The organism is Autumnicola aciditolerans, from assembly GCF_041679265.1.
In the GTDB taxonomy this organism is placed as follows: Bacteria; Bacteroidota; Bacteroidia; order Flavobacteriales; family Flavobacteriaceae; genus Autumnicola.
Genome location: NZ_JBGFSM010000001.1, coordinates 173,015 through 230,685 on the forward strand (window position 1 = coordinate 173,015; position 57,671 = coordinate 230,685).

39 protein-coding genes and 1 tRNA gene (2 of these 40 running past the window's edge) are annotated in these 57,671 nt (G+C 41.5%); 14 read left to right on the top strand and 26 right to left on the bottom strand.

The features are described from left to right. Positions 1 to 547: the 5' portion of an alanine--tRNA ligase gene (gene alaS, locus AB8M93_RS00840; protein ID WP_373055663.1), read on the bottom strand. 2,090 nt of this gene lie to the left of the window's left edge; 547 of the gene's 2,637 nt are visible here — the first part of the coding sequence; its start codon is at positions 545 to 547; its stop codon lies off the left edge, out of view. Between the two features lie 130 nt (positions 548 to 677). On the opposite strand from alaS, the gene AB8M93_RS00845 reads away from it, so the two are divergent. From AB8M93_RS00845 to AB8M93_RS00865, 5 genes are read left to right on the top strand one after another with little or no spacing between them, the layout of a single operon-like run. Beyond that, entirely contained in the window at positions 678 to 1,655 is a 978-nt protein-coding gene (locus AB8M93_RS00845; protein WP_373055664.1) for a M23 family metallopeptidase, read from the top strand. Then, positions 1,655 to 1,984: a MerR family transcriptional regulator gene (locus AB8M93_RS00850; RefSeq protein ID WP_373055665.1), complete on the top strand. Its 330-nt coding sequence runs from the start codon at positions 1,655 to 1,657 to the stop codon at positions 1,982 to 1,984. Before AB8M93_RS00845 ends, AB8M93_RS00850 begins: the two co-directional genes overlap by 1 nt. 2 nt (positions 1,985 to 1,986) lie before the next feature. Further along, positions 1,987 to 2,583 (top strand): LemA family protein, encoded by a 597-nt coding sequence (locus AB8M93_RS00855; RefSeq protein WP_373055666.1) that lies wholly within the window; start codon positions 1,987 to 1,989, stop codon positions 2,581 to 2,583. Between the two features lie 4 nt (positions 2,584 to 2,587). Further along, positions 2,588 to 3,028 (top strand): TPM domain-containing protein, encoded by a 441-nt coding sequence (locus tag AB8M93_RS00860; RefSeq protein ID WP_373055668.1) that lies wholly within the window; start codon positions 2,588 to 2,590, stop codon positions 3,026 to 3,028. Next, positions 3,029 to 3,856 (top strand): TPM domain-containing protein, encoded by an 828-nt coding sequence (locus AB8M93_RS00865; RefSeq protein WP_373055670.1) that lies wholly within the window; start codon positions 3,029 to 3,031, stop codon positions 3,854 to 3,856. It abuts the gene before it with no gap. A gap of 215 nt (positions 3,857 to 4,071) precedes the next feature. Here AB8M93_RS00865 and AB8M93_RS00870 read toward each other — a convergent pair whose 3' ends face one another. The 3 genes from AB8M93_RS00870 to era form a co-directional block, all read right to left on the bottom strand. After that, positions 4,072 to 6,816, bottom strand: coding sequence for an outer membrane beta-barrel protein (locus tag AB8M93_RS00870; RefSeq protein ID WP_373055671.1), 2,745 nt, complete (start codon positions 6,814 to 6,816; stop codon positions 4,072 to 4,074). Positions 6,817 to 6,908: 92 nt separating this feature from the next. Further along, a complete protein-coding gene (gene der / locus AB8M93_RS00875) occupies positions 6,909 to 8,213 on the bottom strand; it encodes a ribosome biogenesis GTPase Der (RefSeq protein ID WP_373055673.1) in 1,305 nt (434 codons plus the stop codon). 229 nt (positions 8,214 to 8,442) lie between these two features. After that, positions 8,443 to 9,327, bottom strand: a complete 885-nt coding sequence (gene era, locus AB8M93_RS00880; RefSeq protein ID WP_373055675.1) for a GTPase Era — start codon at positions 9,325 to 9,327, stop codon at positions 8,443 to 8,445. Positions 9,328 to 9,691: 364 nt separating this feature from the next. Here era and AB8M93_RS00885 point away from each other — a divergent pair, with 364 nt between their 5' ends. Further along, complete coding sequence (locus AB8M93_RS00885) at positions 9,692 to 11,233, top strand: SulP family inorganic anion transporter (protein ID WP_373055677.1); 1,542 nt, start codon at positions 9,692 to 9,694, stop codon at positions 11,231 to 11,233. 124 nt (positions 11,234 to 11,357) lie between these two features. Here AB8M93_RS00885 and AB8M93_RS00890 read toward each other — a convergent pair whose 3' ends face one another. The 3 genes from AB8M93_RS00890 to AB8M93_RS00900 form a co-directional block, all read right to left on the bottom strand. Next, positions 11,358 to 12,869 carry a carboxypeptidase-like regulatory domain-containing protein gene (locus AB8M93_RS00890; protein ID WP_373055678.1) on the bottom strand — a complete coding sequence of 504 codons (1,512 nt, stop codon included), beginning with the start codon at positions 12,867 to 12,869 and terminating at the stop codon, positions 11,358 to 11,360. Positions 12,870 to 13,074: 205 nt separating this feature from the next. Next, a complete protein-coding gene (locus AB8M93_RS00895; protein ID WP_373055680.1) occupies positions 13,075 to 13,488 on the bottom strand; it encodes a VOC family protein in 414 nt (137 codons plus the stop codon). 40 nt (positions 13,489 to 13,528) lie between these two features. Continuing rightward, positions 13,529 to 15,034 (bottom strand): TolB family protein, encoded by a 1,506-nt coding sequence (locus AB8M93_RS00900; RefSeq protein WP_373055682.1) that lies wholly within the window; start codon positions 15,032 to 15,034, stop codon positions 13,529 to 13,531. 168 nt (positions 15,035 to 15,202) lie between these two features. Here AB8M93_RS00900 and AB8M93_RS00905 point away from each other — a divergent pair, with 168 nt between their 5' ends. Next, complete coding sequence (locus AB8M93_RS00905; protein ID WP_373055899.1) at positions 15,203 to 16,645, top strand: TonB-dependent receptor; 1,443 nt, start codon at positions 15,203 to 15,205, stop codon at positions 16,643 to 16,645. A gap of 55 nt (positions 16,646 to 16,700) precedes the next feature. On the opposite strand, the gene AB8M93_RS00910 is transcribed toward AB8M93_RS00905, so the two are convergent. Further along, a complete protein-coding gene (locus AB8M93_RS00910; RefSeq protein ID WP_373055683.1) occupies positions 16,701 to 18,647 on the bottom strand; it encodes a M1 family metallopeptidase in 1,947 nt (648 codons plus the stop codon). 72 nt (positions 18,648 to 18,719) lie between these two features. After that, complete coding sequence (locus AB8M93_RS00915) at positions 18,720 to 19,172, bottom strand: RNA methyltransferase (RefSeq protein ID WP_373055684.1); 453 nt, start codon at positions 19,170 to 19,172, stop codon at positions 18,720 to 18,722. Between the two features lie 293 nt (positions 19,173 to 19,465). Between AB8M93_RS00915 and AB8M93_RS00920 the strand changes: the two genes are divergently transcribed. Both AB8M93_RS00920 and AB8M93_RS00925 read left to right on the top strand, forming a co-directional pair. Then, positions 19,466 to 20,113 (top strand): c-type cytochrome, encoded by a 648-nt coding sequence (locus AB8M93_RS00920; RefSeq protein WP_373055685.1) that lies wholly within the window; start codon positions 19,466 to 19,468, stop codon positions 20,111 to 20,113. A gap of 246 nt (positions 20,114 to 20,359) precedes the next feature. Further along, positions 20,360 to 22,777, top strand: a complete 2,418-nt coding sequence (locus tag AB8M93_RS00925; protein WP_373055687.1) for a glycoside hydrolase family 31 protein — start codon at positions 20,360 to 20,362, stop codon at positions 22,775 to 22,777. Here AB8M93_RS00925 and AB8M93_RS00930 read toward each other — a convergent pair. Both AB8M93_RS00930 and AB8M93_RS00935 read right to left on the bottom strand, forming a co-directional pair. Further along, the gene (locus AB8M93_RS00930; RefSeq protein ID WP_373055689.1) at positions 22,772 to 26,593 is read right to left on the bottom strand and encodes a triple tyrosine motif-containing protein; all 3,822 of its coding nucleotides are present in this window, start codon (positions 26,591 to 26,593) and stop codon (positions 22,772 to 22,774) included. The two genes, AB8M93_RS00925 and AB8M93_RS00930, sit on opposite strands and share 6 nt — an antisense overlap. A 151-nt stretch (positions 26,594 to 26,744) precedes the next feature. After that, positions 26,745 to 27,386 (bottom strand): DUF4403 family protein, encoded by a 642-nt coding sequence (locus AB8M93_RS00935; RefSeq protein WP_373055690.1) that lies wholly within the window; start codon positions 27,384 to 27,386, stop codon positions 26,745 to 26,747. A 292-nt stretch (positions 27,387 to 27,678) separates the two neighbouring features. Here AB8M93_RS00935 and AB8M93_RS00940 point away from each other — a divergent pair, with 292 nt between their 5' ends. Continuing rightward, a complete protein-coding gene (locus tag AB8M93_RS00940) occupies positions 27,679 to 28,830 on the top strand; it encodes a sensor histidine kinase (protein WP_373055691.1) in 1,152 nt (383 codons plus the stop codon). A 98-nt stretch (positions 28,831 to 28,928) separates the two neighbouring features. Here the strand turns inward: AB8M93_RS00940 and AB8M93_RS00945 are convergent, their stop codons facing one another. Then, on the bottom strand, positions 28,929 to 29,753 hold the full coding sequence (locus AB8M93_RS00945) for a patatin-like phospholipase family protein (protein ID WP_373055900.1): 825 nt from the start codon (positions 29,751 to 29,753) through the stop codon (positions 28,929 to 28,931). A 356-nt stretch (positions 29,754 to 30,109) separates the two neighbouring features. Between AB8M93_RS00945 and AB8M93_RS00950 the strand changes: the two genes are divergently transcribed. From AB8M93_RS00950 to AB8M93_RS00960, 3 genes are all read left to right on the top strand, one after another. Further along, positions 30,110 to 31,681 (top strand): PhoX family protein, encoded by a 1,572-nt coding sequence (locus tag AB8M93_RS00950; RefSeq protein WP_373055692.1) that lies wholly within the window; start codon positions 30,110 to 30,112, stop codon positions 31,679 to 31,681. Between the two features lie 150 nt (positions 31,682 to 31,831). Continuing rightward, complete coding sequence (locus AB8M93_RS00955; protein WP_373055694.1) at positions 31,832 to 33,568, top strand: cytochrome-c peroxidase; 1,737 nt, start codon at positions 31,832 to 31,834, stop codon at positions 33,566 to 33,568. Between the two features lie 491 nt (positions 33,569 to 34,059). Then, the gene (locus tag AB8M93_RS00960) at positions 34,060 to 39,741 is read left to right on the top strand and encodes a hypothetical protein (protein WP_373055695.1); all 5,682 of its coding nucleotides are present in this window, start codon (positions 34,060 to 34,062) and stop codon (positions 39,739 to 39,741) included. Between the two features lie 69 nt (positions 39,742 to 39,810). Here the strand turns inward: AB8M93_RS00960 and AB8M93_RS00965 are convergent. The 7 genes from AB8M93_RS00965 to AB8M93_RS00995 form a co-directional block, all read right to left on the bottom strand. After that, a tRNA-Met gene (locus AB8M93_RS00965) sits at positions 39,811 to 39,883 on the bottom strand. Positions 39,884 to 39,941: 58 nt separating this feature from the next. Then, on the bottom strand, positions 39,942 to 40,295 hold the full coding sequence (locus AB8M93_RS00970) for a SpoIIAA family protein (protein ID WP_373055696.1): 354 nt from the start codon (positions 40,293 to 40,295) through the stop codon (positions 39,942 to 39,944). A 73-nt stretch (positions 40,296 to 40,368) separates the two neighbouring features. Next, complete coding sequence (locus tag AB8M93_RS00975; RefSeq protein ID WP_373055697.1) at positions 40,369 to 40,551, bottom strand: CPXCG motif-containing cysteine-rich protein; 183 nt, start codon at positions 40,549 to 40,551, stop codon at positions 40,369 to 40,371. A gap of 11 nt (positions 40,552 to 40,562) precedes the next feature. Then, positions 40,563 to 41,900: a TolC family protein gene (locus tag AB8M93_RS00980; protein ID WP_373055698.1), complete on the bottom strand. Its 1,338-nt coding sequence runs from the start codon at positions 41,898 to 41,900 to the stop codon at positions 40,563 to 40,565. Then, positions 41,884 to 45,084 (bottom strand): efflux RND transporter permease subunit, encoded by a 3,201-nt coding sequence (locus AB8M93_RS00985; protein ID WP_373055699.1) that lies wholly within the window; start codon positions 45,082 to 45,084, stop codon positions 41,884 to 41,886. The genes AB8M93_RS00980 and AB8M93_RS00985 overlap by 17 nt, the downstream gene beginning before the upstream one ends. Before the next feature lie 21 nt (positions 45,085 to 45,105). After that, complete coding sequence (locus AB8M93_RS00990; protein ID WP_373055700.1) at positions 45,106 to 46,221, bottom strand: efflux RND transporter periplasmic adaptor subunit; 1,116 nt, start codon at positions 46,219 to 46,221, stop codon at positions 45,106 to 45,108. Positions 46,222 to 46,279: 58 nt separating this feature from the next. Beyond that, positions 46,280 to 48,199 carry an ABC-F family ATP-binding cassette domain-containing protein gene (locus AB8M93_RS00995; protein ID WP_373055702.1) on the bottom strand — a complete coding sequence of 640 codons (1,920 nt, stop codon included), beginning with the start codon at positions 48,197 to 48,199 and terminating at the stop codon, positions 46,280 to 46,282. Between the two features lie 142 nt (positions 48,200 to 48,341). Between AB8M93_RS00995 and AB8M93_RS01000 the strand changes: the two genes are divergently transcribed. After that, entirely contained in the window at positions 48,342 to 48,728 is a 387-nt protein-coding gene (locus tag AB8M93_RS01000) for a DUF983 domain-containing protein (RefSeq protein ID WP_373055704.1), read from the top strand. Here AB8M93_RS01000 and AB8M93_RS01005 read toward each other — a convergent pair. The 7 genes from AB8M93_RS01005 to topA all read right to left on the bottom strand — a co-directional run. Beyond that, on the bottom strand, positions 48,725 to 49,783 hold the full coding sequence (locus AB8M93_RS01005; protein ID WP_373055705.1) for an NAD(P)/FAD-dependent oxidoreductase: 1,059 nt from the start codon (positions 49,781 to 49,783) through the stop codon (positions 48,725 to 48,727). The two genes, AB8M93_RS01000 and AB8M93_RS01005, sit on opposite strands and share 4 nt — an antisense overlap. Positions 49,784 to 49,876: 93 nt before the next feature. Then, complete coding sequence (gene porN, locus AB8M93_RS01010; protein WP_373055707.1) at positions 49,877 to 50,770, bottom strand: type IX secretion system ring subunit PorN/GldN; 894 nt, start codon at positions 50,768 to 50,770, stop codon at positions 49,877 to 49,879. Positions 50,771 to 50,783: 13 nt separating this feature from the next. Then, positions 50,784 to 52,328 carry a type IX secretion system motor protein PorM/GldM gene (gene porM / locus AB8M93_RS01015; RefSeq protein ID WP_373055709.1) on the bottom strand — a complete coding sequence of 515 codons (1,545 nt, stop codon included), beginning with the start codon at positions 52,326 to 52,328 and terminating at the stop codon, positions 50,784 to 50,786. Between the two features lie 54 nt (positions 52,329 to 52,382). Further along, on the bottom strand, positions 52,383 to 53,039 hold the full coding sequence (gene porL, locus AB8M93_RS01020) for a type IX secretion system motor protein PorL/GldL (protein WP_373055711.1): 657 nt from the start codon (positions 53,037 to 53,039) through the stop codon (positions 52,383 to 52,385). Between the two features lie 61 nt (positions 53,040 to 53,100). After that, entirely contained in the window at positions 53,101 to 54,465 is a 1,365-nt protein-coding gene (porK, locus tag AB8M93_RS01025) for a T9SS ring complex lipoprotein PorK/GldK (RefSeq protein WP_373055712.1), read from the bottom strand. Between the two features lie 114 nt (positions 54,466 to 54,579). Next, the gene (locus AB8M93_RS01030; RefSeq protein WP_373055714.1) at positions 54,580 to 55,740 is read right to left on the bottom strand and encodes a formimidoylglutamase; all 1,161 of its coding nucleotides are present in this window, start codon (positions 55,738 to 55,740) and stop codon (positions 54,580 to 54,582) included. A gap of 6 nt (positions 55,741 to 55,746) precedes the next feature. Continuing rightward, a protein-coding gene (topA, locus tag AB8M93_RS01035; protein WP_373055716.1) for a type I DNA topoisomerase crosses the window boundary here: on the bottom strand, positions 55,747 to 57,671 show its 3' portion. It continues 598 nt past the right edge of the window; the window shows 1,925 of its 2,523 coding nt (coding positions 599-2,523); its start codon lies off the right edge, out of view; its stop codon occupies positions 55,747 to 55,749.

The following is a 57,671-nucleotide window of genomic DNA, read 5'->3' on the forward strand; positions in this document are numbered from 1 at the left end:
CGCACGGCCCCTGCTCCCCCATCTCCCAAAAATTGTCTTTTTTGTTTCCGAAGATAATCCGCTCCTCCGGCACTATCGCTTTCCAGAGTTCCAAAGCCTCGGTATCCAGCTCCAGTTTATCATCATCTTTACTGCCTTCAAAAACCGAAACATAAAGGTTTTCAGGATTTATTTTATACACTTCGGTAAGCAGTTCCCAGGCCCACTGTATGGCTTCTTTTTTAAAATACCCGCCTGACCGGCCGGCAGGATCTCCAAAACTCCAGTTCCCCAGCATTTCAAACATAGTATGATGGTAGGTATCATGCCCAACCTCTTCCAAATCGTTATGCTTGCCGCTTACCCGCAAACACTTTTGGGTATCGGTGACGCGGGCATTTTTTGGCTCGGAATTCCCTAAAAAGAATTCTTTGAACTGGTTCATCCCGGCGTTTGTAAACATTAGCGTTGGATCGTCTTTAATTACCATTGGTGCAGACGGTACAATGCTATGCGATTTGGATTGAAAATATTCGAGAAATTGTTTGCGGATATCCTGTGACTTCATGAAGCTCTTTGGTTCTGGTTTTACAAAATTATGATGGGGTTAAAACAATTGCTATATTTGTTCGTTTACCATCTAAATTTGCACAGTAATTGTGCGTAACTGAATGGCAAAAATAGCATAAATTTAACTCATGTCGAAGGTTAAATATTATTACGATAGCGAGACCCTTTCCTATAAAAAAATCGAGCGCCGCAAGGGCCGGAGATTTGGTATTATCCTGTTGAGTATCTTAAGTTCTTTCCTTGCAGGATTTATCCTGCTGGTAATTTACCTCAATATCCCGCAAATAGAAACTCCCCAGGAAAAAGCCCTCAAAAGGGAACTCCAGAATATGAAGCTCCAATATGGCCTTCTTAATAAGAAAATGGACCAGATCCAGGAGGTGCTGGCCAATGTGGAAGATCGGGACAACAATATTTACAGGCTTTATTTTGAAGCCAACCCTATCCCTGAAGAACAACGAATGGCTGGGTTTGGCGGGATTAACCGTTATAAAGACCTGGAAGGGTTCGATAATTCTAAACTTATTATCCAAACCAGCAAGCGTATGGATATACTCACCAAGCAGCTGGTGGTACAATCCAAATCCCTGGATGAAATAGCAGAACTCGCTAAGGAAAAGGAAAAACTGCTTGCTGCAATTCCCGCGATCCAGCCGGTAAAAAATGAAGACCTAAAAAGGATTGCTTCCGGATACGGCTGGAGAACCGATCCCTTTACCAAGGTTAAAAAGTTTCATTACGGAATGGATTTTACCGCCCCCCGCGGCACCCCGGTGTATGCAACCGGAGATGGCAGAGTAAAAAGAGCAGACAATAGGTCTACGGGCTATGGCAATCACATTAGAATAGACCATGGGTATGGGTATACCAGCCTATACGGCCATCTTTACAAATACAATGTAAGGCCAGGCCAAAAAGTGAAACGTGGAGATGTGATTGGATTCGTTGGAAGTACCGGCCGCTCTGAAGGACCGCACCTGCATTATGAAATTTTTAAAGATGACGACAGGATAAACCCTATAAATTTCTATTATGGCAATCTTTCTCCTGAAGAGTTTGATCAAATATTAGAAAAAGCACAACAAGAAAACCAATCTTTGGATTAATGTATATCAATCTTCCCGAAAAACGATATTACAGCATTGGCGAAGTTGCCGAAGCCTTTAAGGTGAATACCTCCCTTATCCGGTTTTGGGAAAAAGAATTTGATGTTATAAAACCAAAGAAAAATGCCAAGGGAAACCGTAAATTTACCCCGGCAGATATTAAAAACCTGGAACTTATTTTTCATTTGGTAAAAGAACGCGGTTTTACGCTGGAAGGAGCGAAGACACATCTTAAAGAAGAAAAGCAGCAAACCCTCAGCAATTTTGAAATTATTCGTAAGTTAGAGGGTATTAAAGCTACCCTTATAAATATTAAAAATCATTTGTAATTATGAAGAAATGGCTAATCCCCACCATTATAATTGTTGTCGTGGTAATAATCATTTACAGCCTTACCGCAGGCATCAATAATACCGCTGTAGAACTGGAAGAAACTGTGAAACAAACCTGGGCCGATGTGGAAAATTCCTATCAGCGAAGAAGCGATCTTATTCCAAATCTTGTGAATACCGTGAGAGGAGCAGCCGATTTTGAGCGTGGTACTTTAACCGATGTTATTGAGGCCCGTTCTAAAGCAACTTCAGTAAATGTAGATGCCGATAATTTGAATCCTCAACAACTGCAGCAATTTCAACAGGCACAAAGCGGGGTGAGCTCTGCCCTTTCGCGCTTACTTGTTACCGTGGAAAGGTATCCGGAACTAAAAGCCAATCAAAATTTCCAGCAGTTACAATCCCAGCTGGAAGGAACTGAAAATCGCATTAGCGTGGCCCGGAGCCGCTTCAACGAATCTGTTAGGGAATACAACACTTATATTAGAAAATTCCCGAACAATATTTTTGCGGGAATGTTTGGTTTTGAAAGAAAACCCACTTTTGAAGCAGACGCCGGGGCAGAAAATGCTCCTGAAGTAGAATTTGATTTTTGAGGATATGAGCAAGACAGAAGAATTCTTAACTAAGGCTGAAGAGGAAGAAATCGTTGAAGCCATTAGAACTGCTGAAAAAAATACTTCCGGAGAAATACGGGTTCACCTGGAAAAAACCACCGGCGGAAAAGACATTTTTGACCGGGCTATGGAAGTTTTTCATATGCTGAAAATGGACAACACCAAACAGGACAATGGGGTACTTATTTATGTGGCCGTAGAAGACCGTAATTTTGTAATCTACGGAGACAAAGGTATTAACGATGTAGTTGAAAATGATTTTTGGGAAACCACCAAAGATGCTATCGTAGCTCAGTTTAAACAAGGAAAGTTCAAACAGGGGCTCGTGGATGGCGTTTTAAAAGCAGGAACAGAACTTCAGAAGCATTTCCCATGGAATGAGAATGATGTAAACGAACTTTCCGACAAAATATCCAAAGGATAAATGCGTATACTCTCAAAAAAGTTTAACCTCACATTATTACTCCTTTTTGCATTTACAGGCATACTTCTCGCCCAGCGGGATATCCCCCCAAAACCTTCAGAAGAGACCAGCGTTTATGATGAAGCCGATATGCTCTCTTCTTCTGAAGAACAAAGGTTAGCGCAAAAACTGATTAACTATGCCGATACCACTTCCACGCAAATTGTAATAGTGACCATAGAATCCCTGAATGGGGAATATGAAGGCACTTATGCCGCACACTGGGCCCAGGAATGGGGCATTGGACAAAGCGAGAAAGACAATGGACTTCTAATCCTGGTTGCCGAAAACGACAGAAAAATATGGATTACCACAGGCTACGGACTTGAAGAATATCTTACCGATGCCAATACCAAAGATATTATTGAAAATATTATCCTACCTGAATTTCGAAGCAACAACTACTACCAGGGATTAGATAATGGAACCACGGCTGTTTTCCAGGTGCTTAACGGCACTTTTGAAGGCACCCCGCAAAGAAAACAAAATAGTGAAGGTACCCCGGTAAGAGCTATTATCTTCTTTATCATCTTTATAATTATTCTTGTGGCGCTGAGCAAAAAAAGAGGCGGTGGAAGAAATGGTGGCCGCAGAAGTGGCAGAAGCACCCTTTTTGATGCGGTTATTCTAAGTTCTCTTGGCCGTGGCAGCTTTGGCGGCGGCGGTGGTTTTGGTGGCGGCGGCGGTGGTTTTGGTGGCGGCGGAGGCGGCTTTGGAGGAGGCGGTGGCTTTGGCGGAGGATTTGGTGGTGGCGGCTTTGGAGGCGGCGGTGCCGGCGGAAGCTGGTAGTTTTCCATTGGACAATTGAGAATTGACAATGGACAATGGATAATGGATAATTGATGAATACCTGTCATTGGAAATGAACGGCTGATAGCGCAAAACCAATCCCACCAACTAGTAAAAAGAACCAGGAGGCAAGAACAGAGAGACAAGGTTACTCACATATAAATAAATCTAACATACTGAATTGCAGAAAGGCAGCGCCTCAGCATTCACTAAAATTATCTTCTATAACCACGCCCCCTACCCTGATCTGGCCCGGAGCCACCTCCAAAATTCTTAATTTTATAGGTAAAGCTAAGCATGGCATAGCGCGTAAGGATTAGGCTGCTCACATCCTGAATATAATCATCTCCTATTTGCCTCCTGGTATCAATGTTCTGGTCCAGTAAATCGTAAAACTTCAGTTTTATGATGGCATTCTCATCCAGAAATTCATAACCCAGGCTCATATTCCAAAGAATGGAAGTATTATCAAACCCCGGGGAGACAATTCCGAAGTAATTATAAGAGATATCATTACCAAAAACCACATTTTCCGGCCAGTAGGTAGTAATCTCCAAACCTGCCCGATGATTGGTAAATTCTTCATTTCGATCTACGCTAATATCGTATGCCGTTTTATTCCAGGTTGGCTGGTAATTTGGCTCAATATTTAGCAATTCTTCTATTTCATAACTTAATCGCAGCCGCGGACTCACGCTGTATTGGTTGGAAGTAAATTTTACGCCATTTATAAAGCCGATACTTTTATTGTAATTGGCGCTAAAACCTAAATTATACCTGAAGGTGCGGTTTTCATTTTTATATTGTTTATTATAAAAAGCTCCCATATTGGCACTCATTGCTCCATTCACATTGGTATAGGTGGTAGTTCTTCTCCCATCTTCCACAGTACTTACCTGGACAACATTATTTTTATAAAAATCAAAATTCATCCAGCTGAAAATGCCGCTGCGCGTGGAAAAGTCAAAATTGCGGTAATTTAGATTTATGCTTTGGCGGTAAGTGGGCTCCAGCTCAGGATTACCCACTACAATATTCAGCGGACTCGTTCTGTCCACCACTGGCTGCAACTGCCTGATGGAAGGAATATCCACATTGGTGTTATATCGTATAGAAAGGCTTTTAGAGCGCTCGATCTCATAACGAATGCCTGCTTCTAAAAAAAGATTGTCATAAGTATTATCAAAAGAAGTTTCCGCCAGATAATTGCTGTTTTCCAGGCTGGTATGCAACAACCCCACTTCTGTATTTACGCGCCATATATCCCCTTCATAATTTAAACCTATATTTGGGATGTGTCTCCTGCTGGTTACTTCAAAATCACTGCTTAGCAGCTCGTTAAGCTGATTGTAATTATTTCCGGCATCATCACTTTCATACACATACCTTTTGTTTGTGGAATTTTCATAATTAAAATCATAAGAAACATCCAGGAAGAATTGATCGGCAAGCACGCTACGTTTACTTACTTCGAAAGAATACTGGTTCTCATTCTCATCTTCATCTATATATTGATCCTGAATCTCTGTTCGTGCTTCTTCATCTTCATAAAACATTGTTTCAGAATAATAAAAATTGTCGTTTTTCTGGCGACTGTGATCATTTGAAAATTCCAGCTGCAAGTAGGAGCCCCGGCTTCCAAAACGCCTTATAAAATCTATATTATTGCTAAAACCCACATTATTAAGTTCTTCATCCTGTGAAGTTTCAGTACTGTTCACCAGGTTAAGATCTTCATCCAGAGATTCCGCCGTTCTTCCACGGTAAGAATGGCCAAAATCGGCATCCATACCCGGGCGGATGGAAAGCCTAGTAAGGCTATCAAATTCGATTTCAAAACGTACGCTGGCGTTGTGACTATCGTTCAGCAGATTACTGCTCTGCTCAGAATTTGTATAGTAAAGGGAATCGGGTAGAAAATTTTCCCTGGCCACCACTGTACGGGTTTGGGTATCTCCTCTTTCAAACAAATAATCGGCACTTAATTCAATATCACTTTCTCTTTCCCATTTGTTCACAAAGTTGAGCCCGGCTGTTTCTGCCTTGGTTATCCCGCCACTTCCACCACCAAATACATTTCTTCCAGCCGTTCTTCCCATCATTCCAAAAACCTCATCATAACTAAAGCCTGACGTATTGATATTATTGGAACTGGCCAGTACGGTTAGGCGTAAATCATCTTTATAATAATTGCCAATCCCGCTTAATTCGTACCGCTCATCTGTACCCCCGCCCGCAGTTGCCCTGGCAAAGTATCCTTGATTCTTATCTTCTTTAATGGTAATGTTAACGGTTTTATTATCTGGGTCTCCTGCCTTGCCGGTAAATTCTTCAGATTTCGTTTTAGTATCGGTTACCTGGATTTTATTAATAATTTCCTTCGGAAGGTTTTTTGTAGCGATTTTAGGATCATTCCCAAAGAATTCCTCTCCATTAACAAGAATCCTGGACACCGGTTTGCCATTCACCGTAATATTCCCATCATTATCCACTTCTACCCCGGGAAGTTTTTTCATCAATTCTTCCAGGTTAGCATCTTGCCGAGTGGTAAAAGAATCGGCATTAAATTCCAGGGTGTCCTTTTTAATAGTGATGGGCGCCCTTGTGGCGGTTACCATTACCTCTGCCAGCTCGTTATCCTGAATATCCATGCTTATAGCAGGCAATTCTATATTTCCTGCTTTTAGCTCAACCGTTTGCCGGTGAGGTTTATAGCCCGCGAAGGAAACGATCAAATTTGTCTTTGTAGTACCTGAAGATCTTCCGGTAAGGCGGAAGCTACCATCATTTTCTGAAATAGTGTACGTAACAAGGCTGCTGTCTACCGCCTTCTCGAGATAAACAGTAGCCGATTCCAGAGGCTGCCCTTCTTCATCTACTACTTTTCCTGTAACTTCAAATTGTTGGGAGAAAACCAGGTTCGACAAAAAAATTAAGGCGAGGCTAAAATAAAATTTCATTAAGATGTAAGGTTGATTGACAGAATACCTGAAAACCTGGAAGCTTCAGGCACTACTATGACATCTAAAAACCTTAAAAGTTTAATGAAAATTTATTTTTTCCTGAAATAAACAGTAATTGGCACTCCTTTAAAATCAAATTCCTTACGAAGTTTGTTCTCTATAAAACGTTTATAAGGATCCCTCACATACTGCGGAAGGTTACAGAAAAATGCAAATTGTGGCTGTGGAGTAGGCAGCTGGGTACAAAACTTTATTTTTACATATTTGCCTTTGTAAGCAGGCGGCGGATTATTTTCTATAATAGGCAGCATCACGTCGTTTAGCTCCCTTGTTTTTATTTTCTGGCTCCTGTTTTCAAATACTTTTACCGCAGTTTCTATAGCTTTAAAAACGCGCTGTTTTGTGAGTACAGAAATAAAAACGATTGGCACATCTGTAAACGGCTCTATTTCTTTTCTAATTTGCGCCTCATAATCTTTCAAGGTGTTGGTTTCCTTTTCCATAAGGTCCCATTTATTCACTAAAATAACAATGCCTTTGCGGTTACGATGGGCCAGCCAAAAGATATTCTGTACCTGGCCGTCAAAACCTCTCTGTGCATCAAGAACAACAAGGCAAACGTCACAATTCTCAATAGCACGAACAGATCGCATTACGGAGTAAAATTCCAGGTCTTCCTTTACTTTGGATTTTCTACGAATTCCGGCAGTATCTACCAGATTAAATTCGAAGCCAAAACGGTTATAGCGGGTATCTATGGAGTCGCGGGTAGTTCCCGCAACATCTGTTACAATATACCTTTCTTCCCCAATAAGGGCATTTATAAAAGAAGATTTTCCAGCATTAGGCCTTCCTACCACGGCAAAACGTGGCAGTTCTGTTTCCTCTTCAGCTTCAGTTTCCGGCAGGGCATCAACTAAGGCATCCAGCAAATCTCCGGTACCGCTGCCATTGGTGCTGGCTATAGGAAAATATTCTCCAAGTCCCAGATTATAGAATTCCACCGCATTGGCCAAACGTTTATTATTATCTACTTTATTTACGGCAAGAAATACAGGCTTATCCACTTTCCGAAGAAGTTTGGCTACGTCTTCATCCATTGGAGTTATGCCAGTTTCCACATCTACCATGAAGATAATGGCATCTGCCTCATCTATAGCCAGTTCTACCTGTTTATCTATCTCATCTTCAAAAACATCCTCACTACCTTTGGCATAACCGCCGGTGTCTATTAAAGAAAATTTCCGGCCATTCCAGTCAGATTTTCCGTAATGACGGTCACGTGTAACCCCGCTTACCGCATCTACAATAGCTTCCCGCCGCTGGATTAACCGGTTAAAAAAGGTAGATTTTCCCACGTTAGGTCTTCCTACAATGGCTACAATATTGCCCATAACTTTTATTCTTTTAAAGTGGCAAAATTAGTGGTTTTAAAACTAATGTCTTGGAATATTATTTATCTTATTTTTCCGGTTTTCTGAAATTTGATCTCCTGAAGTCTTCTCGTGCAGTTTGTATTTTGCTATAGCTTACTTGCTTAAAATGAGTAATCAACCCAACAAAAAAATCAGCAAAACAGAAATTCATAGAAATTGAAGAAAAAAGCTTCTTAAACTGAAGCCATTAATCACCCGAATAACCAAACCTTTTGAGTTGATTGCTGTCACTGCGCCAGTTCTTGTTCACCTTTACGTAAAGCTCAACATGCACCTGTTTTCCGAAGAATTTCTCCAGGTCTTTTCGCGCTTCCACTCCCACTCTTTTTAAGGCTGAACCTTTGTGCCCAATGATAATGCCCTTTTGTGTTTCCCGCTCTACCATAATCACACTGCGCATCCTAATAATCTCTTCTTCTTCAAAAAATTCCTGGGTGTCGATTTCTACGCTATAGGGAATCTCTTTTTTGTAATGCATGAGGATTTTCTCCCGAATGATCTCGTTTACAAAAAACCGTTCCGGTTTATCGGTAAGGGTGTCCTTGGGATAAAAAGCAGGGCCTTCAGGCAATAGCTCTACAATACGGTTAAAGACTTCAGCAACATTAAAACCCTGCAAAGCTGATATTGGATGAATTTCAGCACCCGGCACTTTTTCTTTCCAAAGCTGCACCTGTTCCTCAAGTTGCTCCTGATTGGAAGTGTCAATTTTATTCAGCAGTAATAGAACAGGAATTTCAGCATGTATAATTTTATTGAAAAAAGCTTCGTCTTTAAGAGCCTGCTCCCCTATTTCCACCATATATACCAGCACATCGGCATCTTCAAAGGCAGATTTCACAAAATCCATCATCGACTGCTGCAATTGGTAGGCCGGCTTAATGATGCCAGGAGTATCGCTTAAAATCACCTGGAAATCCTCCCCATTTACAATCCCCAGAATCCTGTGGCGGGTAGTCTGCGCCTTGGAAGTAATAATAGAAAGTTTCTCCCCAATAAAAGCGTTCATAAGTGTGGATTTCCCAACATTAGGATTCCCGATAATATTAACAAACCCCGCTTTATGTGCCATAACTGAAAATTTTTCACAAAGGTATTTGTTTTAATAGCGCCTTCCTAACTTTTTAATTTTCAAAAGCAGGAATTTGCGTATAGTGTTATGTATTAAACGACTCCTTAAGCTAATTGATTATCAAACTGTTAAAACAACCCCAGGTTTTTCATGAATCTCCTAAAAGTAATCAGGTAATAGTGCCAGCGCTTTGCCATTAAATAAAATTACCTAATTTTGCCGGCTCTTATGAAAAACAGAAGAACTTTAATATCATCTCCTGTTACTCCGCCATAAAAATCGGAACTCAACCGCCTGTCCTTCAATTTCAGAATTTTAGTTGAAAGAAATTTTTCTTTTACACCATCATTTTAAATAGTTCAATATGACAAAGATTTTTAATCTTTTCGATTTTAAACAAAAAGTAGATTATAAGACAGAAATCCTCGCCGGATTAACCGTTGCCCTGGCGCTTATTCCTGAAGCTGTTGCCTTTGCTTTTATTGCCGGGCTCTCCCCGCTTACAGGTTTATATGCGGCTTTTGTAATGGGATTAATAACTTCAATTTTAGGAGGCCGCCCCGGGATGATCTCCGGTGCTACCGGCGCTGTGGCGGTGGTTATAGTTGGACTTTCTGTAACGCACGGCCCGGAGTATATTTTTGCCACGGTTATCCTTGCAGGAATTATCCAGATCCTGGCGGGAGTGCTTCGTCTTGGTAAACTTATTCGGCTTGTCCCTCATTCCGTGATTTTTGGTTTTGTAAACGGGTTGGCCATTATTATTTTCATGTCACAACTGGCCCAGTTTAAAACGCTTAATGCTGCCGGAGAAATGGTATGGATGACGGGCCCGCCGCTTTGGACATTCCTGGGTCTTGTACTAACCGCAATGGTTATTATTTGGGGACTACCGAAGCTTACCAAGGTATTTCCTTCTTCCTTAGCGGCAATTTTAGTAGTTTTTGGAATTGTAGTGGCGTTAGGTGTAGATACTAAAAGCGTGGGAGATATGGCTTCGATAAGCGGTGGTTTTCCTCCTTTTCACCTTCCCGAAGTTCCATTTTCCTGGGATACGCTTCAACTTATATTTCCTTATGCCGCCATTATGGCTGGAGTGGGTTTGATTGAAAGCCTGCTTACGCTTAATATTATAGATGAAATCACCGAAACCCGCGGCCGTGGCAATAAAGAATGTGTGGCCCAGGGCACGGCAAATATGCTTTCAGGGCTTTTTTCCGGAATGGGAGGTTGCGCCATGCTTGGCCAGAGCCTTATTAACGTTTCTTCCGGGGCCAGGGCAAGATTATCTGGTATTGTGGCTGCGGTAATGCTGCTGGTTTTTATCATGTTTGGCGCCGATCTTATTGAAAAACTTCCTATGGCCGCGCTTACCGGTGTAATGATTATGGTAGCCGTGGGAACTTTTGAATGGGCCAGTTTAAAGACCTTCAGGAGAATGCCAAAATCTGATGTTCTGGTGATGGTGCTGGTAACGCTGGTAACTATCTTCCTTCACAACCTGGCATTGGCCGTGCTGGTTGGCGTAATTATTTCAGCATTGGTATTTGCCTGGGACAATGCAAAACGTATTCGTGCCAGAAAGCGTGTAGATGAAAACGGTGTAAAACATTATGAAATTTACGGTCCGCTTTTCTTCGGATCTGTAGCCGCCTTCAATGAAAAATTTGATATTCTTAATGATCCTGATGAAGTGATTATTGATTTTTCTGAAAGCAGGATTGTAGACATGTCGGGGATAGAAGCGGTAAACAAATTAACCGAAAGATACCTGAAGCAAGGCAAAAAATTGCACCTAAGACATCTTAGTGAAGATTGCCGACAACTTCTGGAAAATGCAGATGCCATTATTGAAGTAAACGTGCTGGAAGATCCACACTACAAAGTCGCAGTAGATAAATTGTAAATCTTAGAGCGAGTGATTTAAATTGCCTATAATTAATAGTTGTCACCTCGAGCGGAGTCAGAAGTTATTTTGAAGTTCCCGATTTCGCTCGAATGATCAACTATTTTTGAGCAAGCTGAATTTTCTACAAATCCTGCCCTTCTTCGTCTATAACTTTAAAAGCTTTAATAGCCGCGTTAGGTTCAATTATATTATAACCGCTCCAGAATTCAGGATCGTATTTTTTAAAATTCCTGAACTCAAATTCATCTGGAACATTCAGGCTGTTATAGGTATTCTCAGCAATATTCTCATTTTCATAAATCACCAGCTGGAATTTAGAAATATCGCTGTTGTTTATTCTTATTTCCATATCTACCTCTTTCAGTTTTTTATTGAAAAGCCACCGGTCCTTTTTTACCAGTAACTTCAATGGCCGGTCAATTCCCACAGTGCTGCCATCTTCCACTTCCAGGTATTTTGGATTGTATTTACCCTGGGAATTTCTGCTAAAAATCATGGTACCGCGATATACATCATCTTTATTGCTTATTCCAAAAAGGCTAAACTTTTTAAGCAACCTCACATTTTCATAATCCAGGCGGTGTATGCCGAAATCTTCAGTATTCACATACATTTTCCCTTTGAAATCTGCTTTGCGTTTGGGCTCAAAAGCAATAATATAAACTATAGCGTTATCCAGTTGGGTATAACCTTCTACCGTAAAATCATATTTTCGACTTTTTTCAAACACATCAAGTATCCCGTCCTCTTTCCAGAACATATTTTGCAGCTGACTATTGATTAACCTGGAAGCGGTTTCTGCTACCTGCTTTTGCTCCTTTCTCCTGTCCTGCTCAACTTCTTCAGGGGTTTTATCTTCAGTATTATTAGCCTTTTCAATGCCTTCATTTATTTCTTCAGCATCCATTTTAAAACCTAAAATCCCGGTTTTAATCTTCAGAAAAGTGCCTTCGCCCACATTTTGTTGCAGTATTCTTTCAAACCTGCGCGAGAGTTCTTCCAGAGATTCTTCATTTACGGGATTTTCAAGATTTGCTGCTTTTATGAGCTGGACTTTATGCTTCTCGTAATTTCCATAAAAATCTCCAAGGTATTCATAGTAACTATCAGCATAATGAGGAATTTTTGACACAACTTCATCCATAAGATCCTGGTTAATCTCAGGCACCGTACTTTCTTCCACTTCCAGGTCAAATTGGTTAAGAATGTTATAATAGGACCTGCGGAAAAAAAATCTCTTTTTGGTAAGGTCAAAATTGTAATTGCTGTCTACCCTGGCCAGCGCACGTTCTACAATCTCTTCTGCACTCATGTCTTTATCTGAAATAAAAACATTGGCCAGCTCTATAGATTTTTCTTTTAAATACATAACCTCTTCCAGTTTCTCCACCGGAAGCACCAGGGTCTCATAACCTATGGAAGAAACGGAAAGTTCTTCCACTTTTTCATTTTCTGCCGGGATACTAAAATATCCTTCTTCATTGGTAACCACGCCTTTGTTTGCAGCATACTGTACAGTAGCGAAAGGAATAGGTTGTTTAGACTGGAGATCTCTTATTGTTCCTGAAATTTGTGCAGAAAGAGATTGCAAAGAAAAGATTAAGAACGTAAAATAATACAAAAGGCGCCTCATGTAAACAAGTTTACTTTAAGACGCCATAAAGTTTGCTTTGTTACAGATAGCAGGATTATTAGCACAATTTTCTCTGCTTTTATGATGCTGATTTATTGTACGTATACCAGATATTTCTGTTCAACCTGCAATACTTTTCCTGTGCAAACGATGCATATCCTGCATATAAAAGAAAAAGAAGGGCCTGGATGTAAAATTTATGGTTTTACTGTAAATTACCATCATTAATTTCTATCCAATATCCATCAGGATCCTGAAGATATATTTGCTTTACCCCATCCGGCCTGGTATTGGTCACTCCGGCTTCCCCCTGCCAGTTTTCAAAGTAGACCTTTTTTGACTTTAGATAATCCATAAATCCCTCCAGATTATCTGTATTGATTGCCAGGTGCACCCCCTTATTTTTCTCAATTTCCTCTTTGCTTTCAATAAGATGTACCTGCACCTGGTCTTGAAGCGCAAACCATCTTATATGCTCTCCTAAACCAGCATTTGGAATTTCCTTAAGCCCGAGTATGTTTCCGTAAAAATCTGCAGAAACCTGCAAATTTTCCACCTGTAAAGCATCATGGTCTTTTTTGAAATGAAATTGGCTCTGGGCACTCATATGTAAGTTCATTAGGATTATCCCTAAAAATAAAAATTTTTGCATCATTAAATTAATTTGAATTGGTTACAAAAGCAACATACTTGCCATCCGGGGACCAGCTGGGAACATTTATAGTGCCCTGCCCTCCGTAAATATAAGCAATCACCTTTGCTTCCCCTCCACCATCTGCAGGCATTAGCCTAAGCAGGCATCTTTTGTAAAATGGATGATCTCCTGAAGGGACTTCCTTGGGGAAGGAAATAAAGATCATTTGTTTCCCGTCAGGTGAAATATGTGGAAACCAATCGTTTAATTCATCGGTAGTAATTTGTGTCTCTTCACTACCATCAGGCTGCATACGCCATACCTGCATGGTGCCTGTCCTGTTGGAATTAAAGTAAATATATTTCCCATCAGGAGAGAATTCAGAACCATCATCCAGCGTTTTGGTATTGGTTAATTGTTTTTCTTCTCCGGTTGCAACATTTGCTTTATAAATATCATACTGCCCGTTTCTGTCTCCTGTAAATAAAATCTCTCGGGCATCTGGGGACCATCCATGCGCATAAGAAGCGCCTACGCCGTCTTTGGTTACCTTTACAGGATTCTCACTACCGGCTACAGAAAGATAATAGATAGAAGAATTACCGTTATCTTCGGGATTATGATGACTTATAGCTATTTTACTTTCATCAAAACTCATTACATGGTCATTATTATTGCTGCTGGCAAAACCAGTATTAAGCATGGAAACTTTCCCTGATTCCAGGTCGTACTTATAGAGCCAGCCGTTAGAATTATAAATAAGCTGTCCCTCTTTTGTCCAGTTTGGCGCCTGGATGCTATGGCCGGAGGTCATAAGCACCTTACGTTCCCCGGTCTCCACATTCATTACCTCAAGCCTGCTCCCAAGATAATCCCGGTAAGGCACAAGATCTTCAGGCGCTGGTTTAGAAATTCTTACATTTTTAAAAACTGCTTTTTCAACAACCTCGGGATTATGTGCACTTATATACAAGCCTGCAAAAACTTCATTTCTAAGGTCCATTTCTACTTCTACACTGGTAAAGGCTTCTCCAAATTTCGCCGTGGACATAATAAATGTATTGCCTCTTCTTTCCAGCTGTACCACATCTGGCGCTTTATTTTCTGAAACCACCTCCTGGGTATCGGCTCCCTTACTTTCTCTGTACTGTAGGGAAGTAAGGCCATCTCCATGAATAGCCGCATTTACATGAGGAGAATCCGGGGCCAGGTTGTTGCGCACTATCCACCCAATTTTGCGATGGGGATCTGTACCCTCTCCTGTAAATTCCAGCCTTGCACGGAGAATAAAATCCCCCTGGATCGCTTTCCATAAGTAATGAAACTCATCCTCGCCAAACCACATATTGGTTCCCGAACCAGTAATAGTGTACACCTGTTCTTCCTCATTATAGGTTACCGAACCTTCGTTTTTTACTGCACCTATATCCAGATGGTTATCAAATATGCCTATTTCCTGGGAGCGCATTCCGTTAATATTGAGAAATACCATGGCTAGGATTGCAGCCAGTCCTGATGTTTTACGAATCATTCTAATTTTATTTCAGATTTCTCTTAAAAGTAGAAAAAACTATTTGATTGCAGGGATAATTTTCAGCAATAAGAAAAAATCTCCTGCGAGTTTAGGAAATCCTTAGCAGCTACATGCCGCTTATTCAGGTATATTATTCTTACTTTTATGGGAAAGAGCAGAAAAGATATGGCTGAAGATTTAGAAAAGGAAAGAGAATTCCGGGATATCGTTTCTATCGAAAACAAAGCATTAAGATTGAATCTTAATGAAAATATTTATGGCACTTTTGCTGAAATTGGAGCGGGCCAGGAAACGGTTCGTAATTTCTTCAGGGCCAGAAATCCTTCAGGCACCATCGCAAAAACCCTTAGCGCCTACGATAAGGATTTTAGCGATGCCATTTATGGGATAGGAGAAAACAAACGATACGTAACTGAAGCACGCCTTAAAAGTATGCTTTCTTATGAAACAGGGTTAATTGAACAACGTATTTCCCGGGCCAGGCATCCCAATAAACTTTTTTTTAGTTATGCCAACACCGTGGCAACCATAGATTTCGCAAAAAAATACAAAGGCCATGGCTGGATTGGGATCAGGTTTCAAACTGCGCCAAAGGAAGATTACAGCGAAATTATTATTCATGTCCAGTTTCATGAGAACAATGCAGCCAAACAACAGATAAGCCTGGGGATACTTGGGGTTAACCTTATATATGGTGCCTATTATTTTAATGATGATCCCGTAAAATTACTTAACAGTTTGTACGACCATCTTAATTCCTATAAAATTGAAATTGACATGGTGAATTTTACGGGCCCGGCTTTTAAACATGTAGATAACCGCCTGATGAGCCTTCACCTGGTAAAAACCGGGAAAACAGATGCCGTGATGTTTGCTCCTGACGGCAACAATATCCTGGCGGCCGATCTGCTTTACAAGAAAAATATCCTTACACTAAGGGGAAGCTTCAGGCCGGTAACAAAAGTGAACCTTAACATGTTCGAGAAATCACTGGAACTGTTCAGAAAAGAGAACAAAGTAGACAAAGAACGGATATTGGCCATTTTTGAGATCACCCTTTTCAATCTTAAAGATGAAGGTGAAATAGATGAAAAGGACTTCCTGGACAGGGCAGATTTACTATGCTCTTTAGGCCACACTGTAATGATCTCCAATTTTCAGGAATATTATAAAGTAGTGGAATATTTTTCAGCATTTACCCGCGAACGTATGGGGTTAACTATGGGAGTGAATACTTTTATTGAAGTTTTCAAGGAAAACTACTACACCCATTTAAGCGGGGGAATCCTGGAAGCCTTCGGGAAACTGTTTTTCAAAAATTTGAAAATTTACCTGCAGCCACAGAAAAACCCTGAAACAGGAGAAATTATCACCAGCGAAAACCTGGAGGTGGAACCACGTACCAAAGAATTATATCGCTTTTTCAAAGATAACGGGCGGGTGGTCGATATTCAGGATTATGACCCTCATATTTTAGAGATTAGTTCTAGAAAGGTTTTTGAAATGATAAGAGATGGAGAACCGGGATGGGAAGATGCCGTTGCCGAAGATACTGCCGCCCTTATTAAAGAAAATCACCTCTTCCGAAAAAAACAGGAAAAATCATAAAACTTAAAACCCGGCCTTGATAAACCGGGTTTTAAATTCAGCACTCCAACAAAAATTAGTTGCTATAAATATTCTTTGGCCAGACGTCATTCGAAAAGTTAATATCGGGAATAATTTTGTCAGGGTCCAGTTCCACCTTTTTTAGAGTTTTATCTGTTTCCAGCAAATAATTCCAGGTGTCGCCCCGCTGCCATATCTCCACCGGCAGTCTCAAATTTCCGTTGCTGCCATCTTTATAAGTGAGCTTCATTTCCACCGGCATTGGCATATCTCCTTTATTGGCAAGTTCAATAATGTAATTGCCGTCTTTTTCCTCTACACCTTCCAGAGAAATATCTATATTTCCTGTTCCGTAGAACCAGCCTTTCCAGAACCAGGAAAGATTTTCTCCTGCCACATTCTCCATGTGGTTAAAAAAGTCGGCCGGCTGCGGGTGTTTATAGGCCCATGTTTTAATATAGGAGCGGAAGGCATTATCAAAACGCTCATGCCCCAGGATATATTCCCGAAGCAGCAACAGCCCAACTGCGGGTTTATAATAAGCCGTCATCCCCAGGTTTCGCAAATTGGTAACATCTGGATAAGTGTCTATCCCTTCACGGGTAGGACTGGTGTACCAGCCCACCATGTTCCGGGTTTGATTAAGGGTAGAGGCATATTCCCCATTATTGAACTGCTGGGTACTGTAATGATTGATAAAGGTATTAAAACCTTCATCCATCCAGGCGTACCGGCGTTCATTGGTTCCCACAATCATTGGAAACCAGTTATGCCCAAATTCATGATCTGTAACACCCCACAGAGATTCCCCTTCAGCCTTCCATTCACAAAAACTAAGGCCGGGATATTCCATACCGCCCACAGCGGCGGCTACATTTACCGCCACAGGATAAGGATATTCATACCACATACTGGAATAATTCTCTATCGCTCCTTTGGTATATTCTGTAGAACGTCCCCACGCCCCAGGGCCGGCACTCTCTTTAGGATAAACAGATTGGGCCATGGCGGTATTCCCGCTGGGAAGATTGATTTTTGCCGCGTCCCATATAAAAGCTTTAGAAGAAGCAAAAGCGACATCGCGGGTATTTTCCATTTTAAAATGCCACGTAAGGCTTCCGCTGCTCTTGGCTCTTATGGCTGTATTATTTAGCTCTCCCGGTTTCAGGATAAAAACCGCAGTATCACTTGTGGAAGCTTTTTTCATCCTGTCCCGCATGGTGCTGGAAATTACCTCCCGTGGATTCTGCAACTCCCCGGAACCCACAACGATATGATTATAAGGTACGGTAATTTCATAATCATAATCTCCGTAATCCAGGTAAAATTCTCCCGCACCTAGATAAGGTTCAATATTCCATCCTTCAACATCATCATAAACCGCGGCTCTGGGATACCACTGCGCCATAGCGTAAATGGTACCATCTTCAACATCCAAACGTCCCATCCGGTCCATCCCCTTTTCCGGGATATTATACTCAAAATCCATAGCCACAGTAGCTTTTCCTCCTTCCGCAGGAATTGGTTTATCAAAGAAAACCTGCATCCTCGTATCTGTAATAATGTAATGGGAGGAAGTACTTCGTTTCACCTTTGCTTCGAGATTACTGATTTTATAACCTCCATCCACATCTCCATTATAACGGTTCCCGCTAATTGGAGTGGTAAGTGTTCCCCTGGAATCTGGCGTAAACCGGTTTTGTTCAAGGTCCATCCAGATAAAATCCAGCTCCTGCGGACTATTATTGGTATAAGTTAAAACCACATGGCCTTTAATACTATTATTTTTATCATCCAGAGTGGCTTTAATCTTGTAATCGGCTTCATTTTGCCAGTATTCTGCTCCCGGTTCTCCAGATGCGGCTCGAAACCTATTACCGCTGCGGTCCATAAATTCCCCGAATTCTGACTGATTGTCTTCTTTAACTTCCTGAGCAAAGCTGTTATAGCTGGAAGAAACCAGCAACATAAGCAGCAGGGCAGTATTTGAAATAAATTTCATTATAAAAATTTTAATTTTAGGTCCTGCTAAATTACGCATTAGAAGAGAAAAAAGCAGCAGCAGCGGCAGGAATTACCTGGGCAGTCCCCTGTCATACATCACAATACTTCCTGCAACAGATACGTTGAGGCTTAGAGTAGATTTAAACTTTACCAAATGGTGTGCTTTTGCTATAGCTTTTTTGGACAAACCATGATCTTCGGCTCCAAGTAAATAAACACAGCGCCTGGGATGTTTAAAAGCTTCCAGAGGCTGGGCTTCTTCTGTAAGTTCTACTCCCACCAACATAGCTCCTTTAGGAAGATGCGCATAAAAGTCGTCAAAAGTATCGTAGTGAAAGTATGGCATGGCTCCAACCGCCTTATGGGTATCACATGCCTGTTTTGCATACCTTTTCCCTATGGTAAAAATGAAACTGGCACCCATGTTTTGAGCAGATCGCCACAAAACCCCGAGGTTTTGCGGAGTTTTGCCATTTTGAATCCCAATTCCAAAATAACCCTGTTCCAAATTGTTTACTTTCATGCTTCAAAAATAGTTTTTCTCTTGAAAGAATAAAAAGAGCAATCTGCCAAGCCACTTTAATGTAATTTTATTGACCTTCTGAATCCCGATTAAAAAAGCGGACAAAAATCATTACTTTTTGAGAGGTTATTTGAATAAGAGTGCCCTTTAAAGTAAATAAACACCTTGTTAAATAGGTATATCTAAGGATTACGGAAAAACAAAAAATACTGGAAATCACCTATTGCCTATTTTTATTTTACAGCGAATATTTGAAGAAAATATCATGAATTGTATAACCTTTAATTATTCTTATGAAAAGGACCTGTATGATTTCCATGTTTCCCTGCGGAAGCCCCATTACAAAGCACTTCCCGCTATTCTTAAAAGGTTTTCTGGCAGGATTTTTATTACTGTTCTTAGCCTGTAAAGAAAAAAATTATGAAAAGGTGCCAGATAAAAGTATTGGTACAGTAACAGATTCCCTTAAAAGAGGGGAATATTTAGTGAACACCATTGGCTGCCACGATTGTCATTCTCCAAAACGAATGGGCGAATACGGGCCGGAGATCATCCCGGAGCTGGCATTATCGGGCTATCAGGCAGGACAACCGCTGCCAAAGGTACCCAACGATGCTATTGAAGGAGGCTGGATGCTAATGAATGCAGATCTTACTGCTGCTGCCGGCCCCTGGGGCATATCCTATGCCGCAAATATCACTTCTGATGATACCGGCATTGGAACCTGGAAAAAGGAACAGTTCATAAAATCCATAAGAGATGGCAAACATATGGGAATGCCGGAAGGCCGGGCCATTCTCCCTCCCATGCCCTGGCAAAACTTTGCCAAACTCAGCGATGAAGATCTGGAAGCCATATTTTCCTATTTAAAAAGTACTAAGCCGGTTAACAATGCCGTGCCACCACCTTCCTCTCCTAATAAAATAGCCAGCGTTCAGTAAATACTTCCAGGAACGCGAAAGGATCGCCACTCACCATGCGATCCTTTTTAATGAAAACCCATTCTGGTATACCCCGCGCCAGGGATAAGGATTATTAGTATATCCTCTGCTTCTTCATCAAAAATTAGTTAATATTACTGTCAATCGTAAAAGATTAAAATTCACCGCTTATCTTTGGTACTCTTTTTTAGTGGGAAATAATTGTTCCAGCATATAATTTCCCGGGTTAGTACAAAAAACATCTTTATGATCACAAGTACCGAAGTGGAATCCAAAGGAAATTTATTCCCCGGCCAGATAAAGGAATTTCGGTTTAACGGCAACTCCGTTCATTTTACTACTGAAAATAATGTACTACTTAAAATAAATGTTCTCCGGGACAGCGTTCTACGTTTTAGATATGGAACAGACGGGATATTTGAAAATGATTTTTCCTATGCGATAGATAAAGAAACTGCCCATGGGTTCAACAAATTTGAAATCCAGGAAAATCCTTCCTATATCACCATTCTCACCAGTAAAATAAAATGCCGCATTGCCACTCGCGACCTGAAAATTGCCATTTATGACCTTCAGAATAAACTAATTTTAGAAGACGAGGCGGGTTTTCACTGGGAAGAGAACTTTGAATATGGCGGCAACTTTGTAAAAATGTCTAAAACCGCTGTTGACGGGGAAAATTTCTTCGGATTAGGGGACAAACCTACCGGCTTTAACCTGAAAGGAAAAAAACTGAGCCTCTGGAATACAGATCAGTTTGCGTATAGTAAAGATGTAGATGAACTTTACAAAGCTGTTCCTTTTTACATTGGCCTGCACAACACGATCTCCTACGGAATTTTCTTTGATAACAGTTTCCGCTCCCATTTTGATTTTTGCCATGAAAAAAGAAATGCTGTAAAATTTTGGGCAGAAGGCGGCGAAATGGACTACTATTTTATTTACGGCCCCCAAATGGCCGATGTGGTCTCTACTTATACCCACCTCACCGGGACGCCAGAGATGCCTCCCATGTGGGCATTGGGTTTTCACCAAAGCAAATGGAGTTATTTCCCTGAAGAAAGGGTGCAGGAACTTGCCGCTACTTTTAGAGACTTAAAATTCCCCTGTGATGCCCTTTACCTGGACATAGATTACATGGACGGGTTCAGATGCTTTACCTGGAACAGGGAACATTTTCCCAATCCGGGGAAAATGGTTGAAAAACTGGAGGAAGATGGTTTTAAAACAGTGGCTATAATAGATCCGGGGATAAGGATAGACAATGAATACCATATTTATAAGGAAGGCCTCGCAAATGATTATTTTTGTAAAAGGGCAGATGGCCCATACATGCGGGGTAAGGTATGGCCCGGGGAATGCTATTTCCCAGACTACACCAATCCTGAAGTGAGGGAATGGTGGGCCGGATTGTTTAAAGAACTGGTTGGAGAAATTGGAGTTAAAGGGATCTGGAATGATATGAATGAACCGGCAGTAATGGAAGTGCCTGGAAAAACTTTCCCCCTGGATGTGCGGCATGATTATGACGGCAACCCCTGCAGCCATCGTAAAGCCCATAATATATATGGAATGCAAATGGCCAGAGCCACTTATGATGGCGTTCGTAAATATGGCTTCCCAAAAAGGCCTTTTGTTATGACCCGGGCAAATTTTGCCGGCGGGCAACGCTATACTTCTACCTGGACGGGTGATAATGTGGCCACCTGGGAACATTTATGGCTGGCCAACACACAGGTACAAAGGCTTTGCCTTAGCGGGATGAGTTTTACAGGAAGCGATATTGGTGGTTTCGCGGAGCAACCTTCGGGAGAACTTTTCACCAGGTGGATACAGCTGGGAATATTTCATCCTTTTTGCCGGGTACATTCCTCTGGAGATCATGGCAATCAGGAACCCTGGTCGTTTGGAGAAGAAGTCCTTAATATTACCCGGGAATTTGTAAACCTGAGATATCAACTTCTTCCTTATCTCTACACGGCCTTTTACCAATATGTGGAAGAAGGATTGCCCATATTAAAGCCCCTGGTATATTTTGACCAGGAAGATGTACAAACCCACTATCGCTCTGATGAATTTATCTTCGGAAATCAAATCCTGGCATGTCCCATCCAGGATATTAATTCCCTGGGAAGAAGGGTTTATTTTCCAAAAGGGCGCTGGTACAATTTCTGGAATGATGAACAGATTGCCGGTGGTAAAGAAAGCTGGGTGGACGCTCCTCTGGAAAGATCTCCAATTTTTGTGAAGGAAGGAGCTATAATCCCAAAATTCCCGGTACAGCAATATGTAGATGAGATCGAGCTGAAGGAACTATACCTTGACATCTACTATAAAAACGGAAATGAGACTTCGATACTTTATGAAGATGCCCATGATGGTTACGATTATAAAAAAGGCAGGTACAGTTTGAAAACTTTCAAATTTAGAGGCAGAGCTCATGAAGTTTTTATCCAGCAGCATAAAGATGGCAAGTATCTCACTCCTTATGAATTCCTGCAGGTACGGTTCCATGGCCTTCCTTTTAAAGTAGGCAAAGCCTATATAGATACTGAAGAGGTGGACCTTGCGCAGCTGGATTACGACCCGGAATTTTCCACGCTAAAAATCCCCAAGAAATTTGAACTGTTACATCTTGTTCAGGAAAAATCCAAGTTTTTATAAGCCCCTGTCAAAAATAGAACCTGGCATGTATCCATAACTTTTTTTAAAGGAGGTATAAAATAATTCCTTACTGGCAAAACCGGATTTCCTGGCAATTGCTGCTAAATCTGATTCTCCGTCTGCAATTAATTTACGAGCATATTCCAGCTTTGTCTTCATGATAAATTCCTGGGGATTACGCCCGTCAAACTGTTGCATTTTAAGCAGCAGGGAATTCCTGGTGAGTCCAAGGATCTCCTGCAGATCTTCGGGAGAAAAATCTTTGTCACCCAGGTTTTCCAGCACAATACGCTCTGCTTTATCTATAAATTTTTCTTCCTTTTGACTTCTGAATAAATTGCTGTTACGGGCTGCTAAGGAGTTACCCAAGGCTTCTTTCCTGCGGGTGGTGAGGTAAACGGCAATTTTCTCCTGCAGCTGGTGAATGCTTACGGGCTTTGTAACAATATCTAATATTCCAGCCGGAACCGGGGCGGGAATGTTCTTTTCCTCGGCCATAAGGAAGACAGCAATTTTCTTTAATTCTGCGTCTCTCTGCAAAGCTGCGTTTAAAGTAATTGCACTCATGTCTGGCAGGATTGAATTAACCAGAAGAATCTCAGGCCGGGTATGGTATATCATTTCCATAGCCTCTCTGCCAGTACCCGACTGGCTAACCTGGTAATACTTTTCTAATTCCTCTGCCAGGATTCTCCTAATTTCAATATTATCTTCCGCTACCAGCACATGAACTTCAGCAGAGACAGGAACCTTTACCTCCTTAGTTTTAGTATCTGGTAATGAGGCAGGCACGTCATCAGCAACTTTTTTTGTTTCAATATCAGGATTTTCAGGTTGGTGATTTTTAAGAATTAAAGAAAAAGTAGTCCCTTCTTTTTCCCTGCTTTCTACAGAAATTTTTCCGCCGGCAAAATCCAGCAGGTCTTTAACAGCCATAAGACTTTCTTCGGCGTAAAAAGCTGCGGAAGCATTTCTGCTTTTATTCCCGTAATACTCTTTTAACCAGTGATATTCCTGCTGCGGGATACCCCTGCCATTATCTGCGATCTGGATCTTAAGGTCTCCACGACTGGTCTCAAAAAAATTTACAATAATTTTCCCCTGCGGAAGGCTGTGATCTATGCAGCTGGACAGAATATTGAAAAAGATGGTGTCCAGGATACCAGCGTCATAATAAAAAACCTTTTGCTCCCACTGATCATTTATAACCAGTACCAGCTGATTTTGCTCCAGCACAGGCTGAAAATCTTTTTGCACTTTCGCAAGGAATTCTTCCAAAACAATCGCGGTGATTTGTAATTCTTTTTGAACCGGCACAGCTTTAAAGTTTTCTTCCAGGTAAGGCATCAAAATAGATTTTAACCTTGCGATAAGTTCGTACATTTTCTTTCTTCGGGTTGCATCCTGCTGTTCTGAAAGCTTTGCAAATGAATCCAAAACTTCCACGAAAGGCTTTTTCACCTGTCGGTTTACATTTTCCCGAAACCTTAATTCCAGTTGCTCTTTATATTTTTTATTTTTTCTTCTCTGCCCAAATATTGCCAGCAATAGCACAACAAATAGCAATACGGCGGCTAGAGCATATAGCCAGGGGCGCTGCCACCAGGGCGCGGCAATGCTTATGGCTAAGGTTTTTACTTCACTCCAGGGGCCATTGGCAGTAGCAGTTCTTACCTGGAAAAGATAATCCCCGGGAGATAAAGCGGCATAATTTACCGTATTTTGAGTAGAGGGCGCAGACCATTCTTCCTCCAGGCCGGCAAGCTTCCAGGAATATCTTATATCTTCAGGATGTGCCTGGGAAATTCCTAAAAAGGAAATTGCAAATGAACTTTGATTAAATTCAAGTTCCACCTTTTCCAGGGCTCCCAGCTTTTTACGCAGTTCTTTTTTAGCGTTCTTCACTTCAAATTTTCGAAACACCAGGTTTGGAACCACACTTTTTATCCCGGAAAGATGCTTAGGGTTAAACACCAGCACGCCGTCCATAGCTCCAAAGGCCATCTGCCCATTTCCCAGTTTAGCGAAACTCCTGGCATTAAATTTTGTATTCTCAAGGCCCTTATCCTGGTCAAAAACCTGGATTTCACCGTTTTGAGAAAAATTGTATTCTGCAAGCCCGTTGGTGGTGCTTATCCAGACCTCCCCCTGGTTTCCGGCCACTATTCCCTGAATATAATCTGAAGGCATTCCGGTTTTCCTATCCATAATTCTAAGGCTGTCCGCCAGGGCATCATAAACTACCAGGCCTGCGCCATAAGTGCCAAAAAGCAGTTTCCCCTCCACCTCAACAATGGCATTAATGCTGAAGTATGGCAATTGCCCGGCATCTGCACGTAGTTGTTCAATCTCAGAGATCTTATGACTTTCTTCATCTATTCTATAAACCTTATTCCTGCCGGCAGCGATAAGGTTTCCTTTGCCGCCAGCCGCCAGAACCTTTACCCCTTCTAAAGGCAGGATGTTTATTTGCCCATTCTTCTTGAGCTCAGTCAATTTTCCTTCGCCGCCGGCCCAGATATCTTCTTGAGCATCTACGGCAAGGGCTTCAAGTTTTTCAGACCCAATAGCATCGGCAGTATTAGGAGAAAAATGTGCCCTTTTAAGCGTATTGATATTTACTTTATAGAGGCCGTCATTATAGGTGGCTACCCATACATAGTCCCCTTCAGCAACCAGATCCTTTATAATATCGGGAGTATTGGAGGGATGGCTAAAGGAGAGGCTTTTGATATGCTGCCAACGCCCTGTGGCGGGATCCCATATGCTAAGGCCTTCCCTGGTGCCAAACCAGACTTTGCCAGTACTGTCTAAGGTGATGGCATTGGTGTAATCATCGGCAATACTGCTGTATTTCTGAGGGTCATGCCGTAATTTTTTGAAAATATTACTGTTTAGATCAAGTGCGTTAACCTCTCCCGCCGCGGTAACTGCCCAAAGCACGTTATGAGGATCTATAAAAATATCCTTGATGTGGCTGCCGGAAATGCTGCCCGACTTTTCCTCATATTTTTCTTCCAGTTCCAGGGATTTATTTAAGCTGAAAATCCCGGCACCCTTAGTAGCCACATATATATTTTCATCCTGCCCCAAAGCGAGGGCGGGCACCGGTAAGGAAGAGGCCTCATAAGGCAGCGCATAGATACGGCGAGATGTGGAAAAATCATCTTTCAAACTGAAAAGGCCTTCCCGTGTTCCCAGAAGTACAGAATTATTATGTAAAAGAATGCTGAGTACTGCAGGATTACTTCCCTGAAGGCTTATTTCTTTTAATTCTGCGGCAGGTTTTAAACTATAAAACCCCTCTTCAGCAGCAATGAGTAGCTGTTCATTATCACTTAAAAGCTGATGAATATGCAGGGTTTCCGAAGAAATTTTTTTCCACTTCATTTCCCCTTCCACAGCAGCTAATTTCCAAATCCCGTCCCCCGCGGCCAGAAGCAGGTGCCCGGCTTTATCTTCTGTGATTGCGGTGACGTTTTTTAAACCACTTCCGGTTGTTTGGGCAATCCGCTGAAAATGATCTTTGGCTGCTTCATAAAAAAACAGCCCATTTTCAGCTCCTATCCAGAGGCCGCCACGGGCATCGGTAAAAATTGTAGTGATGGTGCCGGGATTAGAAACAAAACCCCCGAACCTTGAATACGAAAAAGCATCTACAGAATTATGCCTTATAGCTTTATCTTTATCAATTATCCAGATATTCCCGACAGAATCAATAGTTATCTCCGCCTGCTCTTTATCTTCTGTGCTTATCGCCAGATTTTTTATCCCCTTTAGGTCCTGCCCATGAACAATATAAGTACTATTCAGCATAAACAGTACTGCGGAAATAAAAAATCGCCATTTAAAATGCCCCAAATCTTAAACTTTAATTTTGCAACAATTTAGCAAGAAGGACAGGATAATTTTCTTTTATTAAGGGATATTAAGGGCGAGTTATCAAGTAGTTATTAACTAAAACACCTTATTTTCTCAATTCTGCCAGGTTGAGGTGTTCCACTGCCACCGCGGCTTCTGCCTTTAAGCTTACCTGCACAAGTAAAAAGCTGTTGCTGGGCTCCAGCCTGTCTATTTTTGCACTATCAATTTTCCCCTCCAACACTATTCCTTCCTTTGGCGATATGCCGTTGCCAAACTTCTGGTTAATTTCTTCCAGTTGCTTACTTATTACAGGCCTCAGGTTAAAATTCATTTTCTTCTTTAACTTTCCGTAGAGCACTTTATTGACCATTTTTTCAATAAAATTGTTCATAAGCCAATTGGTTGTATCCCCCTCCAGCTTATAATCTCTGATAAAAACTTCCTGCGTGGCTTCGGCAAAATGTATAGCTAAATCGATCTCCAGCTTCCCCACCTTGTTCTTAAAAAGACGGGTAAGGGTTTTAAATTTTAAGTTAATAGCAAAGTCAAAATTTTCCTTCAGGCTTTCCCCAAAGCTTATGTCCAGGATTTCAGCATAATTAGTAGTTTCTCCTTTTTCATCTATAGTACCCAGCTTTTCACCTATGGCACGGTCTCTTATTATATCTTCCAGCACGCCATAATTTATCCTAAGCGGAAGTTGAAGGATTATATTCCCGGGGCTTATATTTTTTATCTGTTCCATTATTAGTAGTTCTTTCTCTAAAATAGCTCATTTGAAATTTATTATTCCTAAAGCCGTTCTAAAATCGACTATGGTACTGTAATAAGCTCATTTTAGCAGTAATGGTTGGTGCGGTAAAAATATCCCTGCGAGATAACAAAAATCATTATCTTAGCGGCCTTAGTTATAACATACTATTAAGATATTTATAACAATATTTAAGAGCTAACTTTCTATTCCGCCTCGTAGAGAATCAAGCGATTGTTAAAATTTTAATAGTCACATCAAAAAATCTTCGTAAAAGGTTTGATTTATGAAAAGAGCAGCTAAAATTATTAGGACGCACAGCGATAAAATCATGAATATCTGGGAAAAAACGGTAAAAGAAGAAGTTGAGGCCTCCAGGTCCAGCACCAATCTTGCCTTAAGGAATCAACTTCCCCATGTACTGGAGGATGTAGCTGAAATTATGGACAGGTATGATGAATTTGAACAGATTAAAAATAATGAACGCTACGAAGAAATTATATCCAACAGTATAGACCACGGCCGTCATCGCGCTTCTTCTTCTAAATACACCGTAAAGCAGATCTTACATGAATATATTGTTTTTCACATGACGCTTACTGATGTACTTAGGCAACATGATGCCTATACGGCAGAGGTGGGGATCTTATTGAAATACACCCTTGAGACGGCAATGCTCAACTCGGCAGCATCTTTTACCGATGCCTTACAGGAAATGCGCAGTAAACTTGTGGGAACATTGGCTCATGACATGCGTAACCCTGTTTCGGCCGCATATCTTGCCATAGAAATGATGGATCATGCCGAAGGAAAGGATAAATTACAAAAACTGCAGAAGCTTAGTTTGAGAAGCCTTAAGAAAGCTTTGGAATTAATGGAAGGCCTACTCGATGCAATTACGGTAAAAGCAGGGGAAGGTATTACTTTTAATTTTACAGAAGCCGACCTCATGCAGGATATAGACTGGGTATATTCTGAAGCTTCCGAGATTTACAGCAATGCTATTTTTATGGAAACCAATACCAAAGAATTAAAAGGTGTTTTTGATGGCACTGCCATTAGAAGGATCCTGGAAAACCTGGTTTCCAACGCGGTAAAGCACGGTGGAAAAAACTCACCGGTCACCATTAAAGTAGAGGAATTATCTGAAAAAATAAAGCTAAGCGTGCACAATATGGGTAATCCCATTCCTGTTGAAAAACAGAAAAATATTTTTGAATTCCTGAATACTACCAAGGATAATGAAGCAGGAAGACTGAAAAGCTGGGGAATGGGCCTTACCTTAATTAAGGCAGTTGCTGAAGCCCATGGTGGCACCGTAGAAGTAGAAAGCAGCGAAATAAAAGGGACCACTTTTACCATTGTCCTGGATAAGAATAAGAACAGCCCCGGCAAAGTAAACTCTAAATTAAATTTTAGCGAAAAAGCTGAGATTTAATATCCTCGCTGAATAAGTCTTCGCTTCTTTATTGAAATCAACAATTTTATCCATAAAAGTTAAAAGTGGATACGGGTCTTAGATTGTAAGAATACTTATTATTCCGCCAGGGATTTTACCGGAATCAAACCTTCTTCGATCATTTTTAAAGTATGGTTATACCCCACCTCTATAATCTGTTCAATCTTTTTAAAGTCAAAAAGGGAAAACTCCTGCATCCCGGGGGGATCAATAACTACATCGCACAATTCCTTTTCAGGCATCGTATTTTGTGTTATTCCCAGGTTTACCGATCTTTCCAAGATGGCCCTTGGCCCGGGAAAGCCCGCTTTTTTTCCGGGAAAATTTACATGTGAACCTATTAAAAAACCACATTTTTCCCTAATAGAGGAAGCAGGAAGGTTACACATAAGGCCCCCATCAACATAATTTATCCCATCCAGAACTATAGGCGCAAAAAACCCCGGGACAGAGCAGCTCGCGATAATATAATTAAAAAGCGATCCGCTGCTGCGCATTTCCACACAACCTTCATCAAGATTACAAAGCCCCAGGTAAAACGGCTTCTTTAAAGCCGAAAAATCATCTTCAGGAAGATAACGTTCCAGGGCTGCCTTCATTTTTTGCAGTTTATAGAGGCCGGTCCTTCTCCAGGAAAAACCTGTCATTTTAGAAAATGTTTCCTCCATGAGAATATCTTTTATGGCGGTTGGCCCGTACCCCGCCGCATAAAGTACTCCAACTACGGCACCCATGCTGGTCCCGGAAATAATATCCGGTTTAATATTATGCTCATCGAGCGCCTGAAGCACCCCTACATGAGCATAGCCGCGCGCACTCCCGCCACTAAGGCTAATGCCCAGCTGGTAAGGAGGTTTTTCTCCTAGTGAAAACAGATCTTTTAAACCCTGTAGTATGATAATCTTGTTTTTTGCCTCCGGGGCAAATTTTTATTATTCCGGCTTCACAAGGTAAGATTTTTTAAAATTTGCAGGAAAACCTTATGCCCCAGATTTTAATCCTGAAGCTTAAAACTGGTACATTATCAAAATATGTTTTCTACTGTTAAGGGATTTTGATTCAGTAAAAACTTCATTATTAATTCATTACATCTTTAAAAAGGAACATATTCCCTTTGCACCCATCAAAACCTAATATAAAATTAACCTTCTAACATTAAGTTTAAGCTTTATTAAAATAATGAATATCTGCAGGTAACCTTGGTTGCGGGAACGAACTATAAATTTGACTCCTAAATCAACTTAAATTATTAAATGCAATGAAAAAATTACCTAAACAAATGCTACAGGCATTTTTTATTTCGGCAGCGCTGCTCATGTTTAACAGCTGTGAGCCGGAAGATGGAATTGACGGGACAGACGGGGCTCAGGGAGAACAGGGGCCACAGGGGCCACAGGGACCTGAGGGACCAGCTGGAGAAAATGGGGAAGATTTTACTCCTGAACCAACCATGTTCGCCAACAAATCTGCTCTGGAACCATTGGTTTTAATGAACCCGAATTTTGGGCAGGTAAAGGCTTACTCCCTTTTAAGCACTACAGACGATATAAACGGCTACCATTTGGCAGGATCTGCTGATGGAGCTGGCTTCCTTAAAGATCCTGACAGCAACGGGTATATTTATGTAGTAAACAATGAAGACCATTACGCCGTATCCAGAGTCTACCTGGATGAAAATCTTATTCCGTACAAAGGAGATTACCTGGTAAATTCAGGCGTTGCAGACTATGCAAGACAGTGTTCCGGAACTATGTGGGAAGCAGCAATACATGGCGGCTCCAAAGATCTCTTTCTTTCTGCTTCAGAAAGCATCCATTATAAGGTTAAAGGTGTTGATCCTCATGTGAGTGTTCCAACCCCTACTGCGGACTTTGGACTGGATGCTTTAGGAGAATTCTCCTGGGAAAATGCAGTGCCGCTTCCTCAGGGAGCATTTACCGGAAAGACCGTTATTATTGGTGGAGACGATGATTCCAGCGGTTCTGAAGGCCAGGTAAGCATGTACCTGTCTGAAAATGGGGATGCCGATCTTGAAGGCGGAAAAGTTTTAGTGCTTCGCTTTAAAGAAGTCTCTGATGGGGCCGGTGGTAAAATGGAGGTAGAAGATGGAATGACCTATAATGAAGGTGACCTCGATTTTAAGACAGAATATGAAGTGGAATTTGTGGAAATTCCCAATGGCGCCTCCCTTACAAAAGATGAAATGGAAATAGCCTGTATGAATGTTAATGCCTCGCAATTTATGAGAGTTGAAGATGTAGATTATGGCAAAGGTTCCGATGTAAATGGCCGTAATGTCTATTTTAATGTTACCGGCCGTGGCCCCGGAGCAGGTACTTATAATGATTGGGGAACCGTGTACAGGCTAACCTTAGATGAAAATGATCCCACCCAAGGAAAACTCACCCAGATTATTAGTGGAAACACCAATACTAATAATCAAGACGGGAACCTGGATATCCTGCAGAGTCCGGATAACATTTGCGTTACCGAAAATTTTGTATATATACAGGAGGATCCGAATTCGTTTGACAGAGGACACAATTCTTACATCTACCAAAGCGATTTGAACGGGGATAATATTGAAGTGGTGTTAAGGCTGATAGTAGATCAAACCCTGGCTGAAGATCCGGGTACCGAGTTTGAAGGAGAATTTGGCTCCCTTATAGATATTTCTGATAAAGTGGGAGAAGAAGGCACCTTCCTGCTTGCCTTGCAACCTCATTACTGGAGAGATCCATTCTTTAAAGGACTGGATGGAGATATCAATATGGATTATGAAGATAATCAGGGTTCACAAATAGTCCTTCTTCAGGGACTTCCAAGGTAAGTTTTTTAATTTTCCTCTTTTACAGGCTTCCGCATGAGCGGAAGCCTTCCCTCATTTATGATCTCAGTAATTTAATTTATGCGCAATTTACCATTTCTAATGCTGTGCTTCCTGCTTCTGCTGGCCTCTTGTAAAAACCAAGAGAGGGAAGTGAAAAAAAACGAAATTGACTGGAACAATACCAGAACCTATTATCTTGAACATCTAAAACAGGCTATAGCCGCACTGGAAGAACTTAAGAAAAACAGGCCTGAAGCTGTTGAAAATAAGGAACTGTTCACTAAAATAAGGAAGCATTTTAAAATAGCAGAACCTTATGCCTCCTACCTCAACCCGGAAGTTGGGCACCGGGCAAATGGGCCTGCCCTTCCTGTATTCAGGGAAGATAATGGCAGGGTTTTACCTCCAATAGGCCTTCAGAAAATTGAAGAGAGCATTTATGAGCAAGGGGTAACCTCACAGGAATTTGAAAAGGAAATACAGAATACGCTAGGTTTGCTCGTGGTACTTCAGGAAAATATAGAAAGCAGGGAGCTTACTCCCAGCCGTTTTTTTGTAGCTATCCAGCAACAACTTATGCGGGTTATTAGTTTTTCTATGGCAAATTTTGATACTCCCGTTAGCGCCCAGGGAATAAAAGATGCCGCCTGGTCTTTTAGCAGCTTAAAGAAGGTTTATAACATGACACTGCAGCCTGAAATAGCAATTAAAAATAAGGCATTAGATAAAGATTTTATAAATCAACTGGATAAAGCTATTGAGATTGCCGCCAGCTACAATGGCGAAAATAATGATTTTGACCGCTATGCGTATATTCGGGATCATGTGAATCCAATATGCAGGAACTGGAAAAAAATAAGGGATATTAGCGGATACTGGCAGGATACTAAAGATTATCCTTTCAATTTTGAGGCGGAAACTTTTTTTGAACCGGATGCCTTCAATTTAACATATTTCACACCGGCCGTAAACAGGAATCCTTCCGAAGAACAAATTGAGCTTGGGAAAAAACTGTTTTATGACCCAAACCTTTCAGAAGGAGGAAAGGTTTCCTGCGCCAGTTGCCATCTCCCTTCCAAAGCATATCAGGACGGGTTGCAAACGGCCCTGGACAATACCGGGAAACCTTTACAAAGAAATACTCCAGGCCTTATAAATGCCGCATATCAACAAAGTTTCTTCTGGGACGGCCGCTCCCAGGATCTTCTTGGGCAGATTAACCAGGTTTTTACGAATGACAGGGAATTTAACAGCCAGGTACATCAATTCTCCAACCAGGTGCTTGAAGATACCACCTACCTTAAAATGTTCAGGCATGCCTTTGGAAGGGTTCCCAGGACAAACAAAGAACTTATAAAAGCAATCTCTTCCTATGTGGGCACATTAAAAGGAATGGATTCTAAATTTGATAAGAACATAAGAGGAGACCTGGCTACAATGACGCAGCAAGAAATTGATGGGTTTAACCTGTTTATGGGAAAAGCGCTTTGTGCCACCTGCCATTTTTTACCGCTAACCAATGGAACTGTTCCCCCGTTTTTTAGTGAAAGTGAAAAAGAAGTGATAGGAGTTCCGGAAACGGCTAAGAATAAAGAGTGGGATAATGACCCGGGATTTTATGTGATGTACAAAGAACCCACTCATTGGGGCATGTTTAAAACGCCTACGGTAAGGAATATTGCCGTAACCTCTCCTTACATGCACAATGGGGTTTACAACACCCTGGAAGAAGTGGTGGAATTCTACAGCGAAGGAGGTGGTGCAGGTATGGGATTTGATATTCCGCATCAAACCCTTCCTTTTGACGCGCTCAATCTTTCCTCCAAAGAACAAAAGGCCCTGGTTGCCTATATGAAAACACTTACAGATCTAACTGCTGCGCAATGAATATGGATTAACCTTTTTTGAATCTTTATAAGGCTTCCCTAAATGCGAAGCCTTTTTTTATGATCATCTGGCTTTACAGAAAATTAGAATACAGCTCCAGAAATGTTAAAAAACTGATATGCAGAATTTTAGATCAATTTAGCTTAGGAAATATTTGGAATTTTAAGTAGCTTTATTCTTTTCAGCATAAGAACCTTGACCCCAGAAACGGGTTCTTTTATCTGTAGTTATGATCTTTATACGCCTTCTATAAAAGAAGAGTTTATCCCATTTATTCTGCATTTTTTCCAAACACTTTAATCGAAGGAAAATCCGCTTTCCAAAAATTTTAAAACCGCGGAGATTTTTACAATAGCTTTCAGAGTCTTTCCTCACACCTCTTAATCTGGATAGCAACTTTTGCTATGCCTGCATGAACTCCTATATCCACCGGGATAACACTTCATTTTATTTCACATTTTCAACAATTAACCACCCAAAAGAGTAAAGATATGGCTTCCTTACAGCAAACCTTCACTTACAACAACACCTCTAACCAAACCGAAATTGAGCACGTAAGCATTGAAGTGCTCTTCCCTATTTTTTCATTTAGAATAGAGGAGCGCGAGATCAGCAGGTATTTGAATGACCTTCGTATTTTCAATACTTCCCACGATTTAAGCGATAATTCCTATAAGTTAAGCCTGCCACTGGATAAGCTGGTGGATACAGATTTACAGGATATCTATGGATTTTTTCTCTATCATTTTATTAAAATCCTGGATGACGGCCAGGATATCAACGATTATTCTTTTAAATTCACCGTTAATATTAAAGATGATTATGCCCAGGATATAGTTTCTAAAGAGTTTGAAGGGCTTTATTATCAAAAATCGTTTTATTCTTCAGATTATGACCGGCGGTATTACCAAAACGAATATGCCAAATTTGAACGTACTTACGGCCCGTTGCGATCTCCTAATGTAGAAGGACTACAAAAACTTCCCGCGGAAAGGAGCAGCCGGGTTTTTCTTATCAACAAGGAAGCCTATGAAATGTTTAAACTAGCTTTTTCCCAATTAGCCGATAACCGCAGTATTTCTGATCAGTTTGTGCTGGAATTTATCCAGATCCTGGTAGACCTGAGAGGAGACACCCCAAAAATTACTACGCAGGAGTCGATAATAAGTTTTACACAACTGGCTGATTTTCTAAGGAGCAAAGAATATAACCTGTCCCAGGAATTTTATCAGTTTATCCTGGATAATTTTTACAAGCTTTTTGATTTCCCCTTAGAAGTACCCGAAATAGAAACCCTGGATGTTAAAGGACAATTTGTAATAGATTCCGAAGAAACTTACCGCACAGAAGATCTGGGGGTTTATGATCTTATCATGGAATATCCGCGAAAGAATAATTCCCTGAAGATCGCACACTATGATTGGTCCCGTGGCGATGAAATTATGGAAGAGAATAGTATCGATTTTTCGTTTACCAAAGAGGAACCTTTAATTACTAACAGTATAGACGGGCTCATTAAAATTAAAGTAAGGGGATATGACGGCGCCATCCTTTGGGAAAAGAAATTCAGCATAGATGATGAGGAGCTTCAGGATCTGCTTATACGGGTAAAACCTTATCCCCCAGAAGGCGCCGGTGTGAATCCTGAAACCGGGAATCCCCGCTCGTTAAAAAAATTGCGGGGCCGGGTAATACAAACTTCAAATAAATATGACCTTAACGAGCTTACCGTAATTGTGCAGGCCAAGAAGGAGGGAGATGAATTGTTTCGCATTGTTTCGGCAACGCAAACAGACCACTCCGGGAATTTTTCTATGGATTATCCCTACGGGGAATACACCGAAGCCCAGGCCATGGTTTCCCTTATGCCCAATAGCCCGGCAGATCTTGGTATAGATCCCGATGCAGGGAATGAAAGCCTTTCTGATGATTTTATTTATTTGCTATTAACCGATGGCGATGTAGTGCTTCCTGAAGGAGATGATGAGGAACATGAGGAAGAATGTGATTGCAAGGCCCCTGTTAAAGCCAAGCGGCTGCCAGACCAGGAAGACCTCATCCAGTCGCCGGAATACACACAGGATATTGGTGGCAGTTGTTTAAACTTATCTACTCCCAACCGTACTTTACGGGAATACAGCTATAATGCCATAGTACGGGTTTCAGATCCCGATGTTGCCAATTATGTGCTGGAGAAAAATACCATAGACGGAAAAATAAAATACGAGCTCAAGGGCGGATATGAAAAGCTTGAGCGCAATATTGTAGATTTAGATAATCCCATTCGCTGGCAGGATGCGCCAGATGCCGAAGACCATCTATCTTTTTACCAGGCGGTAACCGTGGCCACCGGCCATATTCTTCATTTTAAATCGGTTTTTAAGGCAGACGGATATTCGCTGGGAGACCTGGTATATTCCTTACCACTTGCGCCGGGCCAAAAAAAGCAAATTGTGGTTTTTGAGTCTTCCCATTCCTTAACCGGGGCAGAATCACAATCTACCACACAGGGGGAAAGCCTTTCTGCGGAATTGTTAAGCGACCGTTTTATTACAGATCAGCTAAGCGGGGGGATTAATGAAGATATGAGCGGAAGGAGCCAGGCAAAAACTTCCGGAATGTCAGCCGGGCTGGGCGTTGGGGTTTCCTATGGTGGAATTGGAGGCTCTCTTGGCGTCGCAGGTGGATTTTCTAATTCCAGCTCTTCGGCCTCGCAAAACAGTTCCAGGAATATTACACAATTCTTTGGAGAGAAGTTAAGACAATCTCTTATCCAGAATGCCGAAAGTTATCGGCATTTGAATGCCAGCATTGTGACCACGGTAACCGAGGGCCAGGATTACGGGGTAACTGCAGAAACTGTTGCCAACCATAATCATTGCCATTCCCTCACCATGATGTATTTTGAAGTTTTGCGGCACTATGCCATCTTCCAGGAGATTTCCCATGTGGAAGAGTGCGTTTTTGTTCCCCTTCTAATGACCAATTTTTCTACGGAAAATATTCATAAATGGAAAGATGTCATTGCACAACGCTTATTGCCAATTCCCTCCAACACCTATTTGCAGCCTTTCCGGTTTTTGTTTAGAAGCAGGCAACACCCCTTATTAAAGGCTTTTGATGCTAATGAAAGGATTAAAACCAATTACAGCCGGGTAGAATATCCGGCAGAAGGGGAAACCTATGCAGATGGACTTATTACCAACATCAAAGGGCAAATAACCTTGCGTATCTATTTAAAGCGCCCTAAAAGTAAATATGACCGTATAAAATCTTTACCGGTAACCACTAAAACCATTGTTCATAAGGAGATAGATCCTATGGCTACCGTTAAAAAAGGCATTTTTGATTCGGTACTCGCAGGGATCACCGGCGGACTTTCTCTAATAGCCACCGGAGCACCGGGTACAAACGTGGAATACAAATCTACCGAAGAAGAAGTGCTGGTAAAAGCGGCCATTTTTGACCAGTTCATGTCTCTGGATGCCAACTATCAAACCGTTCCTCCGGCAAAATGCATCAGGGTAAATTCTTTTAAACCACGGGGAATTAACCTTCCCGTTTTTGGATTTTCGGTTACCGGAGGCTATTCCGGAGAAGAGTTTTTTGAAGATGGAATCCTGGATAAAAAGCAGTGGACCACTTACGCCAGTATAATGAATTACGGAGATGTTTATGATTTTCTGGAATATTATTTTGCAGGCCGCTTAATTGCAGAATGGGATGATATTTTTGAAAATGATATTTTGCCTGAAATCTATTCCAGGATCGTAGACAGCCTTAGCATAACTCAAATTAGCTGGGACCTTACTCCAACCGGAAGATATACCGGCGGAAACCGAAAAATGAGTATCAATATAAGCGGTTCCTGCAACAAAACCCGGCGCCAGCTGCCAGATAACTTAACCATTACCAGTAACAACAGCAGTGTGAGGGACCTGAAAGGAGGCTACACTATCCTGAATATTGAAGACCTGAGGCTCACTTATTCTACCGACTATTTTGAAGGAAAAATGTTCCAGGGTTACCTGGGAAACGACCTTCTGGATGGGGTAAATGTTTATATTCCCTTAAATTCCAGGGATAAGATAAATCCCCGGAAAGAAGACCGGTATATTGTAAATGAACTTATTGAGCATTTAAACAGCAACCTGGAATATTATAACAAGGTGCTGTGGGCAAATCTGGACCCGGACAGGAGGTTTATGTTGCTGGACGGTTTTAATATTCAAACCTATACCTCCACAGGGCAAAAATCAGTAATGCGCAGCCTGGCTTCAGTAGTAAAAAACGAACTGGTGACCATTACGGGAAACTCCCTTGTTTTTCCTGTTGCAGATGGCTTTAAGGTGGGCAGGAATTATATGCTGGAAGAAATTGGGGAGGATGTATTTTTAGAAACCTCACTTACAGATTATTATAAGCCTTTAACGCCTGTTCCACCATACAGAATAAGTGTACCCACTCGTGGGGTCTTTATGGAGGCTATCCAGGGCCAGTGCGATGCCTGTGAAATGGTTAAAGAAAATTCTTCTCAGGATTGGGATAAATTCAGGACCGAAGAACCTACCGGTATAAATCCTGTAGTTACCCCAACCCCAACTATTAGCCAGTACACTCCTAACTACAGGGAATTTGCGCCTCCTTTGGTGAATATTCAAAATGCCCCAGATGCACCGGCGCCTGCAGCGGGACTATCACAGCTTTCAGAATTACTAGGAAAGGCCGGTGTTTTTAACGATATCACCGGCTTAGCAGGAAACCAGGAGAACGCGATGAAAACCTATCTTTCCAATCAGGAAAATGCGAAGGCTTTTGCTGAAATGGCTAAAAGCCTGGCTACCCAGCAACATAATACACAAAATTCAGAAACCATTTCCCAGGGCATCAATCAGGCAAGAAGAGCTGGAAATATCACTGAAGAAGATGCGCAAAACCTTTCCAGGCAACATTTACAACAACAGATAGACGGCGGAGAGAATGCGCGGGAATCTGCTCAGTTTGAAAGGGAGCAAAGCAGGGAATCGCTTACGGGAGCAGCAATTAACGCAGCAAACCAGGGCCAGAATGTTTCTGCAGAAAGAACCGACTCTGATGGCACCAGTGAATCTATAAGGATTGGAGATACCGAGAGTGGACTTCAGGATTCAGGCTCTACCCTAATTTTACTGGATAATATCACCAATGAAACAAGAGCTTTTAATCCGGCTGCTAATAGCAAAACAGGAGTGATCACCATGCGGGCAACGTTAAGAAATGCGCCTCAAAATTATACCACCAGGTGGTCCAGCCCCACTCCCGGCGCTGTAAATTTTACCAGCCCTAATGCTTTGACCACCGCAGTAGAAGGCCTTATTCCGGGACTACAGGAAATTCATTTTTCAGTATTTGATTCCGGAGGAACCCGAATTGCGAGCACTGTGATCCAGTTATCTGTTCCACAATTCGTTACCATTAACGAGGATGCCACTCCATTTAATGATGTCCTGGATACTTACCAGGTGGCACATCTTAAAAACGATATCCTTCAAACGGCGAAACAGGTTTGTGATCACCTGTTACGTACATCTAATGTTAGAACCATTTGGCAATGCGGACCGTTTAGCGAAACTTTGCCATCCCATTTGAGCCCCGGCTTAATTACTCCTGTAATTATTAAGGGAGATCCACCAGCAGGAAAAGAGGGTTTGCTTGGCGAAACTAAGTTTGTGGGAGGAGCAATAGGAAGTGCTGTTCCAAATGAACCCATTTTTATATATCCCGGAGGATATGATGACGATGGTATGGCGAGCTATGTAGAAGTAGACGTGGAAACCCGCGCCCTGGTGCTTCAGCTGGAAGGAATGAGCGTCTCAGATCCAGCTATGGAAGCTTTTGCGACCAAGGTTTTTGGAAGGCTCTTTGGAGAGACTATTTCTCATGAGATCATTCATGCTTTAATTGGGCTTGATATCCCAACCGGCCATAACAGCCCGGCCATTGCAAATGATATTATGAACAACGGGGTAGACAGGAATTTTACACAGAGGACTGGAATTGTAGACAATGCTCATGTAAGCCCCGTAGATCCCGACAACTTTACAGATAATGGACTTGCAGCCATAGACCGGCTACAGGCGGTAAATCAAACCCGAATGAATAACAGATTTCCGGTTCCGCCTGACTTTAGTTAGAGCGTTGTCTGGTTTTAGGAAAAGAATTAAAAAAGGCTTCACATTTCTGTGAAGCCTTGATTTTGCTAGTAGCGGGAACTGGACTCGAACCAGTGACCTTCGGGTTATGAGCCCGACGAGCTACCTACTGCTCTATCCCGCGATATTGGATGGCAAATATACAACAGAATTTAACTCTGCAAAAACTTTTTTCTGAAAAATTATTGAGAAATCCAGCTTAAAGCTGTAAGTCGTTCATTATTAGGGAAATTTTGTATTTCTGCTGCAACAAGGATATCTTTAAAAGACATTGCCCCTTTTAGCCATTTCAAATCACTTACAATAGCTATTTTGTGAAAGTCGCCACTGTGCCTTATATTAAAAAGTACATTTTTTAGAAAAGCCTTTGTAGAAATCTCCTTGCCTTTCCTGATTTCCAGAAAAAGGTTCACCTTTCCATATTTCTGCATTTTTTGCAGCACTTCCTGCTGCAAAGATTCTGCTATCTCCTCATCTACATTAGAATCTATGATAAAACCAATAACATTATCGGCTAAACTGAAGGTTTGAGGCATCACTTTGAGATTTGCCTTCTAATTTAATTATTTTTTAAGTACTAAAATGCTGGTAAGCAATTTATATTGGCATTTACTGCTCAATGGGCGCAGCCAGAAATTCAGTTAAAATGTCATTTTGAAATTTTACACTGAACTCTATGGGATTACAACAAATTTCGCAGTCTTCTATATAAGTCTGCTCCCTTACCGAAGGATCCAGCAATACAGAGATTTCTTCCCAGCAGTAAGGACATTGAAAAAAATGCTCATACATTTGCGTGGCTTTTAAAGTTCTACGTTCAACAGCTGGCCAGTTAGTTGTAAGAGTTGCAATTCAGCTAACTTTGCTTCGTATTTTGCCAGATTAAGGCTTGTACGGGCATTAAGCAAATTGATTTGAGCCTGGCGGAATTCAATTGAAGTAATTTGCCCAAGGCTGAATTCCTCCCGGGAACGGTTAAAATTATTGAGGTTGGTACTCACATTCTCTTCCTGAATTTTATAGATGAAAAGTTTATTTTCATATTCATTAAGAGCATTGCTGATATCGCGCTTTACTTCAAGTTTAATTTGTTCCCGAAGCAATTCCTGATTGGCGTAATCTATTTTAGCATTGCGCACCCGCACAATGGTTTGTCCTCCATCAAAAAGATTCCAGCTTAAACTTATGCCTGCCGAAAGCCCGTCTGTTGTGGTAGTAGAGCCTGGAAAAAAGGCGGTGGCTGCACTCCGGTTCTTATTCCAGCCATACGAGCCGGTAAGTCCCACCGCAGGCAAATAACCAGATTTGCTTATTTTAATATTATAGGCGCTTATTGCCATGTTCTTTTCAATTTGCAAAAGGCTTACGTTATTAGCCGCTGCACGATCCAGATAGGATTCCAGTTGTAACTTCGGAATAAATCCCACCGTGGTATCCACCTCAAATCCTATGGCTGTAATTTCCCTGTTCAGCAAAACATTTAAATCCCGCTTGGTATTGGATAGATCCTGCCGGGCCTGGAGGAGTACCACACTGTCATTATTAACATCTACCCTGGCATTAAGCACTGCCAGATTGTTGCTCTGCCCGTATTCAAACTGATAGGAAGCCCGTGTTTCCCTTTCTTTTGAAATTTCCAGGGTTTGCTGCAAAACTTCAATATTTTCTGTAAGCCGCGCTATTTCATAATATACGCTCATTAATTGAAGTACGGTGTTTTCTATTGTTTCCCGCGCATCCAGTTGTGAAAGGTCATACTGCTCCCGCAGGCTTTTATAGTTGTAGAACCTTCCCAACCCATCAAAAAGAACATAATCCAGGTTAACAGAAGCGCGGTATGCGTTATTTTCTACCCCGGTTTGTTCCAGGCTTTCTCCCTCTTCAGGCTCGGTTAGCCGGTTGTTAAGATCGTAAGTAGTGCCGGCAATCCCTGTAACCGATGGCAAATAACCTGAATTTAGAATACTCTGATTGTTTTCAGCTACTTCAACCCTGTTCTCTGCTATTCTGATGCCGTAATTTTCATTCAATGCCCTCCGGATCACTTCATCTTTGGTAAGTAAAGAATCCCTCTCCTGAGCCTTTAATCCACTTATAAAAACCGAAAGTAAAAGAAAAATACAGCTATTTATGATCTTCATGCTCCTCTTCTTCTTTTTGTTCTCTTATTGATCTTTCCACGTCTTCAGCCCTTACTCTTTCTCCTGTTCGCAGCCATATCCCGCCTACTTTTATCTGGTTGCTAACAGAGAGCAACAATGGCAATAAAAGCAGGGTTAACACGGTAGCGATAGCTATTCCGTAGGAAATTGAAATTGCCATGGGCTTAAGGAACTGTGCCTGCCGGCTACCTTCAAATAATAAAGGTGCAAGGCCGGCTACCGTAGTGAGTGAGGTAAGGAATATCGCCCTGAACCTTGATCTTCCTGCTTCGTAAAGTGCTTCCTTAAACGGAATTCCTTCCCGCATAAAACCATTGAATTTTCCAATAAGCACCAGCCCATCGTTTACCATAATCCCCACCAATGCTATTATTCCTAAAGCCGAAAGTACATTAATAGGAAAACCGTGGATCCAATGCCCCCATGCCACACCAATCACGCTTAAAGGGATCATAAGCATTAACAGGAAAGGCTGACTGTAACTCCTGAAGGTAAAAGCTATTGTTGCATAAATGAGAAAAAGGATTATTGGCAGTACTAAGGCTGCAGATTCTGTGAGTTTATCTGCTTCCCTGTTTTGCCCTTCATAAGAAACGGTTAAGCTTGGATATTTAGACAGGATTGGAGGCATTACATTTTCCCTGATATCTGCGAGAATATCGGTAGAGCTGCCATTTGGATCTTCCATATCTGCACTAACCCTTATTTCGCGAAGGCCATCGAGGTGGCTTATAGATTCAGTACCGCGAACAATATCATAATTGGCGATCTCATCAAAAGGAACCCTTTCCCCGGAAGGGGTAAGAATGCGCATATCGTCCAGATCATTAATGGAGGACCTGTTGGCAAGATCATACCTTACCCAAACCCTAATTTCATCCTGCCCCCGCTGAAAACGCTGCGCCTGCGCCCCAAAAAAGCCATTTCTTATTTGCCGCATCACCTCGCTAAGGTCCAATCCCAAGGCATAGGCATTTTCCTTAAGTTTTACGTTTATTTCCTTAATCCCTTTAGGATCATTGTCATTTACATCTTTAAGCAGAGGATTATTTTCAAAATTTTCCTTAAGCTCTTCTTTGGCTGCCTCTAATTCTTCCAGGTTATTACCCAGTAAAGAAACAGAAACCGGCGCGCCCCCAAAATTCCCGCCAGAACCAAAGGTGAGGGTCTCCACTCCATACACCGGCCCAACTTCTTCCCGTATGGCGTTGGTAATTTCGGGAGAACCAAAATCCCTTTCTTCGCCCGGCAATAGATTTACCTGCAAAGAAGCCTTATTATTCCCTGGGCCAACCCGTTTTATTATATTTTCAACCACATCCTTATCGCCGCTTTGCCTGGCAGAATAATCCTCATTAACCCGCCATGCGGCATCTTCTACCATAGAAATAATGGAATCTGTACGGGCGGGATTCACCCCTTCAGGCATAAGAAGATCAATGCTCACACGGTCACTGGCAATACTTGGAAACAACGTGATTCTAATCCAGCCCCCGCCAATGGCGCCAATGGTAAGAATAAAAACTGCTAACAGTATGGCCAGGGATAGGATTTGCTGCCTTAGCACAAAAGACAGCAGCGGGCTGTAAACTTTATCCCTTAAATATTGCATAAGGCGGTCTCCGGTCCTGTTTACCACCTTCATTTTTTCAAAAATTCTTCCGAAGAAATTTTTCTTTCTGCTCACTCGATTCCGCTTCAGCGCTTTGGAATGGGCAATATGGGCAGGCAATATAATAAGAGCTTCAAAAAGAGAAATTACCAGGGTAAGGATTACTACTGTGGAAACTTCAGCAAAAAATTCTCCAATACGGCTATCCAGGAACATAAAGGTAGAAAACGCCAAAACCGTGGTTATTATTGCTGAAAGGATTGGAGGCAGAACCTCCATAGTGCCATCCAGTGCGGCTTTTATAGGAGATTTTCCCTTCTCATATTCCTGATAAATATTTTCAGCAATCACAATCCCGTCATCCACAAGGATACCGATAACGATAATCATCCCGAAAAGCGAAAGCACGTTAATAGTCACGCCAAGGGAACCGGCAAAAATGAACATTCCCAGAAAAGCCACGGGCAAACCAAAAGCCACCCAAAAAGCAAGCCTGGTATTCAGAAAAACAGAAAGAAAAAAGAGTACCAGCAGCATTCCCATAATCCCATTTTCCAATAACAATTGGGTTCTCTGCCCAAGGGTAATGGAAGAATCGCTTACCACGTCCAGTTGCACGTTGCTATTCTTTTGATTGAATTCCTCAATGTATTCATTCACCTGCTCTGCTGTGGAAAGTAGATCTTCATTATTAGTATTGCTAATGTCTACATTTACGGCAACATTCCCGTTAAAGTAAGAGGCATTGGGAGTTTCTGAAAATTGATCCCGAATAGTGGCAATATCACCCAGCCTGGTAATTTGCCCGTTTTGGGAAGATCGCAGGACCAAATCATTAAGGGCATCGGCATAGTAGGCGCGGCTGTTGGCACGTATAAGGTAATCTTCAGCATTGGTTTTTATGGTCCCACCGGTAGATAGAATATTTGCGCTGGCTACCGTTCTTGCTACTTCTTCAAAAGTAAGATTATAGGCTAAAAGATCATTTTGGCTAACGGCAATTTCTATCTCTTCCTCAGGAAAGCCTCCAATGGAGATCTGGGAAATCCCGTCCATACGCCGCAGGTCGTTCTCTATTTGTTCACTAATGCGTTTTAAGGTGACCAGCGGAACATCTTCCCCGCTTATGGCAAAACTTATAGTGGGCCTGATTCTTTCTTCTTTGGCTACCACCAGTGGCTCCATTCCCCCGGGAAAGTTAGGTACGCGGTCTACGGCGTTCTTCACCTCGCTAAGCATCACATCAATATTCTCGTCCTGCTCAATTTCAACGGTTATGGAACCCCTACTTTCGCGGGCAGTAGAAGTAACCCGGTCTATCCCGTCCAGGCCTTTTAAATTATCTTCAATTTTAAGGATAATCCCTTCCTCTATTTCTTCAGGGGCAGAGCCTGGATAATTGATATTAATATTGATAATCCTGGAATCCTGTAGCGGAAAAAAGGAGGACTTCATATTAAGGACCCCAATAATTCCGAAGATAAGGAAGGCAAAGATCACGATGTTTACCGCAACCTCATATTTAATAAAATAACTAATTACTTTTCTCAAGGCTTTTGCTTTTTGCCGGGATTAATCTTCCTGGATATTCACCAGCATTCCGGCATAAGCTCCAGGGACAGATGACGAAAGAATTTTAGTACCGTTTTGCAGGCCTTTTACCACTACGGTATTGCTGGTAAAATAAACCGGGTTCACATCTACCAGATCCAGCACGCTATCTTTTACCACAAAAAGTTTAGACCTGTCCACCAGCAACTCTCTTGGAACTTCAATAGCGTTTTCTTCATCCTTGGCGGCTAACCTTGCCTCCAGGTACATGCCCTCACTTATTTCTTCATCATCCACCCTTATAAAAACCTGGATCGTTTGTGTTTCCTGATCTATCCTGCTGTTGATACGGCTCACGGTGCCTTCAAAACCTTTTGTCCCGTCCAGATTGCTAAGTGCTACTTTTTCTCCCTGCTGAAGTAAATCACTAAACTTTTTAGCGATTGCCACTTCCAGTTCGTATACTGAAGGGTCTATAAATTCTCCCAGTTTTTGCCCCTGCCTTATAAGCGTTCCCCTGTTCACAAGAGCCTCGGTAAGCACTCCGTTAAAAGGAGCTACAAGAGTATATTTTCTAAGCCGTTCTTCCAGGTTTTTTACTGCATAATAGGAAGAGATGATGCCACGGCCGGTGATAAAATATTTTTCTTTATCTGAATCTATTTCAGGAAGCGGCGGTACCGTTTTAAGGATATCAAAATTGTTCAGGTAATTTTGCCATTTTTCGAAGACTTCAGGATAATCCATCCTAAGATCGGGCATTATGGAAGTGATACTATTGTAAAGTTCACTTTTAGCAGACTGCACGCTGGCCTTATACTCATCTGCGTTAATATTTAGAAGCACCTGCCCTTTTTTATATTTTTGTCCTGGCCTGAACTCCTTGCTGCTGTTCAGGAATATACCCTGCACTTCAGAATATAGTTCCAGCCTTCGCAAGGCAGTTACATTTCCATTGGCAGGAATCACGATGGGAACTTTCCTGTTTTGAACGGTGTCTACAAAAACATTTTTTACAACTTTTGAGACGGGTGGGGTTTCTTTAACGTTGCTGTCTATAATTGCCTTAGCGCCAAAAACAGAGAGCACCACCAGGATTACCCCAAGAACGGAGAGAATAATTTTTCGTTTTTCCATAATTTCATAACTAGGACTAATAAAAACCAAATAGGTTTAAAAAAGGCCAAAAATAATACTAGCTTAATTTATCCAGTTCCTTTTGAATCTGTTCCCATTCTTTCATGAATTTATCAAGCTCCATTTTCTTGTGGTTGTATTTATCGAGAAAATCTGGCCGGGAGATAGTTTCTTCATAATTGGAAGCCAGCGCCACGTCTTTTTCTTTTAATTCTTTTTCTAGCCTGGTAATCTTTGCTTCCGCTTTACTCAACCTGTTGTTAAGGGATTTTAATCTCTTCTGATCTTCATAAGATTGCCTGGTGGTAGTATCTGCTTTATCTACTGTAACGGCTTTTTGCTTTTCGCGCTTCTCCACCGCCCGCATGTCTTCAAATTGCCGTTGCTCCAGGTAATAATCTATATCTCCAAGATATTCCTTTATCTTACGGTTTTTAAATTCATATACTCTTGAGGTTAATCCCTGCAGGAAGTCCCTGTCGTGAGAAACCAGGATAAGCGTTCCTTCAAACTTCTTTAGAGCCTCTTTAAGAACGTTCTTTGATTTGATATCGAGGTGATTGGTAGGCTCATCCATTACCAGCACATTAAAAGGCTGCAACATTAATTTACAAAGGGCCAGCCTGTTGCGCTCCCCTCCGGATAATACTTTTACTTTTTTATCTACCTCGTCCCCGCGGAATAAAAATGATCCCAGCATATCCCTTACCTTACTTCTGTTTTTCTCATTAGCCGAATCTATCATGATATCATGAACGGTTTTTTCTCCATCCAGATAATCGGCCTGATTTTGCGCGAAGTACCCTAGTTGAACGTTATGGCCCAGCTTTAGTTCACCGGAATGAGGAATTTCATCTATAATAATTTTAGCCAGCGTGGTTTTACCCTGCCCGTTTTGCCCAACAAAGGCAATTTTACTTCCTCTTTCTATAAGAAGGTTGATGTCTTCCAGGATCTTTTTCTCCCCGTACGATTTCCCCACATGCTCCGCTTCAACCACCACCTTCCCCGGTTGTATGGATACGGGAAAAGAAATATTCATAACCGCATTGTCATCTTCATCTACTTCTATGCGGTTTATCTTATCCAGTTTTTTAATTAAAGACTGTGCCATGGAAGCTTTGGAAGCTTTTGCACGAAACTTATCAATAAGCTTTTCGGTTTGCTCTATTTCCTTCTGCTGATTCTTTTGCGCGGCCAGTTGCTGATCTCTGAGCTCACCCCTTAATTCCATAAATTCGGAATAAGGTTTTTTAAAATCGTAGATTTTCCCAAGGCTTATTTCTATGGTACGGTTAGTTACATTATCCAGGAACATTTTATCGTGCGAAACAAGAATTACACACCCGGGATAATTGTTAAGAAATGCTTCCAGCCAGATGATACTTTCTATATCCAGGTGGTTGGTTGGCTCATCCAGAAGCAGGATATCATTGCTTTGAAGTAAAAGTTTAGCCAGTTCTATCCTCATTCTCCAGCCGCCGGAAAAAGTATCGGTGAGTTTATTAAAATCTTCCCTTTGAAATCCAAGGCCCAGCAATACCTTTTCGGTTTCTCCTTCATAATTATACCCGCCAATAATTTCGTATTGATGAGTTTTTTCGCTCAAATCCTGGATAAGCTGGGTATAACTTTCACTTTCATAATCTGTACGTGTGGCAAGCTGCTCATTAATATGGTCAATTTGCTTCTCCATACTTTTGATTTCCTCAAAAGCCTGCTGCGCTTCCTGAATAACCGTGCGGCCTTTTACAAAATCTATATCCTGCTTTAGAAAACCTATTTTAAGCTCTTTGTCTTTGGCAATACTCCCTGTATCGTACTCCTGCTCTCCGGAAATAATGCGCAGCATGGTGGATTTTCCGGCGCCGTTTTTCCCAATAAGGCCCACGCGGTCTCCTGCCCCCAACCTGAAGGTTATTTCTTCAAAAAGGTATTCCCCATTAAACGAAACGGAAAGATTATGAATGTTAAGCATGAAATCTGATTAAATTTTTGCAAAGATGCTTAAATTTGTCATGCAAAAAAAATCATACAGGGGCTCTAAAAAGCCTTTTCTCAATAACCTATACAGCCGGGCTATATTTTTTAACTTCCTGACTCTGCATTAAAACCACCAAATGAAATTCTTAAAAGGGACAAAACTATACAGCATCCTCACAGGCACCTGCCCTGTATGCCAGCAAGAAAGCATGTATAAAGAAAGTAACCCTTACAAGCTGGGAAGGATTTTTGAGATGCATGAACGCTGCTCCCATTGCGGCACCAAGTACAAAATAGAACCTTCCTTTTTTTATGGTGCCATGTATGTGAGTTATGCGGTGGGAGTGGCGTTCTCTGTGGCTGCGTTCATCATTTCCTATGTTTTTCTAAATTCCACCCCGCTCACTTCTTTTTTTGCCATTGTAGGAACCCTGGTAGTTTTTATGCCGGTAATTACAAGATTATCCAGAAATATCTGGATAAACTTTTTCTTCAGCTACAAGAAAGACGCCGGAAAATCTTAGGTTTTGCGGTAATGCTTTTTGGTGAAGCGTTGCAGGTTCATTTCAGGAGAAATTTCAGCATTTCTCTCAATAAAATCAATTAATTCCCGGGAAGCCATTGGGGCAATAAGCACTCCGCGGCTTCCAAACCCGTTGCAGCAGTACATATTAGGAATTTCGGGATGGGCGCCAATAACAGGCCTCCTGTCTGCCGTGGCTGGTCTTATTCCCGCCACCTGGCCTACAACTTCATACTTACAGGATATCAATTTTTCTGTTTCTGTTACCAGTTTTTCCCTTGCTTCTTTTGTGGGAGACGTGGTTTTATCCCGATGATCATAAGTTGCGCCCACTTTGTACAGGTCATTCCCCAGCGGCATAATGAAAACTGAAGATTTTACCGCTTTATCCAGCTGAAGGTCTTTGGCCCTGATGATAATATATTCTCCTTTATTTCCTCTAAGCGGAAGATAGCTGAAAAAGGGATTTTTAATCATCCCGAAGCCTTCACAGAAAATTATCCGTTTCGCTTTCTTGCCTTTATAGCTAACAAAACCGGCTGCTGTTTCCAACTGGTCATAATCAAATCTTTCAGCTATTAATAAATTCTTAGTTTGAAGGTCCTGGCGGTAGTGCTCCAGCAGGGCCTTAGTATCAATATTTCCGGTATGTCGCACTTTTCCGAAGGAAAATTCAGAAGAAATATTGCCGTTAATTTCCTTCTCAAGTTTAGCATCAAGAAATCCAGAAAGCCGCGGCTTATCGGCAGCATCAAACCAGTTATTTTGCTCTTCTGCAGAGTGGAACCGGCGATAGATGTTCCAAAAATGAACAAATTTCTTGTTATACTTCTTCTCTAAGCGTTGATAAAACGGAATAGCTTCATTTATCTGCTCATCTGCTTTCCAGGCGAGGGTAAACCGCTTTAAAATTACAGGATTAAAAATACCCCCGGCCACCCGGGAAGCGCTTTGGGAATGATCTTCATATACCTCAAAAGATTTTCCCTCCTCTTCCAGCCTTGCTGTGACGGTGAGCCCGCTTAAACCTAAACCAACAACGAGATAATCCAGCATAGCAACGGAATTTAAAATTTTATTAATGTAAACATATTATAATAAAAAAGCGCCTTCCGAAGAAGACGCTTGTAATTTTTGAAACTTTTGAAATTAATAGTTCCACATATCCTGTTCAAAATTGCGGATTTGTTCTTTTATACGCTCAGATTCCAACAACTGCATAAAGGCGTTTTCAGGAATGTATTCCTCCACTTCGCGGTCTCCCTGCACGTTTTCCTCCTTATAGATCACCCCGTTAAACCGGCGGGCATTCAGTAAATGGTCAAAAGACAAACTCATTGCAGTGTTTGCACCGTTAAATGCCTTGGCATCATGCAGCACTTCCCTTGCATCCGGATAAAATACCCAAAATAGCTCTACCAGGTCGGTTTGCCCGGAGTCAATAAAGTTAACATCTGGAGCCACAGGGGCAATCCCTAACAGCCTATACCTCAATTCTCCCTGCACCTTATCAAAATACCAGATTCCGCGAATATGATATTCAGCAATATCTGCCGAACCAAGGTCCCGGCGATCAATAAATTGGGGATCTACTTCTTCCCCGGCATTATACTGCTCGATACCAAGATCTGTAGTGTCAATTTTAGAAAGGGTGGCTTCTATATCTTTTAAGGTACGTTTTTCATTAAAATAGGAATCGGCATAAATATTCTTAATATCACCCTGTTTCACGGCTTTTACAAGAACATCGTATAAGGATCTCCTGTTGTTTCCTATATTATTGGTATCAATAGGATAGTAAAACGGGAAATTTACCCTTTCATCAAGATCTATAATCTCCCAGGTATTTTTAGACCAAAGAATATCACGGTCTCCAACATACCCATATTCCAATGGCTTATCATTCCTCTCCACCAATTTTTGCGCTTCACTTAACTTCCCGATTTCTTCAGGGCTATCGGCATTTAAAATATTTGCCTGCCCGTAAGAAGACGCGCCAAGAACAATTGTGAAACTAAAAACCAAAAATCTTCTCCAGCTCATTGTTTAATTATTTTTAATTAGTAAGCTCAATAAACACAGGAGCCACCTGTTTAAGTTTATAACCTGAATTGCCTGCCAACTGGGCCTCAATATCAAATATCTGAACAGATTCTCCTCTACCGGCTCTTCGTAGAGCAGACTTTGCCCTGTCATCCAATCGGCTACCATTGATCCTGATGGTTGGCTGTCCCGGTACTTTAAAGCTAAAGCCGGTAACATTTAAATTAAGGTCAAAATCAAAATCGGGTAAATTTGCTCCCACAGTGGCAATTTCAAGACTGTTACGCTGCATCTGTACAGAGCCGTCTTCGCCACGGATAGTACCAACAGGTCTTGGAATATCTTTTACCCTGAAGGTTTTACTGTCTGACACTTTTTCTCCCCCTGGCAATGTACCACTAACATTAATGGTTACTTCCCTGGCCTGCAGGGTGGTTACATCCATCACATAATTTCCTGTACCACTGGTAGATCTCAATCCGGGCGCATTAGCGGTGACATTAGATACCCCAGGAATGGAAATAGTCATGGGGTTCTGAACTCCACGATAAACCACATTCATTTTATCTGCTGAAATCACCGCAGAATTAGGTTTTGGAATTACCGCATAAGAACTTGAAACAGGAATTCTAACCAAAGAGTCTCCTTCCTGGAACTGAAGTTCCCCGGTGATTTCCTTTTCACCCACATTTCCAGCCGGAAAATCAAGCATTACCTGCCCGGCCTCGGTACTTTCGACTTCGTTTCCGTTAATAATAACGTTCTCAAACTGTAAAGTATTGTCTACTCTTCCAAGAACAACCCTTCCGGTAAAATTTTCACCACTAAAGAAAGCAGTTTTATCTGGTATTACAATAGCCTGATAATTGGTAAGGGAAACTTCACTTTCCAGTTGCCCTGATAGCATGGAAGAAAGAATTTCACTTTCGGTACTTTTGATATCAGCCTGCATCTGGGTTAATTTTGTAATAGATGCAATAAGCGGGAATCCCTGATAATGATACTCCAACCAGGGCATTTTCACATTTTCCCTGGTGGTCACCTCACCGGTAGAAAACTCCTGCTGAACATTTACCTTACTGGCAATTTGCGGATACTCTCCCTGCAGAATGTCTGAAACACCCTGACGATAAGTCTCAATTTGATTAAGGAATTCTTTTCCTTTAGGAGAAATTACACCACTTTGAAAGAACATCTCATCCATGGTGTTGGATTTATCCATAGTTTCATAATCTGTAGCATCATCTACAGAACTCTTTAGTTCAGATTTAAGGTTCTCTATATAAGAATTAAGATTACTGGACAATTCATCTATTCTCTCTGCATCCTGTTTAATAGAGGTATATTTAGCGGGCTGCTCTTCCACCTTTGTGGCCAGACCTGCCATTAAAGCTTCATTACGCTGTTCGTAGGAAGCCTGCGTTACATTTAACTTTTCATTCATTAATCCAAAAGCGGTCAATACCTCTTTTGACATATTCAAGGCCATCATCGCGATGAAAACCAGATACATCAGGTTTATCATCTTCTGCCTTGGTGATTGTTTTCCAGACGCCATTATAAAGTAGTTTGTTTAGTGTAAAGATTTGGTTTTAAGCTCCTTATTACTGGCTTATACTCTGGCAGGATTTCCATGCATAGCTGTTAACATTCCACCGTAAACGTTGTTTAGGGAAGAAAGGTTATGGGTTAAAGAATCCATTTCTTCTTTTAACCTGCCGGCATTTTCAGCCACTGCCTCATTAATTTCTGCCTGGCGTGCAGCAGATTCCACCTGTGCTTTGTAAATATTATTAAGCGTTTCCATTTGTGAAGCCGCAACACCCAGTTCTTCACTGTATTTCTTTTGGGAAGCCATTGCGTCTACTGTTGGGGCAATGCCTTTGGCTGCACCTTCAAAATTTCGAATGCTTTCTCCCAGGCTACTCATAAGATTAGCGTCTATTTTTGCTTCTTTCAGCATATTGTCAAGTTTTTTAGACAGCTGCCCTTCTGCTTCCTTTTCCTCTTCTATAACTGTTGCGGTACGCCTGTTGGAAGCAGGCCCACCTGCCAGTTCAGGATAAACCAGAGACCAGTCCAGCTCATCATCTACCGGTTCAAAAGCAGAGAAAGCGAATACAAAAGCCTCTACCACAAGACCTGCAATAAGCATGGGATTAGCGAACGGCCAGTGCATAATTTTAAAAAGCGCACCTAATATTACCACAGATGCACCTAAACCGTACACCATGTTTGTTATCTTTTTTGTAGATCTTGATTTTGCCATAATTTAATAAAGGATTAGATTCTAGAAATAGGTTTTTATTGTTTGAGTAAATTTAAGGTTCTTATCTATTGGACTGGTTAAGGGTAACGTCTGTCCCTAAATAATCCTGCACCGTCCTGAAACCAATATAGCTTCTTGCAGAATCTGCATATTCATAATCTCTGGAACTCACCTGAAGGAAGTAAGCCACATCTTTCCAGGAACCGCCTCGTACCACTTTTCGCATATCGTCCGGATTGTTCACGGTGGGGTTCATGGTAGACATATATTCATAAGAAATAGGATCGTAGGAAGAAAACACCCACTCTGCCACGTTCCCGGCCATATTATATAATCCATAATCGTTTGGCTCGTAGGATTTGGCTTCTACGGTATAGAGAGCCTGGTCTGCAGCATAATCCCCGCGCAGCGGCTTGAAGTTAGCCATAAAACATCCGCGGTCATTTTTTGCGTAAGGACCGCCCCATGGATAGGTAGCCCCTTCCAGGCCACCACGGGCGGCATATTCCCACTCCGCTTCTGTTGGAAGCCGGTAAGTTGGAACATTTTCAAGATCTTTTCCCTTGCGGAACTGGTTGTGGTACATGGTACGCCATTGCGCGAAAGCACAGGCCTGTTTCCAGGAAACCCCAACCACGGGATAATCATCAAAAGCACTATGCCAGAAATAATCGTTATGCATAGGCTCATTATAGGAGTAATTAAAATCTTTGATCCAAACGGTGGTATCTGGATAAACTGAAATTTCTTCAGTTTTAATGAAGTTACTGCGGTCTTCCTTAGAACGGGCCGCAGCCTGAATGTCCATCCAGGAATATTTAAATTTCAGCTTCTTAACGTCTATAGTACGTTGCCCGTTATACACTTCATCCAAAGGAATGTACATAGAATCCATTACTTCAGCATAATAAACATCGGGGTAATCTTCTGTTTCAGTATAAAGCTCCACGTCTTTATTAAGCTTCCTGTTTTCGTAGGTATCGCTTGGGCCTCCTTCTCCATATGCATTAAGCATATATTCTTCATAAGGAGTCATATTTTCGGGATCTGCATCTGCAAACGCAAATTCCCCAATGCCACCGTCACCCGGCACGGCACCTTCCATTTCTGCCATTATCGCAAGACGCACCCTTATAATAGAGTCCTTCACATAGTTAACAAATTGCCTGTATTCAGCATTGGTAATCTCAGTTTCATCCATATAAAAAGAGCGAACCGTCACTGTTTTTGGCGGAGCATTCCTTTGGTCAGCAATATCATCATCAGATTTTCCCATGATAAATGCCCCTCCCGGAATTAATGTCATACCATAAGGCTTCTCCGGATTCCACTTTTTTCCTCTCGCACCTACCAACTGTCCCCGGTCACTACGACCACAGCCTGCAAGCAAGGCCAGAACAGCAATTAGCGAAATAAACTTCTTCATAATTTCTCCTAGGTTAAGACATTCAATTTACGGCGGTAAACCTATCTAAATATTTTATAAAAAACAATATTTTCGATAAAAATACAGTAAATCAAATTATTGTCTGAAAATTTTTTAAACTTCGTTTTTTCTCTTGGCTTTATACCATCTTTCGGGAATTACCTGATTGCAAGCTTCCAGGTAATCTTCTTCGCTGCAAGGTAATAACGTATGTCTTTTTAATTTAGTATTCACATTTGCAAGAAATGGAATTTCTATCCACCAGCGTCCGCTTAAAGGGCTTTTAAAGAAAACAAGAATATCCTCATCTACAGGAACCTGGTATTTTATAAATTCCTGTTTTGCCGAAATAGTATTCTCATTAGACCTGTAATTTATACCTTCTATAAAATACCACATGATCTGCGCAACGAGCATATTTCCTAAGGATCCGTACCTGGAATCATATTCATAAATCCCAAAAGATGATACTTTATCACTTATTCCCGCATACCTTGCCAGGGAGCAAATCTCTTTCCCGTCAAAGCCATTGGGGGAATCATGAAGCCCGTGCCCCATCGCGGTGGCACTGGTTGCTCCAAGATCCATGCCAACTAAATTAGCATCTCGCATAACCGGCTCAATAAGCGCAATATCCGCACTTATTTCTCCTAACCTGTAGGCGTCAAAAAAGAGACGTTCCATCAATTCAATTTCATTTTGAGAATTAAAATAGGTTTGATAGCCAAGGTTGGAATAATTAAATAAATTGTATGGTTTATTTATTACGATTTTTCCTACGTACGACTCATTAGAAATCGGATTATCGGCATCGCCTAAGTCAAATTTACGGTCAATATTGACTAAATTAACCATTTGGTCGAGGGTATCGTAAGCACGATATTGGGCATAAATAAGATCCTGGCTTCCTCCCAGTAATAATGGGATAACATCTTTTTTTACCAGTTGAGCAACAATACTTTGCACTGCGAAGTAGGTATCTTCTACCTCTGCGCCTTTTTCTATATCTCCCAAATCCGCAAAATTAATATGCCAGTTCCCTGGAAACAACTTATAGAAAGCAGATCTTACCTTATAAAAATGAAGCGCTTCATCCCTGTTGGAAGATCGCCGGTTTTCCTTAATTCCTATAATTGCAACCTGAACATTATCCAGTTCGGGAAGGCCGGTTTCTGCGGTATGTATTTTTATATTGGCACCGATAGATTGTCTATCCAAATTTGAAATCTCATCCAGTAAATCTTCATGCACCGGACTCAAAAAATCAAAATCCATAGGCTGTTATTTCTTTTTCGTGGTTTTCTTTTTAGCTGCGGTCTTCTTCTTTGCCGATGCCTTTTTCTTTGCCGGTTTTTTCTTTTTGGTATTCTTTTCAAGAATATCCTTAACCTCTTCTAAAGTAAGTTTCCCTGCATCTACTGTTTTTGGCAGCTCCACCTTGGTTTTGCCCTTTATTACATTAGATCTGCCCCACCTTGCTTTTTCTACACGAATCCCTTCCTCTTCCCAATTGTGGATTACCTTCTCCCGCTCTTTTCTTTTCTTATCCTCGATAAGCGTTTCTATATCTTCTGCGGAAAGATTGTCAAAATCGTACTTTTTATTAACGTTTATGAAGATGTTGTTCCATTTTAGATAAGGGCCAAACCTGCCAACCCCTTTTTGCACCGGGAGCCCTTCATACTCATAAATAGGGGCATCAGCCTTTTCTTTCTCTTTAATAAGCTCCATTGCCCGATCAAAATCTACATTTAGAGGGTCTTCTCCTTTTTCAAGTGAGACGAATTTTTTTCCAAATCTTACGTACGGGCCATAGCGCCCGTTATTTACTTCAACATTATCTCCTTTATATTCTCCTAATTTCTTCGGAAGCTGAAAAAGATCCATCGCCTCTTCATAGGTAATGGAATCCAGCGTCTGGTCCGGACTAAGGCTTGCAAATTTGGGTTTTTCGTCGTCTTCTACTGATCCAATCTGGACCATAGGCCCAAATTTACCCAATCTTACACTTACCGGTTTGCCCGTTTCGGGATCTTCCCCAAGGATGCGTTCCCCTACTTCCCTGTCGGCGTTTTTGGCCACGTCCTGCACATGCGGATGAAAATCTTTGTAGAAGTCTTTCATCATGTGCGTCCATTCCTCGTTCCCATCGGCAATATCATCAAAATTCTGCTCTACTTTCGCGGTAAAGTTATAATCAAGAATATTAGAAAAGTGATTGACTAAAAAATCGTTAACCACCATTCCTGTAGCGGTTGGCACGAGTTTTCCTTTGTCACTCCCAACGGTTTCGGTTAAGGTTTTCTCTGAAACCTTATTTTTCTCCAGCATAAGCTGGGCGTAATTTCTTTCAGTACCGTCTACAGAACCCTTTTCAATATATTTCCTGTTTTGAATTGTGGAAATTGTTGGGGCATAGGTAGACGGCCTTCCTATCCCCAGTTCTTCAAGCTTTTTAACCAAAGAAGCTTCTGTATACCTATACGGAGGCCGTGTAAATCTTTCGGTGGCAGAAATGAATAAATTCTGAAGGGCTTCATTTTCTTTTAATGCGGGCAACATTCCACTTTGCTCTTCATCTTCCTCATCAGATCCTTCCAGATAAACTTTCAAGAATCCGTCAAATTTCAGAACTTCTCCGTTAGCGGTAAAATGTTTATCATGCTTATCGGCTTCAATTTTAACATTGGTGCGCTCCAATTGCGCTTCGCTCATTTGCGAAGCGATGGCACGTTTCCAGATAAGCTCATATAATCTTTGCTGATCCCTGTCTGCATTTACACTATGATTTTCAAAACTGGTAGGACGTATGGCCTCGTGTGCTTCCTGTGCTCCTTTACTTTTACCTTTAAACTGGCGCGCTTTGGCATATTTTTCCCCGTAGGCTTTAAGGATTTCCTGTTTAGCGCCTTTGCGGGCATCATCAGAAAGGTTCACACTATCGGTTCTCATATAAGTGATGTGCCCGGCCTCATAAAGCCGTTGGGCCATGGTCATGGTCTTACTTACTGAGAAATATAATTTCCTGGATGCCTCCTGTTGCAGGGTGGATGTTGTAAAAGGCGGTGCAGGCGATTTTTTTGCCGGTTTGGTAGAAAGTTCAGCTACCTTAAAATTAGCGCCTAAATTTTGTTCTAAAAATTTCTTCGCATCCTCTTTGGTTTCAAAATTCTTTGGAATTTTTGCCTTAAAAGTTTTTTCTTCTT

What these genes read in the sequence shown, in the direction of transcription:
- AB8M93_RS00855 (WP_373055666.1), top strand. Translation starts at nt 1,987, where the DNA reads ATGAAGAAATGGCTAATCCCCACCATTATAATTGTTGTCGTGGTAATA.
- AB8M93_RS00980 (WP_373055698.1), bottom strand. Translation starts at nt 41,900, where the DNA reads ATGAAGATCATAAATAGCTGTATTTTTCTTTTACTTTCGGTTTTTATA.
- AB8M93_RS00870 (WP_373055671.1), bottom strand. Translation starts at nt 6,816, where the DNA reads ATGAAATTTTATTTTAGCCTCGCCTTAATTTTTTTGTCGAACCTGGTT.
- AB8M93_RS00865 (WP_373055670.1), top strand. Translation starts at nt 3,029, where the DNA reads ATGCGTATACTCTCAAAAAAGTTTAACCTCACATTATTACTCCTTTTT.
- AB8M93_RS00940 (WP_373055691.1), top strand. Translation starts at nt 27,679, where the DNA reads ATGAAAAGAGCAGCTAAAATTATTAGGACGCACAGCGATAAAATCATG.
- porM (WP_373055709.1), bottom strand. Translation starts at nt 52,328, where the DNA reads ATGGCGTCTGGAAAACAATCACCAAGGCAGAAGATGATAAACCTGATG.
- AB8M93_RS00990 (WP_373055700.1), bottom strand. Translation starts at nt 46,221, where the DNA reads ATGGAAAAACGAAAAATTATTCTCTCCGTTCTTGGGGTAATCCTGGTG.
- AB8M93_RS00950 (WP_373055692.1), top strand. Translation starts at nt 30,110, where the DNA reads ATGAAAAAATTACCTAAACAAATGCTACAGGCATTTTTTATTTCGGCA.
- AB8M93_RS00845 (WP_373055664.1), top strand. Translation starts at nt 678, where the DNA reads ATGTCGAAGGTTAAATATTATTACGATAGCGAGACCCTTTCCTATAAA.
- porK (WP_373055712.1), bottom strand. Translation starts at nt 54,465, where the DNA reads ATGAAGAAGTTTATTTCGCTAATTGCTGTTCTGGCCTTGCTTGCAGGC.
- AB8M93_RS00900 (WP_373055682.1), bottom strand. Translation starts at nt 15,034, where the DNA reads ATGATTCGTAAAACATCAGGACTGGCTGCAATCCTAGCCATGGTATTT.
- AB8M93_RS01030 (WP_373055714.1), bottom strand. Translation starts at nt 55,740, where the DNA reads ATGGATTTTGATTTTTTGAGTCCGGTGCATGAAGATTTACTGGATGAG.
- AB8M93_RS00910 (WP_373055683.1), bottom strand. Translation starts at nt 18,647, where the DNA reads ATGAAATTTATTTCAAATACTGCCCTGCTGCTTATGTTGCTGGTTTCT.
- AB8M93_RS00975 (WP_373055697.1), bottom strand. Translation starts at nt 40,551, where the DNA reads ATGTATGAGCATTTTTTTCAATGTCCTTACTGCTGGGAAGAAATCTCT.
- AB8M93_RS01000 (WP_373055704.1), top strand. Translation starts at nt 48,342, where the DNA reads ATGAAATTCTTAAAAGGGACAAAACTATACAGCATCCTCACAGGCACC.
- porN (WP_373055707.1), bottom strand. Translation starts at nt 50,770, where the DNA reads ATGAGCTGGAGAAGATTTTTGGTTTTTAGTTTCACAATTGTTCTTGGC.
- AB8M93_RS00935 (WP_373055690.1), bottom strand. Translation starts at nt 27,386, where the DNA reads ATGGAACAGATAAAAAATATAAGCCCCGGGAATATAATCCTTCAACTT.
- der (WP_373055673.1), bottom strand. Translation starts at nt 8,213, where the DNA reads ATGGGCAATATTGTAGCCATTGTAGGAAGACCTAACGTGGGAAAATCT.
- AB8M93_RS00905 (WP_373055899.1), top strand. Translation starts at nt 15,203, where the DNA reads ATGGCTGAAGATTTAGAAAAGGAAAGAGAATTCCGGGATATCGTTTCT.
- AB8M93_RS00930 (WP_373055689.1), bottom strand. Translation starts at nt 26,593, where the DNA reads ATGCTGAATAGTACTTATATTGTTCATGGGCAGGACCTAAAGGGGATA.
- AB8M93_RS00920 (WP_373055685.1), top strand. Translation starts at nt 19,466, where the DNA reads ATGAAAAGGACCTGTATGATTTCCATGTTTCCCTGCGGAAGCCCCATT.
- AB8M93_RS00970 (WP_373055696.1), bottom strand. Translation starts at nt 40,295, where the DNA reads ATGCCTCAAACCTTCAGTTTAGCCGATAATGTTATTGGTTTTATCATA.
- era (WP_373055675.1), bottom strand. Translation starts at nt 9,327, where the DNA reads ATGGCACATAAAGCGGGGTTTGTTAATATTATCGGGAATCCTAATGTT.
- AB8M93_RS01005 (WP_373055705.1), bottom strand. Translation starts at nt 49,783, where the DNA reads ATGCTGGATTATCTCGTTGTTGGTTTAGGTTTAAGCGGGCTCACCGTC.
- AB8M93_RS00995 (WP_373055702.1), bottom strand. Translation starts at nt 48,199, where the DNA reads ATGCTTAACATTCATAATCTTTCCGTTTCGTTTAATGGGGAATACCTT.
- AB8M93_RS00890 (WP_373055678.1), bottom strand. Translation starts at nt 12,869, where the DNA reads ATGAGGCGCCTTTTGTATTATTTTACGTTCTTAATCTTTTCTTTGCAA.
- porL (WP_373055711.1), bottom strand. Translation starts at nt 53,039, where the DNA reads ATGGCAAAATCAAGATCTACAAAAAAGATAACAAACATGGTGTACGGT.
- AB8M93_RS00850 (WP_373055665.1), top strand. Translation starts at nt 1,655, where the DNA reads ATGTATATCAATCTTCCCGAAAAACGATATTACAGCATTGGCGAAGTT.
- AB8M93_RS00925 (WP_373055687.1), top strand. Translation starts at nt 20,360, where the DNA reads ATGATCACAAGTACCGAAGTGGAATCCAAAGGAAATTTATTCCCCGGC.
- AB8M93_RS00895 (WP_373055680.1), bottom strand. Translation starts at nt 13,488, where the DNA reads ATGAACTTACATATGAGTGCCCAGAGCCAATTTCATTTCAAAAAAGAC.
- AB8M93_RS00915 (WP_373055684.1), bottom strand. Translation starts at nt 19,172, where the DNA reads ATGAAAGTAAACAATTTGGAACAGGGTTATTTTGGAATTGGGATTCAA.
- AB8M93_RS00960 (WP_373055695.1), top strand. Translation starts at nt 34,060, where the DNA reads ATGGCTTCCTTACAGCAAACCTTCACTTACAACAACACCTCTAACCAA.
- AB8M93_RS00860 (WP_373055668.1), top strand. Translation starts at nt 2,588, where the DNA reads ATGAGCAAGACAGAAGAATTCTTAACTAAGGCTGAAGAGGAAGAAATC.
- AB8M93_RS00885 (WP_373055677.1), top strand. Translation starts at nt 9,692, where the DNA reads ATGACAAAGATTTTTAATCTTTTCGATTTTAAACAAAAAGTAGATTAT.